The sequence below is a fragment of the Allorhizobium sp. NPDC080224 genome, from assembly GCF_050281005.1.
Taxonomy (GTDB): domain Bacteria; phylum Pseudomonadota; class Alphaproteobacteria; order Rhizobiales; family Rhizobiaceae; genus Allorhizobium.
In genome coordinates this window covers 2,120,567-2,177,394 of record NZ_JBNNWJ010000001.1, presented here as the reverse complement: position 1 = coordinate 2,177,394, position 56,828 = coordinate 2,120,567, and the positions used below count along the sequence as shown (strand labels likewise).

52 protein-coding genes and 1 tRNA gene (1 of these 53 cut by a window edge) are annotated in these 56,828 nt (G+C 61.0%); 34 read left to right on the top strand and 19 right to left on the bottom strand.

The window, feature by feature from the left end; genetic code table 11:
• Window positions 1–14 precede the first annotated feature (14 nt).
• The 5 genes from ACQKP1_RS10920 to ACQKP1_RS10900 all read left to right on the top strand — a co-directional run bounded on the left by ACQKP1_RS10920 (window position 15) and on the right by ACQKP1_RS10900 (window position 5,624).
• The gene (locus ACQKP1_RS10920) at window positions 15–1,220 is read left to right on the top strand and encodes a beta-ketoacyl-ACP synthase (protein WP_427275234.1); all 1,206 of its coding nucleotides are present in this window, start codon (window positions 15–17) and stop codon (window positions 1,218–1,220) included.
• A gap of 13 nt (window positions 1,221–1,233) precedes the next feature.
• Entirely contained in the window at window positions 1,234–2,523 is a 1,290-nt protein-coding gene (locus tag ACQKP1_RS10915) for a beta-ketoacyl-ACP synthase (protein WP_427275233.1), read from the top strand.
• 170 nt (window positions 2,524–2,693) lie between these two features.
• Window positions 2,694–3,722, top strand: a complete 1,029-nt coding sequence (locus ACQKP1_RS10910; RefSeq protein ID WP_006726181.1) for a zinc-binding dehydrogenase — start codon at window positions 2,694–2,696, stop codon at window positions 3,720–3,722.
• A 10-nt stretch (window positions 3,723–3,732) separates the two neighbouring features.
• Window positions 3,733–4,656 (top strand): lipid A biosynthesis lauroyl acyltransferase, encoded by a 924-nt coding sequence (locus ACQKP1_RS10905; RefSeq protein ID WP_427276439.1) that lies wholly within the window; start codon window positions 3,733–3,735, stop codon window positions 4,654–4,656.
• Window positions 4,657–4,892: 236 nt separating this feature from the next.
• Complete coding sequence (locus ACQKP1_RS10900) at window positions 4,893–5,624, top strand: PAS domain-containing protein (RefSeq protein ID WP_427275232.1); 732 nt, start codon at window positions 4,893–4,895, stop codon at window positions 5,622–5,624.
• A gap of 57 nt (window positions 5,625–5,681) precedes the next feature.
• Here ACQKP1_RS10900 and ACQKP1_RS10895 read toward each other — a convergent pair whose 3' ends face one another.
• Window positions 5,682–6,179 carry a hemerythrin domain-containing protein gene (locus ACQKP1_RS10895; RefSeq protein WP_203016343.1) on the bottom strand — a complete coding sequence of 166 codons (498 nt, stop codon included), beginning with the start codon at window positions 6,177–6,179 and terminating at the stop codon, window positions 5,682–5,684.
• Between the two features lie 276 nt (window positions 6,180–6,455).
• Between ACQKP1_RS10895 and ccoN the strand changes: the two genes are divergently transcribed.
• From ccoN to ACQKP1_RS10840, 11 genes are all read left to right on the top strand, one after another.
• Complete coding sequence (gene ccoN / locus ACQKP1_RS10890; protein ID WP_203016341.1) at window positions 6,456–8,099, top strand: cytochrome-c oxidase, cbb3-type subunit I; 1,644 nt, start codon at window positions 6,456–6,458, stop codon at window positions 8,097–8,099.
• Window positions 8,100–8,113: 14 nt separating this feature from the next.
• On the top strand, window positions 8,114–8,845 hold the full coding sequence (gene ccoO, locus ACQKP1_RS10885; RefSeq protein WP_203016339.1) for a cytochrome-c oxidase, cbb3-type subunit II: 732 nt from the start codon (window positions 8,114–8,116) through the stop codon (window positions 8,843–8,845).
• A gap of 10 nt (window positions 8,846–8,855) precedes the next feature.
• Window positions 8,856–9,008, top strand: a complete 153-nt coding sequence (locus ACQKP1_RS10880; protein WP_203016337.1) for a cbb3-type cytochrome c oxidase subunit 3 — start codon at window positions 8,856–8,858, stop codon at window positions 9,006–9,008.
• 3 nt (window positions 9,009–9,011) lie between these two features.
• The gene (gene ccoP, locus ACQKP1_RS10875; RefSeq protein WP_203016335.1) at window positions 9,012–9,878 is read left to right on the top strand and encodes a cytochrome-c oxidase, cbb3-type subunit III; all 867 of its coding nucleotides are present in this window, start codon (window positions 9,012–9,014) and stop codon (window positions 9,876–9,878) included.
• A gap of 169 nt (window positions 9,879–10,047) precedes the next feature.
• On the top strand, window positions 10,048–11,634 hold the full coding sequence (ccoG, locus tag ACQKP1_RS10870; RefSeq protein WP_427275231.1) for a cytochrome c oxidase accessory protein CcoG: 1,587 nt from the start codon (window positions 10,048–10,050) through the stop codon (window positions 11,632–11,634).
• Entirely contained in the window at window positions 11,631–12,119 is a 489-nt protein-coding gene (locus ACQKP1_RS10865) for a FixH family protein (protein WP_203016331.1), read from the top strand. The genes ccoG and ACQKP1_RS10865 overlap by 4 nt, the downstream gene beginning before the upstream one ends.
• Before the next feature lie 2 nt (window positions 12,120–12,121).
• Window positions 12,122–14,431 carry a cation-translocating P-type ATPase gene (locus ACQKP1_RS10860; RefSeq protein ID WP_427275230.1) on the top strand — a complete coding sequence of 770 codons (2,310 nt, stop codon included), beginning with the start codon at window positions 12,122–12,124 and terminating at the stop codon, window positions 14,429–14,431.
• Window positions 14,428–14,583, top strand: coding sequence for a cbb3-type cytochrome oxidase assembly protein CcoS (gene ccoS / locus ACQKP1_RS10855; RefSeq protein ID WP_006726192.1), 156 nt, complete (start codon window positions 14,428–14,430; stop codon window positions 14,581–14,583). The genes ACQKP1_RS10860 and ccoS overlap by 4 nt, the downstream gene beginning before the upstream one ends.
• A 97-nt stretch (window positions 14,584–14,680) precedes the next feature.
• A complete protein-coding gene (gndA, locus tag ACQKP1_RS10850; RefSeq protein ID WP_427275229.1) occupies window positions 14,681–16,102 on the top strand; it encodes an NADP-dependent phosphogluconate dehydrogenase in 1,422 nt (473 codons plus the stop codon).
• 75 nt (window positions 16,103–16,177) lie between these two features.
• On the top strand, window positions 16,178–17,029 hold the full coding sequence (locus tag ACQKP1_RS10845; protein ID WP_427275228.1) for an MBL fold metallo-hydrolase: 852 nt from the start codon (window positions 16,178–16,180) through the stop codon (window positions 17,027–17,029).
• Window positions 17,030–17,148: 119 nt separating this feature from the next.
• On the top strand, window positions 17,149–18,327 hold the full coding sequence (locus tag ACQKP1_RS10840; protein WP_427275227.1) for a diguanylate cyclase domain-containing protein: 1,179 nt from the start codon (window positions 17,149–17,151) through the stop codon (window positions 18,325–18,327).
• Between the two features lie 43 nt (window positions 18,328–18,370).
• Here ACQKP1_RS10840 and ACQKP1_RS10835 read toward each other — a convergent pair whose 3' ends face one another.
• Complete coding sequence (locus ACQKP1_RS10835) at window positions 18,371–19,381, bottom strand: LacI family transcriptional regulator (RefSeq protein ID WP_203020021.1); 1,011 nt, start codon at window positions 19,379–19,381, stop codon at window positions 18,371–18,373.
• A 476-nt stretch (window positions 19,382–19,857) separates the two neighbouring features.
• On the opposite strand from ACQKP1_RS10835, the gene ACQKP1_RS10830 reads away from it, so the two are divergent.
• The 9 genes from ACQKP1_RS10830 (at window position 19,858) to ACQKP1_RS10790 (ending at window position 31,697) form a co-directional block, all read left to right on the top strand.
• Window positions 19,858–21,093 (top strand): ABC transporter substrate-binding protein, encoded by a 1,236-nt coding sequence (locus tag ACQKP1_RS10830; RefSeq protein ID WP_427275226.1) that lies wholly within the window; start codon window positions 19,858–19,860, stop codon window positions 21,091–21,093.
• A 165-nt stretch (window positions 21,094–21,258) separates the two neighbouring features.
• Complete coding sequence (locus ACQKP1_RS10825) at window positions 21,259–22,161, top strand: carbohydrate ABC transporter permease (RefSeq protein ID WP_427275225.1); 903 nt, start codon at window positions 21,259–21,261, stop codon at window positions 22,159–22,161.
• Window positions 22,154–23,098, top strand: a complete 945-nt coding sequence (locus ACQKP1_RS10820; protein WP_203016322.1) for a carbohydrate ABC transporter permease — start codon at window positions 22,154–22,156, stop codon at window positions 23,096–23,098. Before ACQKP1_RS10825 ends, ACQKP1_RS10820 begins: the two co-directional genes overlap by 8 nt.
• Before the next feature lie 4 nt (window positions 23,099–23,102).
• A complete protein-coding gene (locus ACQKP1_RS10815) occupies window positions 23,103–24,191 on the top strand; it encodes an ABC transporter ATP-binding protein (RefSeq protein WP_427275224.1) in 1,089 nt (362 codons plus the stop codon).
• A gap of 63 nt (window positions 24,192–24,254) precedes the next feature.
• Window positions 24,255–26,714, top strand: coding sequence for a beta-mannosidase (locus tag ACQKP1_RS10810; protein ID WP_427275223.1), 2,460 nt, complete (start codon window positions 24,255–24,257; stop codon window positions 26,712–26,714).
• Between the two features lie 63 nt (window positions 26,715–26,777).
• Window positions 26,778–27,539: a sugar phosphate isomerase/epimerase family protein gene (locus ACQKP1_RS10805; protein WP_427275222.1), complete on the top strand. Its 762-nt coding sequence runs from the start codon at window positions 26,778–26,780 to the stop codon at window positions 27,537–27,539.
• Between the two features lie 27 nt (window positions 27,540–27,566).
• Complete coding sequence (locus tag ACQKP1_RS10800) at window positions 27,567–28,700, top strand: Gfo/Idh/MocA family protein (protein ID WP_427275221.1); 1,134 nt, start codon at window positions 27,567–27,569, stop codon at window positions 28,698–28,700.
• A gap of 167 nt (window positions 28,701–28,867) precedes the next feature.
• Window positions 28,868–29,920 (top strand): L-glyceraldehyde 3-phosphate reductase, encoded by a 1,053-nt coding sequence (gene mgrA / locus ACQKP1_RS10795; RefSeq protein WP_427275220.1) that lies wholly within the window; start codon window positions 28,868–28,870, stop codon window positions 29,918–29,920.
• A gap of 169 nt (window positions 29,921–30,089) precedes the next feature.
• Window positions 30,090–31,697 (top strand): glycoside hydrolase family 43 protein, encoded by a 1,608-nt coding sequence (locus tag ACQKP1_RS10790; protein ID WP_427275219.1) that lies wholly within the window; start codon window positions 30,090–30,092, stop codon window positions 31,695–31,697.
• Window positions 31,698–31,818: 121 nt separating this feature from the next.
• On the opposite strand, the gene fghA is transcribed toward ACQKP1_RS10790, so the two are convergent.
• From fghA to ACQKP1_RS10755, 7 genes are all read right to left on the bottom strand, one after another.
• A complete protein-coding gene (fghA, locus tag ACQKP1_RS10785; protein ID WP_427275218.1) occupies window positions 31,819–32,652 on the bottom strand; it encodes an S-formylglutathione hydrolase in 834 nt (277 codons plus the stop codon).
• A gap of 34 nt (window positions 32,653–32,686) precedes the next feature.
• A complete protein-coding gene (locus ACQKP1_RS10780; RefSeq protein ID WP_427275217.1) occupies window positions 32,687–33,133 on the bottom strand; it encodes a YaiI/YqxD family protein in 447 nt (148 codons plus the stop codon).
• A 3-nt stretch (window positions 33,134–33,136) separates the two neighbouring features.
• Window positions 33,137–33,589 (bottom strand): GNAT family N-acetyltransferase, encoded by a 453-nt coding sequence (locus ACQKP1_RS10775; protein ID WP_427275216.1) that lies wholly within the window; start codon window positions 33,587–33,589, stop codon window positions 33,137–33,139.
• Window positions 33,589–34,716 (bottom strand): S-(hydroxymethyl)glutathione dehydrogenase/class III alcohol dehydrogenase, encoded by a 1,128-nt coding sequence (locus ACQKP1_RS10770; RefSeq protein ID WP_427275215.1) that lies wholly within the window; start codon window positions 34,714–34,716, stop codon window positions 33,589–33,591. Before ACQKP1_RS10770 ends, ACQKP1_RS10775 begins: the two co-directional genes overlap by 1 nt.
• Window positions 34,717–34,816: 100 nt before the next feature.
• Window positions 34,817–35,434: a GNAT family N-acetyltransferase gene (locus ACQKP1_RS10765; protein ID WP_427275214.1), complete on the bottom strand. Its 618-nt coding sequence runs from the start codon at window positions 35,432–35,434 to the stop codon at window positions 34,817–34,819.
• Window positions 35,435–35,491: 57 nt separating this feature from the next.
• Window positions 35,492–36,763: a hypothetical protein gene (locus ACQKP1_RS10760; protein WP_427275213.1), complete on the bottom strand. Its 1,272-nt coding sequence runs from the start codon at window positions 36,761–36,763 to the stop codon at window positions 35,492–35,494.
• Between the two features lie 100 nt (window positions 36,764–36,863).
• Window positions 36,864–37,796 (bottom strand): DMT family transporter, encoded by a 933-nt coding sequence (locus ACQKP1_RS10755; protein WP_427275212.1) that lies wholly within the window; start codon window positions 37,794–37,796, stop codon window positions 36,864–36,866.
• A gap of 276 nt (window positions 37,797–38,072) precedes the next feature.
• On the opposite strand from ACQKP1_RS10755, the gene ACQKP1_RS10750 reads away from it, so the two are divergent.
• Window positions 38,073–38,510 carry a helix-turn-helix domain-containing protein gene (locus ACQKP1_RS10750; RefSeq protein WP_427275211.1) on the top strand — a complete coding sequence of 146 codons (438 nt, stop codon included), beginning with the start codon at window positions 38,073–38,075 and terminating at the stop codon, window positions 38,508–38,510.
• Window positions 38,511–38,514: 4 nt separating this feature from the next.
• On the opposite strand, the gene lipB is transcribed toward ACQKP1_RS10750, so the two are convergent.
• On the bottom strand, window positions 38,515–39,231 hold the full coding sequence (gene lipB, locus ACQKP1_RS10745) for a lipoyl(octanoyl) transferase LipB (RefSeq protein WP_427275210.1): 717 nt from the start codon (window positions 39,229–39,231) through the stop codon (window positions 38,515–38,517).
• Window positions 39,232–39,445: 214 nt separating this feature from the next.
• Between lipB and ACQKP1_RS10740 the strand changes: the two genes are divergently transcribed.
• Window positions 39,446–39,530, top strand: a tRNA-Leu gene (locus ACQKP1_RS10740).
• A gap of 56 nt (window positions 39,531–39,586) precedes the next feature.
• Here the strand turns inward: ACQKP1_RS10740 and ACQKP1_RS10735 are convergent.
• Complete coding sequence (locus tag ACQKP1_RS10735) at window positions 39,587–40,087, bottom strand: BON domain-containing protein (protein WP_427275209.1); 501 nt, start codon at window positions 40,085–40,087, stop codon at window positions 39,587–39,589.
• Between the two features lie 65 nt (window positions 40,088–40,152).
• A complete protein-coding gene (locus ACQKP1_RS10730) occupies window positions 40,153–40,647 on the bottom strand; it encodes a peptide deformylase (RefSeq protein WP_427275208.1) in 495 nt (164 codons plus the stop codon).
• A 180-nt stretch (window positions 40,648–40,827) separates the two neighbouring features.
• Between ACQKP1_RS10730 and mgtE the strand changes: the two genes are divergently transcribed.
• Window positions 40,828–42,240 (top strand): magnesium transporter, encoded by a 1,413-nt coding sequence (gene mgtE, locus ACQKP1_RS10725; protein WP_427275207.1) that lies wholly within the window; start codon window positions 40,828–40,830, stop codon window positions 42,238–42,240.
• Window positions 42,241–42,348: 108 nt separating this feature from the next.
• Entirely contained in the window at window positions 42,349–42,741 is a 393-nt protein-coding gene (locus tag ACQKP1_RS10720) for a MerR family transcriptional regulator (protein WP_040299962.1), read from the top strand.
• Window positions 42,742–42,765: 24 nt separating this feature from the next.
• Here ACQKP1_RS10720 and ACQKP1_RS10715 read toward each other — a convergent pair whose 3' ends face one another.
• The 3 genes from ACQKP1_RS10715 to ACQKP1_RS10705 form a co-directional block, all read right to left on the bottom strand.
• Window positions 42,766–43,242: a methyltransferase family protein gene (locus ACQKP1_RS10715; protein WP_427275206.1), complete on the bottom strand. Its 477-nt coding sequence runs from the start codon at window positions 43,240–43,242 to the stop codon at window positions 42,766–42,768.
• A gap of 14 nt (window positions 43,243–43,256) precedes the next feature.
• A complete protein-coding gene (locus tag ACQKP1_RS10710; protein ID WP_427275205.1) occupies window positions 43,257–44,270 on the bottom strand; it encodes a heparan-alpha-glucosaminide N-acetyltransferase in 1,014 nt (337 codons plus the stop codon).
• A 71-nt stretch (window positions 44,271–44,341) separates the two neighbouring features.
• Window positions 44,342–45,034, bottom strand: a complete 693-nt coding sequence (locus ACQKP1_RS10705) for a DUF599 domain-containing protein (protein WP_427275204.1) — start codon at window positions 45,032–45,034, stop codon at window positions 44,342–44,344.
• Between the two features lie 597 nt (window positions 45,035–45,631).
• Here ACQKP1_RS10705 and ACQKP1_RS10700 point away from each other — a divergent pair.
• The 3 genes from ACQKP1_RS10700 to dusA all read left to right on the top strand — a co-directional run bounded on the left by ACQKP1_RS10700 (window position 45,632) and on the right by dusA (window position 48,924).
• Complete coding sequence (locus tag ACQKP1_RS10700) at window positions 45,632–47,032, top strand: L-serine ammonia-lyase (RefSeq protein ID WP_427275203.1); 1,401 nt, start codon at window positions 45,632–45,634, stop codon at window positions 47,030–47,032.
• A gap of 305 nt (window positions 47,033–47,337) precedes the next feature.
• A complete protein-coding gene (locus ACQKP1_RS10695) occupies window positions 47,338–47,775 on the top strand; it encodes a DUF1489 family protein (protein WP_427275202.1) in 438 nt (145 codons plus the stop codon).
• An 81-nt stretch (window positions 47,776–47,856) separates the two neighbouring features.
• On the top strand, window positions 47,857–48,924 hold the full coding sequence (gene dusA, locus ACQKP1_RS10690; protein WP_427275201.1) for a tRNA dihydrouridine(20/20a) synthase DusA: 1,068 nt from the start codon (window positions 47,857–47,859) through the stop codon (window positions 48,922–48,924).
• A 77-nt stretch (window positions 48,925–49,001) separates the two neighbouring features.
• On the opposite strand, the gene ACQKP1_RS10685 is transcribed toward dusA, so the two are convergent.
• A complete protein-coding gene (locus ACQKP1_RS10685) occupies window positions 49,002–49,214 on the bottom strand; it encodes a cold-shock protein (protein WP_113459654.1) in 213 nt (70 codons plus the stop codon).
• 450 nt (window positions 49,215–49,664) lie between these two features.
• Between ACQKP1_RS10685 and ACQKP1_RS10680 the strand changes: the two genes are divergently transcribed.
• Together ACQKP1_RS10680 and ACQKP1_RS10675 are read left to right on the top strand one after the other, a co-directional pair.
• Window positions 49,665–50,291, top strand: a complete 627-nt coding sequence (locus tag ACQKP1_RS10680) for a J domain-containing protein (RefSeq protein WP_427275200.1) — start codon at window positions 49,665–49,667, stop codon at window positions 50,289–50,291.
• 306 nt (window positions 50,292–50,597) lie between these two features.
• Complete coding sequence (locus ACQKP1_RS10675; protein ID WP_427275199.1) at window positions 50,598–50,891, top strand: DUF6074 family protein; 294 nt, start codon at window positions 50,598–50,600, stop codon at window positions 50,889–50,891.
• Between the two features lie 98 nt (window positions 50,892–50,989).
• Here ACQKP1_RS10675 and ACQKP1_RS10670 read toward each other — a convergent pair whose 3' ends face one another.
• From ACQKP1_RS10670 to uvrB, 3 genes are all read right to left on the bottom strand, one after another.
• The gene (locus ACQKP1_RS10670) at window positions 50,990–51,490 is read right to left on the bottom strand and encodes a hypothetical protein (protein ID WP_427275198.1); all 501 of its coding nucleotides are present in this window, start codon (window positions 51,488–51,490) and stop codon (window positions 50,990–50,992) included.
• 1,371 nt (window positions 51,491–52,861) lie between these two features.
• Entirely contained in the window at window positions 52,862–54,292 is a 1,431-nt protein-coding gene (locus tag ACQKP1_RS10665; RefSeq protein WP_427275197.1) for a P-loop ATPase, Sll1717 family, read from the bottom strand.
• A gap of 275 nt (window positions 54,293–54,567) precedes the next feature.
• Window positions 54,568–56,828 carry the 3' portion of an excinuclease ABC subunit UvrB gene (gene uvrB, locus ACQKP1_RS10660; protein ID WP_427275196.1) on the bottom strand. 931 nt of this gene lie beyond the right edge of the window, so 2,261 of the gene's 3,192 nt are visible here — the last part of the coding sequence; the start codon falls outside the window, past its right edge — the gene reads right to left on this strand; the stop codon is at window positions 54,568–54,570.

Below are 56,828 nucleotides of genomic sequence, written 5' to 3'. Positions count from 1 at the left end.
CGAGAGGATTGCATATGGTCAAACAACCGAATGATGTGGTGATCACCGGCGTCGGGATCGTCACCTGCCACGGCACCGGCAAGGATGCGCATCTCGCGCTGCTTTCCGCAAAGTCCGCCCCGGAACCGGTGCTCGAGACCGAAAAGTTCGCGCCCTATGTCGTGCACAAGCTGCCCGAGATCGACTGGTCGCAGCAGATCGCCAAGCGTGGTGACCAGCGGCAGATGGAAAACTGGCAGCGCCTCGGCGTCTTTGCAGCAGGCCTCGCCCTCGACGACGCCGGCATGAAGGATGATGCCGACGCCTGCGGCACCATGGACCTGATCGTCGCCGCCGGTGGTGGCGAGCGTGACATTGCGGTCGACAGCCTGATCGTCGACGAGGCTTTGCAGCGCAACGACCGCGAAAAATTCCTGATCGAGAAGCTGAAGACCGAGCTTCGCCCGACGCTCTTCCTGGCGCAGCTTTCCAACCTGCTCGCCGGCAATATCTCGATCGTGCACAAGGTCACCGGTTCCTCGCGCACCTTCATGGGCGAAGAAGCAGCCGGCATCTCGGCGATCGCAACCGCCTTTGCCCGGATCAAGGCCGGCCAGTCGACCCATACACTGGTCGGCGGCGCCTTTGTTTCCGAGCGCCCCGACATCCTGCTTCTGGTCGAAGGCATCCGTGCCCATCAGACCGGACCGTGGCAGCCGCTGTGGTCGCGCGATGGTTCCTCGGGCGGCGGCATGATCCTCGGCACGGTCGGCGCCTTCCTGGTGCTGGAATCGCGTGAACACGCCGAGGCGCGTGGCGCGCATATCTATGCCGTGCTCGACGCCGTAGAAGGCGACCGCGGCAAACGCGAAGATGGAAAGCTTGAGGCTCGTCTCGGCGGCATGGTGCCGGAGGCGGCCGCTTTGTCGGCAAGTGACACCATCATCTTCTCCGGCGCGTCCGGCCTCGCCGACCTTACGCAACGGGAGAAGGCTCACCTTACGGAACGTTTCGACGGCATGCCGGTGCGTGGCTATGCCGGTTCTATCGGTCACTCGGTCGAGGCGCAGTTCCCGGCGGGTCTGGCGCTTGCCGCGCTTGCGATCGATTCCGGCGCGACGGTACCGGCTTTCGATGCCGCGAGCGAGACCGCTCAGGCAGGCCCCGCCAAACATGCCATCATCTCCACCGTCGGCTATGTGCGAGGCGAAGGCCTTGCCGTGCTCTCGGCGAATGCGTGAGGAGGATAGATCCATGACCGACAGCCGTTTCAAGGATCATCTGGGCCGCCCGATCATCGCCGTCACCGGCATGGGCGTCATCACCTCGCTCGGCCAGGGGCTTGCCGAGAACTGGGCGAAGCTGACGTCCGGCAAGTCCGGCATCCACTATATCAAGCGCTTCGACACAGAGGGTATGTCGACCCGCATCGGTGGCACGGTCGATTTCATTGCCGTTCCCGCCAACAATGCCGTCGAACGCTCCTATGCGCTGGCCCGCGAGACGACCATCGAGGCGCTGGCCCAGGCCGGCATCAATGGTGACTTCAACGGTCCGCTCTTCCTTGCGGCCCCGCCGGTCGAGCCGGAATGGCATGATCGTTTTGCGCTCGCCGAACGGGCTCCGGCATCGACGCAGCCGGGCGATGCCTATGACCGCTTCCTGGCAGCGATGCGCGAAAAGCCGGATCCGGTCTTCCTCGAAGCCGTACAGTTCGGCTCGATCTCCGAGCGCCTCTCCGACAAGTTCGGCACGCGCGGTCTGCCCGTAACGCTTTCGACGGCTTGCGCGTCCGGTGCGACCGCGATCCAGCTCGGCGTTGAGGCGATCCGTCAGGGCCGCACGGAGCGTGCGTTGACCGTTGCGACCGATGGCTCGATCAGCCCGGAAGCTGTGATCCGATTCTCGCTGCTCTCGGCATTGTCCACCCAGAACGATCCGCCGGAAAAGGCATCGAAGCCCTTCAGCAAGGAACGCGACGGCTTCGTGATTGCCGAGGGTGCCGCGACGCTCGTCTTGGAATCGCTGGAATCGGCCATTGCCCGTGGCGCCAAGGTGCTCGGTATCATCAAGGGCTGCGGTGAAAAGGCCGACCATTTCCACCGGACGCGCTCTTCGCCGGATGGCGGCCCTGCTATTGCGACGATCAAGGCCGCGCTTGCGGATGCCGGGCTCTCCGAAGAGGCCATCGGCTATATCAATGCCCATGGCACCTCGACGCCCGAAAACGACAAGATGGAATATGGCGCCATGCTGTCGGTCTTCGGTGACCGGCTGAAGGACGCGATCCCTTGCTCGTCTAACAAGTCGATGATCGGCCACACCCTGACGGCCGCCGGTGCGGTGGAGGCGGTGTTCTCGATCCAGACCATGCTGACCGGCACCTTGCCCCCGACCATCAACTACACCAATCCCGATCCTTCGATCGTGCTGGATGTGGTGCCGAACACCAAGCGGGAGGGCTCCGTTTCGGCGGTTCTCTCCAACTCCTTCGGCTTCGGTGGTCAGAACGCCAGCCTTGTCATGACGCGGGAACCGGTCTAAGGCCAGCGCCAACAATTCGGGACGTCATCCTCGGCCTTCGGCCGGGGATCCACGCACCTCGCAAGAACAACGAAGGTCGGCAGATGCCAGGGAGTACCCCCTGGTGTGACGATGAAAGCGTGACGACGCCTCATCCGCATCCGCCCCATAGGCCCTGAAGGAATCATGTCATGCGCGCACTGCAACTCGTCGAAGACCGCAAGCTTGAAATCGTTGACCTGCCGGAGCCGGATGCGCCGGGTCCAGGTGAGGTTACGCTTCGCGTCAAGGCCGTCGCGCTGAACCATATCGACGTTTGGGGCTGGCGCGGCATGGCGTTTGCCAAGCGCAAGATGCCGCTCGTCATCGGTGCGGAAGCCTCCGGTGTCGTCGAGGCGATCGGTCCCGGCGTTGGCAATATCCTGCCGGGCCAGCTCGCCGCCGTTTACGGCGCGCGCACCTGCGGTCTCTGCAAGCCCTGCCGTGAAGGCCGCGACAATCTCTGCGAAAACGTCTCCGGCGTGCATGGCTTCCATCTCGACGGCTTTGCCCAGGAGAAGATCAATCTGCCTGCCCGCCTGCTGGTGCCTGCCCCTCCGGGCGTCGATGCGGTTGCTGCGGCACTCGCTCCCGTCACCTTTGGCACCGTGGAGCATATGCTCTTCGACAATGCCAAGCTCCAGCCGGGTGAAACCATTCTCATCCATGCCGGCGGTTCCGGTATCGGCACGGCAGCCATCCAGCTTGCCAAGAAGATCGGCTGCACCGTCATCACCACCGTCGGTTCCGACGACAAGATCGAGCCTGCCAAGGCACTGGGTGCCGATCACGTCATCAACTATCGCACCGACCGCTTCGAAGGCATGGTCCGCAAGATCACCAAGAAGAAGGGCGTCGACGTCGTCTTCGAACATGTCGGAAAGGATACTTTTGCAGCCTCGATGTTCTGCTTGAAGCGCGGTGGCCGCCTCGTTACGTGCGGCTCCACCTCTGGTGTGTCGACCGAAGTGAACCTGATGATGCTTTTCCAGCAGCAGCTCAAGCTCTTCGGCTCCTTCGGCTGCCGCATGGAAAACATGGCGGATGCAATGCAGAAGATGGCGCGCGGCCTCGTGCATCCCGTCATCGACACGCAGGTGTCTTTCGACGATATCGACAAGGCGCTTGCCCGCATGGAAGGCCGCCAGGTCTTTGGCAAGATCATCCTGAAGATGGACTGACCGCGTGCGGATGCTCGTCACCCGCATCGTTCTGGCGCTGCGCAAGTTCTATCAGTGGTCGGTCGCCCAGGCGGCCTTCGGCTTCCTGACGGCATTGAAGATCCTGCCGGCAGATGCGGCGATCAACTTTGCCGACCGGCTGATGCGCTGGGTCGGACCGAAGACGAAACGTCATCGGCTGATGCAGGTGAATCTGCGCAATGCGTTTCCCGAGAAGTCGGATGCCGAACGGGAGGAGATCGCGCTGGCGAGCTGGGGCCATATGGGCCGGCTTGCGGCCGAATATGTCTTCCTTGACCGTCTGTTCGACTTTGATCCGGAAAAGCCAGGCGAGGGCAGGGTGGAGGTGTCGGGCGTCGAGCAGTTCCTCGACCTGCGCGACAATCCGCGTCCCTTCATCGTCTTCACCGGTCACACCGCGAATTTCGAGCTGCTGCCAGTCGCGGGGGCTGCCTTCGGGCTTTATGTCACCGTACTCTTCCGTCCGCCGAACAACCCTTATATCGCCGAGAAGGTCTTCGAATTTCGCCGCAAGCGCATGGGCAAGCTCGTGCCGTCGCATGCAGGGTCCTCCTTCGCACTGGCCCGGCAGCTGGAGCAGGGCGGCGGCGTCGGGGTGCTCGTCGACCAGAAATTCTGGAAGGGCGTCGAGACCCAGTTCTTCGGACAGCCGGTCAAGACCAATCCGCTGCTCGCCAAGCTGACGCGCCAGTTCGACTGCGAAGTGTATCCGGCCCGCTGCATCCGTCTGCCCGGCAATCGTTTCCGTCTGGAGATCGAGCCGCGCATCACGGTGCCACGCAACGAGCGGGGCCAGGTGGACGTGAACGCCACCGCCCAGCTGCTCAACGACAAGGTCGAGGCCTGGGTTCGGGAATATCCGGAGCAATGGCTCTGGTATCACGATCGCTGGGCGATCAAGGACAAGATCTGACAGTCTCTGCTTTAGGCTCGTTTAACGTATAAATCGGGATGCGCGCCGAGCGTCGCCGCCGATCGCCCATGTGCATTTATGGCCTATTCGTTTCATCTGATATTGCAGATATTTTTTGGGCTGCGATGCGCGTGAGTGCCCGTAGCGATTGAAGGTGACGCAACCTCATGTTACGGACGCCGAAAGTGGTGTGACGTATTCATTTCTTTTGTCACACCTGAGGGATGAGGTTGCTGATGTCTTTTGGCGAATTCCGTGATTCGAATCTGCGGGCAATGTTCGAAGCGGTTTCGTTGAAGAATCTTCAGTTGCAGCAGGCCATCCGCAATGGTGACGATCATCTTGTCCGGATGCTGGATCGGGAAATCGATCCGATGATCGCAACGCTGATCAGCTACCGTGCCACTGATCTCGATGATGTCTATCTTCAAATGCGTCTTCTGACGAAGCTGCTGCGGGAGGACGCTGATGACGGCTCATGCGTGCTGCGCCACGCCTCTATGCTGTCCTTGCTCATCGAACGCTATTTCGGTCCGAAACGCAGTGAGGAGAGCCCCGCACCACGCGCTTTCGACACGCGCCAGCCGCGTGATGGTGACGATGAGCAGCTGAACGAGGCGATCCTCAATAATCTGCCTGAACGTGTAGCCGTGGTTACGCGGGACTGTCGCTATCTCTTCGCCAACACGGCCATGGCTAGAATGCTCGGCATGCGCCAGATCGAACTGATTGGGCGCAGTGTCTTTGATCTCGGCCTTGCGGCCGGCGGTCACGACTGGCTTCAGGATGCGCTCGATTCGGCTTTCTCAGGACGTTCGGGATCCTTCGTGGCCCGGATGTCGGCCGCAACCGTCACCGGCGACATGCCTGCTCGCTTCAGCCCGTTTCGGTCTGCAGACGGCAGCATCAGCGGTGCCATCCTGACGCTTGGGGAATGCGAGCCGGTCTATGGTGGCGTCGCCGCCTGATCAAGGCCGAGGCGCATGGTGCGGATCGGACGGGAGGCTCTTGCCGCACCGTTTCTCTCAATCCGTGACGCCCTGAAGCAGATGTTCGCGCTCGAAGGCGATGTGGCGTCTGATACCCTCGAAGAAGCCGCGTAACATGTAGCCGACGGCCTCCATGTTCACACGATCTCCGGATCCCAACTTCAGCAGCGCATCCGTCAGTTCCTCGGCGAAGCACTCGTCCTCGCAATGTTCAAATTTCAGACGTTCAAGCGTCGGTCCCAAAGCGTCCGTCGCGTCGGGGCTCGACTGTAGCTGCGGAAACAGCACCGTCTCCTCGTAGTGATGTATGCCCTTGATAAGGGGGCCGAGCGCCTTTGCCGCATAGATGCATTTCTGCCGGTTGATGCTTGCAGGCAGTGAGTCGGCGATCTCTTCCAGTTCCCTGCAGAGCGCGAGCTGTTCGGTGTGAGCGCGGTAGAGCCAGGCGAGGTCGCGTTTGCCTGCATCGAGCAGGCGGTTGCCCGTCCACGTGTCGCTAGCGCTCCGCTTGCTGTTTTCGATATTCGTCAGCATGTCCGTTTTCTCCAACGGGGCTTTTCGCCGCGCGTAACCCCAGTGCTCCAAGACACGCACGAGCGGGCCTTGGCCCAAGCGATGTGCCGGCCTTGGTGTCCGAAGGTCGCAAACCCGATTGCAGCTTCGAGCCTCGCGAATTTTAGAGAGACTTGCATTGACTTGGATCAAGGTGGCTGGGCGGCCCCAATGCGATTGGTGCATTCGACGCGGGAGGAATCTCCTGAGGGCGAGGCCCCCGCGATGAGATCAGCAAGCCGTTGGGGGATACCAACAATGAACTATACGTTAGAGACACTGGTGATGGCGGTACTCGCCTTCGCCGCGCTGCTCGGGGTGGCTTTCGCCCATGACAGCCTCTTCGCGGCCCATATGTGGGTCGCCTTCTTCGTGCTCGCGGGGGGCACGATCATTATGCTGCGCCGGATGCAGTTTGCACCGACCACGGCATCCTCCTCCTCTTCCGGCCAGTCCAAGGCAAGCCAGTCGGAGTATTTCGACGAGGTGGTGCGTTACGGCGTCATTGCCACCGTCTTCTGGGGCGTCGTCGGCTTCCTGGTCGGCGTGGTCGTTGCGCTGCAGATGGCCTATCCCCAGCTCTATATCGAGCCCTGGTTCACCTTCGGCCGGCTTCGTCCCCTGCACACGTCCGCCGTCGTCTTCGCCTTTGGTGGCAATGCGCTGATCGCCACGTCGTTCTACGTCGTCCAGCGGACCTCGCGTGCACGCCTGTTTGGCGGCAATCTCGGCTGGTTCGTTTTCTGGGGATACCAGTTCTTTATCGTCATGGCGGCCACCGGCTATCTGCTGGGCATCACACAGGGCCGCGAATATGCCGAACCGGAATGGTATGTAGACATCTGGTTGACCGTGGTCTGGGTCGCCTATCTGATCACCTTCATGGGCACGATCCTGAACCGTAAGGAGCCGCATATCTATGTGGCGAACTGGTTCTACCTGTCCTTCATCGTCACCATTGCGATGCTGCATATCGTCAACAATCTGGCGATGCCGGTTTCCTTCCTTGGCGTGAAGAGCTACTCGGCCTTCTCGGGGGTGCAGGATGCGCTGACACAATGGTGGTATGGCCATAACGCGGTCGGCTTCTTCCTCACCGCTGGCTTCCTCGGCATGATGTACTACTTCGTGCCCAAGCAGGCTGGTCGCCCTGTCTATTCCTACCGCCTGTCGATCATCCACTTCTGGGCGCTGATCTTCATGTATATCTGGGCGGGTCCTCACCACCTGCACTACACGGCTCTGCCCGACTGGGCGCAGACGCTCGGCATGGTGTTCTCGATCATGCTCTGGATGCCGTCCTGGGGTGGTATGATCAACGGCCTGATGACGCTGTCTGGCGCCTGGGACAAGATCCGCACCGATCCGATCATCCGCATGATGGTCATCGCCATCGCCTTCTACGGCATGTCGACCTTCGAAGGCCCGATGATGTCGATCAAGGCCGTCAACTCGCTCAGCCACTATACCGAATGGACCATCGGTCACGTTCACTCTGGCGCTCTCGGCTGGGTCGGCATGATCTCCTTCGGCGCCATCTACTACCTGACGCCGAAGCTGTGGAACCGCAACCGCCTCTACTCGATGCGCATGGTCAACTGGCACTTCTGGCTCGCAACGCTCGGCATCGTGGTCTACGCCGCCGTGCTCTGGGTCGCCGGCATCCAGCAGGGTCTGATGTGGCGCGAATACGACAGCCAGGGCTTCCTGGTCTACTCCTTCGCCGAATCGGTCGCGGCCATGCATCCCTACTACGTGCTGCGGACAATCGGCGGGGTCATGTATCTCCTGGGCGGCATCATCATGGCCTACAACGTCGCCATGACCATTCTCGGCTACGAGCGCCAGGAAGCACCGATCGCCGGAACGGTCGTGCCGGCTGCCGCGCAGCCTGCTGAATAAGAAGGAAGGCTCACATGTCCATTCTTGATAAACACGCAATCCTCGAGAAGAACGCGAGCCTTCTCTTCCTCGGTTCGCTGGTGGTCGTGACCATCGGCGGTATCGTTGAAATCGCTCCGCTCTTCTATCTCGAGAACACGATCGAAAAGGTGGAGGGCATGCGGCCCTACTCGCCGCTCGAACTTGTCGGCCGCAACATCTACATCCGTGAAGGCTGCTATGTCTGTCACAGTCAGATGATCCGGCCGTTCAAGGACGAGGTCGAGCGCTACGGCCACTACAGCCTGGCAGCGGAATCGATGTACGACCATCCGTTCCAATGGGGATCGAAGCGAACCGGGCCTGATCTGGCACGCGTCGGCGACCGCTATTCCAACGAGTGGCACGTCCAGCATCTCGTCAATCCCCGCGACGTGGTGCCGGAATCGATCATGCCTGGCTATGCCTTCCTGAAGGACACGCCGCTCAAGATCACGAGTATCAGCATGATGCTCCAGGCTAACCGCACCGTCACCGTCCCCTATACGGACGAGATGATTGCCGAGGCCGAAGCAGATCTCAAGGCGCAGGCCGATCCTAACGCCGATACGACGGGCCTCATGGAACGCTATCCGAAGGCCAAGGTCGGTGATTTCGACGGCGATCCTGCCAAGCTGACAGAGATGGACGCGCTCGTCGCCTATCTGCAGATGCTCGGCACGCTGGTCGACTTCTCCACCTATGACGACGCAAGCGGCTACCGCTGAGGAGGACATCATGGAAACCTACACCGCCATGCGCCAATTCGCTGACAGCTGGGCTCTGCTTGCCATGACCCTGTTCTTCGTCGGCGTCGTCCTCTTCACATTCCGCCCGGGCGGCAAGAAGCCTGCCGACGACGCGGCCAGCATCCCTCTCAAGGAGGATTGAACAATGGCAGACAAAAAACACATCGACGAGATCAGCGGCGTCGAGACCACCGGCCATGAATGGGACGGCATTCGCGAGCTGAACAACCCGATGCCGCGCTGGTGGGTCTATACCTTCTACGCAACCATCGTCTGGGCGATCGGCTACACGATCATGTATCCGGCCTGGCCGCTCCTGACCGACAACACCAAGGGTCTGCTCGGCTATTCGAGCCGTGCAGAAGTCGCTCAGGAACTGGCGGCGGCGAAGTCTTCGCAGGCAGTCTATCTGGACAAGATCGCGACCCTGCCTCTCGAAGAGATCGTCGCCGACAAGGAACTGACCCAGTTTGCCGTTGCCGGCGGAGCAGCCGCATTCAAGGTCAACTGCTCGCCTTGCCATGGTTCGGGTGCTGCCGGTGGCGCCGGTTATCCGAACCTCAACGACGACGACTGGCTTTGGGGCGGTGATCTCGAGTCGATCCACACCTCGATCGCCCACGGCATTCGCTACGACCAGGATCCGGACACCCGGTTCTCTGAAATGCCGGCCTATGCTGACATTCTCGACGCTGATCAGATCAAGCAGGTGGCGGCTTACGTCGTCAGCCTGACCGGCACGCCCCTCGATGCCTCGATGGTCGAGCCTGGCCAGCAGATCTATGCCGAAAACTGCGCATCCTGCCATGGCGAAGATGCCAAGGGCGGGCGTGATTTCGGCGCGCCGAACCTCGCTGACGCCATCTGGCTGAAGGTCGATGGCGAAGCGCAGATCGCGGCACAGATCCGTCAGCCGCGTCACGGCGCGATGCCCGGCTGGGCCCAGCGCCTGGGCGACACCACTGTCAAGCAGCTGACCGTCTACGTGCATCAGTTGGGCGGCGGCGAATAATCGACCTGTCCTCCGAAAGCTTGGGCCGCATCCGGTGATGCGGCCCTTTTTTGATTCCATATTGTAAAAATAATATGTGTTGCGACGCTTCGCCGCTGCTTGACTTAAGTCAAGGCGTGCTGGTCTGCCAGATGGGACAAGGCGAGCATCAGAAGAAGGTTCTCGTCCCATGAACATACTTTCCGAGCCACACCGAGCACCGGACGCGCCCGAGGTCGAAAGGCTCGACGCCGAGGCCGTGATGTCGGCCAAGAGCCGGGGTCCGCTCTACGAATCGCGCAAGAAAATCTTTCCCAAGCGTGCCGAAGGGGTGTTCCGCCGATTCAAGTGGATCATCATGGCGATCACGCTCGGCATTTATTACCTCACGCCCTGGCTCCGCTGGGATCGTGGCGAATTCGCGCCCGACCAGGCCGTGCTGATCGATATTGCCCATCGCCGCTTCTATTTCTTCTTCATCGAGATCTGGCCGCAGGAGTTCTTCTTCGTCGCAGGCCTGCTCGTCATGGCCGGGTTCGGCCTGTTTCTCGTTACCTCGGCCGTCGGCCGTGCCTGGTGCGGCTATACCTGTCCGCAGACGGTCTGGGTCGATCTCTTCCTCGTCGTTGAGCGCTTCATCGAGGGCGACCGCAACGCCCGCATCAAACTTGAATCGGCGCCCTGGACCTTCGACAAGATCTGGAAGCGTGTCAGTAAACACGCGACCTGGATCCTGATTGGGGTGCTTACGGGTGGTGCCTGGATCTTCTATTTCGCCGATGCGCCTTCGCTTGCCATGGATTTTCTCACCGGCAACGCTGCTCCGGTCGCCTATATCACCGTCGCCATCCTGACCGCCACCACTTACGTCTTCGGTGGCCTGATGCGCGAACAGGTCTGCATCTACATGTGCCCGTGGCCGCGCATTCAGGCCGCCATGCTCGACGAGAATTCACTGGTCGTCACCTACAATGACTGGCGCGGCGAGCCTCGCACCCGGCATGCCAAGAAGGCGATTGCCGCGGGCGAGTCGGTCGGCGACTGCGTCGATTGCAATGCCTGCGTCGCCGTCTGTCCCATGGGCATCGATATCAGGGATGGGCAACAGCTCGAATGCATCACCTGCGCGCTGTGCATCGACGCCTGTGACGGCGTCATGGACAAGATCGGCAAGCCGCGCGGACTGATTGCCTATGCCACGCTCGACGAGTACCAGTCGAACATGGCGCTCGCCACCAATGGCGGCGCAACTGCGATCGATCCGAAGATGGTGCGCAATGCCGATGGCAGCTTCTCCGACAAGATTCGCCATTTCGACTGGCGCGTGATCTTCCGTGCCCGCACGCTCCTCTACATGGCAGTTTGGACTGCCGTCGGTGTCGGAATGCTGGTTGCGCTTCTTAGTCGCGACCGGCTGGAGGTCAACGTCCTGCATGATCGCAATCCGCAATTCGTGCTCGAATCCGATGGTTCGATCCGCAACGGCTATACAGTGCGCATTCTGAACATGATCGCCGTTCCGCGTGACATTGAGGTGTCGATCGAGGGATTGCCGGATGCCACGATGAAGATCAACGGCATCAACCAGCCGCCGTCGCGTGCCTTCACGGTCTCGGTCGAGCCGGATGAAGCCACGACACTCAAGGTCTTCGTTACACTTGCCGGTGACAAGGTCACCGATGCCAACCAGAATTTCCAGTTCATCGCCCAGGATGCCGACGGCGACGAGCGGGACGTCTATGATGCAATCTTCATGGGGCCGGGAGCCAGAAAATGAGCACTTACGCCAAAAAACCGTTCACCTTTACTGGCTGGCACATGCTGGCGATCATGCTGGCCTTCTTCGGCACGATCATCACGGTCAACTTCACCATGGCCTATCTCGCCACATCGACGTGGAGCGGCCTGGTGGTGAAGAACACCTATGTCGCCAGCCAGCAGTTCAACGGCAAGACTGCCGCCATCCGCGAGATGCTGGCTACCGGTATTGCGGGTGAACTCTCTGTCGATGCCAAGGGCATGCGCTACCGCCTGACATTGCCTGAAAACACCCCGGTCGTTGCCGATTCGGTCACCGCCCATTTCAAGCGTCCAGTCGGCACTGCCCAGGATTTCGAACTGCAACTGACGCCCGCCGGTGACGGCCTCTACCTCGCCGAGATGGACGTGCTTGCGGGCAGCTGGATCGTCGAGATTCAAGCGATCAAAGACGGCAAGATGATCATGCATGAGGCGAAGCGGATTACCGTTTCGGGAGAATGACGATGAGTTGCTGCGCGGCAGGGACTGAAGGGGCACTGGACATGGAGCGGGCAGGGGTCTCCCTGCCGTCGGCTGAAGAGCTGATGCTCTGCAGCCGTGCGGTCGGACCCGGCCTCTGGCAGGTCGACATGAGCGTGCCCGCGGTCCATTGCGGCACCTGCATCTCGGCAGTAGAGGGTGTGCTCAAAGCCTTGCCGGAAGTCGAGCGGGCCCGCGTCAACCTCTCGACCAAGCGCGTTTCCGTCGTCTGGAAAGAGGCGGTCGACGGGGTCGAGACCGATCCGGTGAACCTCGCGCGCGCTATCGCCACAACAGGCTATTCCGCGCATCTCTTCACAGCCGCAGAAGAGGCCTCCGACGCCTTGCGCAATCAACTGGTCCGCGCGGTTGCCGTGTCGGGTTTCGCTGCCACGAACATCATGCTTCTGTCCGTGTCGGTTTGGTCGGGTGCAGATGCCTCAACGCGCGATCTCTTCCACTGGATCTCGGCGATGATCGCGGCCCCTGCGCTGATCTATGCCGGCCGATTCTTCTACGAATCGGCCTGGAATGCGCTGAAACATGGGCGCACCAACATGGATGTGCCGATCGCCATCGGCATCACGCTCTCCTATTTCGCTTCGTTGTGGGAGACCATCCATCACGGCGAACACGCCTATTTCGACGCGACGGCCTCGCTTCTCTTCTTCCTTTTGATCGGCCGCACGCTCGATCACATCATGCGTGACCGGGCGCGCTCCGCAATCAGCGGGCTTGCCCGCCTTAATCCGCGTGGTGCCATGGTGCTTTCCGACGATGGCTCGCGGGAGTATCGCGCGGTCGATGAAATCCGCGTCGGCGATCAGGTGTCCATCGCTGCCGGCGACCGGATCCCGGTCGACGGTGTCGTCGTTGCCGGTGAGAGCGATCTCGACATGTCGATCGTCAATGGCGAAAGCGCACCTGTTTCGGTCCGCCCGGACTCCGACGTCCAGGCGGGTACACTCAGCCTGACCGGTTCGCTGACGGTCAAGGCTACGGCGACGGCGCAGAACTCGTTCCTCTCAGAGATCATCCATCTGATGGAGGCGGCCGAAGGGGGCAGGGCACGCTACCGTCGCATTGCGGACCGGGCGGCTCAGTATTATTCGCCGGTCGTGCACCTGCTCTCCATCATCGCCTTCATGGGCTGGGGGCTCTATGACGGCGACTGGAAACACGCGATGATGGTCGCGATTGCAGTCCTCATCATTACCTGCCCCTGTGCCCTTGGTCTCGCAGTCCCGGTCGTTCAGGTCGTCGCTGCTGGTCGGCTGTTCAAGGCCGGCGTCATGGTCAAGGACGGTTCCGCCATGGAGCGGCTCGCCGAAATCGAGGCCGTCGCCTTCGACAAGACCGGCACGCTGACACTGGGGCGCCCGAAGCTGGTGGACGTTGCCAAAATCGAGCCGATTGGCTTCGCTGTCGCCGCCGGTCTTGCCGCCCATTCCCGCCATCCGCTGTCGCGGGCGCTGTGGTCGGCCTATGGCGGCCAGCCGCGTGGCTTCGACACCGTTCGTGAAGTGCCGGGCGCTGGCGTTGAGGCGGAGACGCAAGAGGGTGTCTGGCGTCTCGGCAATCGCCGCTTTGCCTGTGCAACCGAGGCGATCGATGTCAGCGACAAGCCCTATTCCGAAGTCGTCCTCTCTCTCGACGGTATCGAACGCGCCACCTTCCTGTTCGAAGATACGCTTCGGCCACGGGCCCGTGCCTCGATCGAGACGCTGAAGAATGGTGGCCTCGAACTCGGCATCCTCTCGGGTGACCGTGCGCCTGTGGTGGCCACGCTTGCCGCCGATCTCGGGATCACCAACTGGCGCGCTGGCCTCACGCCACGGGACAAGGCCGAAGCCTGCGCCGAGGCGTCCGCCCACGGCCAGCGCGTGCTGATGGTCGGCGACGGCATCAACGACGCGCCTGCGCTTTCTGCTGCGCATGTCTCCATGGCGCCGGCGACAGCTGCCGATGTCGGGCGCCAGGCCGCCGATTTCGTCTTCATGCGCGATGGGCTCGAAGCTGTGCCCTTCGCCATCGAGGCCTCGCGCCGGGCCGGACGTCTGATCCGCGAGAACTTCGCGCTCGCGATTGGCTACAACGTCATTGCTGTGCCAATCGCGCTGCTCGGCTATGCGACCCCGCTGATTGCCGCGGTCGCCATGTCGACCTCGTCGATCATCGTGGTTGCCAATGCGCTCCGGCTCAATCGACTGTCGCTGGATGAGCGGGCGCTGACTGAGCGTCCGGCCGCCGTCCTGTCGACGGGCGCCTCCGACAATGCGAGGATCGCCGCATGAACATGCTGATCTACCTCATCCCGATCGCACTCTTTCTCGGCGGGCTCGGTCTGTTCGCCTTCCTCTGGTCGCTGAAGAGCGGTCAGTACGAAGACCTCGATGGAGCGGCCTGGCGAGTGATCTCCGAGAAGGACGACCAGCCGGACGCTTGATACAGCGTTTACCGAACGGTCAAAATTCAGTCTTGCCGCATCCCTTCGCGAATGCGAGAAAGCCCGCATCCATGAAATTGCATGCGGAGGCTTCATCGTGCAGCAGGCGGAAATCGGACTGATCGGTCTCGGAGTCATGGGCTCCAATCTGGCGCTCAACATTGCCGAGAAAGGCAATCGCATCGCGGTCTTCAACCGGACGCCGGCGCGCACGGATGAATTCCTCGGGGAAGCCGGCGATCTGGCCGGCCAGATCATCGGTTGCCATACGATCGAAGAGTTTGTTGCCGCCATCCGCCCGCCGCGCCCGATCATCATCATGATCAAGGCCGGCGAGGCCGTCGACCAGCAGATGGCAGCCCTTCTGCCGCATCTCGCCAAAAACGACATCATGATCGATGCCGGCAATGCCAATTTCCGCGACACGGTTGCGCGCTTCGAAAAGCTCGCCGGAACCGACGTGACCTTTATCGGCATGGGAGTGTCCGGTGGTGAGGAAGGCGCCCGCCACGGTCCCTCGATCATGGTCGGCGGCACGGAAGAGAGCTGGAAGCGCGTCGAGCCGGTGCTGACCTCGATCGCCGCCAAGTTCAACGACGAGCCCTGCGTTGCTTGGCTCGGGACCGATGGCGCGGGCCATTTCGTCAAGACGATCCACAACGGCATCGAATATGCCGACATGCAGATGATCGCCGAGATCTACGGTATCCTGCGCGACGGTCTCAATATGTCGGCTGCCGAGATTGGCGAGATCTTCGGTCAGTGGAACAAGGGCCGCCTCAACTCCTATCTGATCGAGATCACTGAGAAGGTGCTGAAGGCCACCGATCCGGAAACCGGCAAGCCGATGGTCGACGTGATCGTCGATTCCGCTGGCCAGAAGGGCACTGGCAAATGGTCGGCCATCGAGGCGCAGAACCTGGCGGTGGCCGCATCAGGGATTGAAGCCGCGGTTGCCGGTCGCGTGCTTTCGTCGCTGCGCGAGGAGCGTATCGCTGCCGAGAAGATCTTCGGCCTGCCAGCACTTGCGGAGGCGCCCAAGGACAAGGCCGCCTTCATCGCCGACCTTGAGAATGCGCTGCTCGCTGCCAAGATTGCAGCCTATGCGCAGGGCTTTGCCGTGATGTCCTCGGCTTCGGAAGAGTTCGACTGGGCGCTGCCCATGCCGACGATCGCCAAGATCTGGCGTGCCGGCTGCATCATCCGCTCGCAATTCCTCGACGAGATCACCTCGGCCTTCACTAGGGATCCTGATGTGGCGAACCTCGTCGTCACGCCGGCCTTTGCCGCCATGGTCAAGGAAACCGACGGGGCACTTCGCCGCGTGGTCGCCCATGCCGTGCTGTCCGGTCTGCCGGTGCCTGCGCTTGCCTCGGCGCTCTCCTACTTCGACACCTATCGTCGCGGTCGTGGCACGGCAAACCTCATCCAGGCGCAACGCGATTTCTTCGGCGCCCACGGCTTTGATCGTCTCGACGGCAAGGACATCCATCACGGCCCTTGGGCCGGCCAGTTCTAAGAGTTCCGGCAACGTCTTGCAGTTCGAGGCCCGATATCCCGTGATGTCGGGCCTCTTTTTCATTGGAGGCAGACCATGACAGACAGGCTTACGCTTCTCGGCACCAAAGGCGGTCCCGCGATCCGCCCCGGCGGGCCTAATCCGACATCGATGCTGCTTGAAATGTCCGGCCGCCGGATCGTCATCGATTGCGGGCTTGGCGTATCGAGAGGTCTTGTCGAGACGGGCATGTCGCTGAAGGATCTCGATCTCATCTTCATCACCCATCTGCATTCCGACCATGTGCTCGAGCTAGGGCCGCTTATCCACACGGCCTGGACGACGGGGCTCGACCATTCCGTCAGCGTCTATGGTCCTGAGGGTACGCGGAACGTCTGGACGGGATTTCTCGCCTCGCTCGCCTATGACATCGAAACACGGGTCGCCGACGAGGGACGTCCCGATCTGGCAAGCCTGGTCGAGATTGTCGAATATGGTCCGGGCGAGATCTTCCGGGCGGGGGATCTGGTTGTTGAGGCCTTGCGCGTCGACCATCCGCCGGTGACGGACTGTTTTGCGCTGAAGATCTCCGGTGCCGATAAGATGCTCGTCTTTTCCGCCGATACCGCGCCCTTCCCGCCGCTTGCCGACTTCGCTCGTGGGGCGGACATCCTCGTGCATGAGGCGATGCTGCCGGAGGGGCTGGACAGCATTGTCAGGCGAACCGGAAACGGTGCCCGTCTGCGCGAGCATCTCGTTGCCTCGCACAGTTTTGCTGCGGATGCAGCTCAGATTGCAACGAAGGCTGGCGTCGGCATGCTCGTCCTCAATCATCTCATTCCGGCCGATGATCCCGCCTTTACCGAGGACGACTGGCGGGCGGCCGTCGCGGCGCATTGGACCGGACCGCTCGTCATCGGTCGCGATGGCCTCGCAATTGCCTTGTGAATGACGGCGACCGCGCGCCGATTTTGGTAAAATCCTACGCTTTCGTTTACCCTGGAGTTAACGCCTGTCGCCTAGCCTGCCGGGGCGGTTAACGATTCCGCGCGTATTTCAGGCGATTCATGATGCTATCCGTTAATTTATCTACACTGGCGCTCGGCGCATTTGCAGTTCTGGCGGTTTTTGCTGCGCTTTACACGCGACATTGGCGCGAGGAGCCGAATCGAAACGAATTCTTGCTGTTTGCCGCGGCATCCGGGCTTGCTGCGCTCGGTGCATTGCTCTCGGCCTTCTCGGATAGCGGCTATGCGCTGATCACGGTCGTTCTCGCTCAGACGCTCATCCTATCGGGCGCGGCACTTGCCTGGCAGGGCATGCGGGCTTTCGATCACCGGGCACTTGATCTGAAGCTCGCCGCCGTGGGGCCGCTCGCCTTTTTCCTGCTCGCCGCGTCTGCACCCCTTTTGCAGGACGACGTGACGGCCCGTTTCCTGGTCGCCGCTGTTGTCGGCGCAATCTATACCGGATTGGCTGCCTGGGAGCTGAAGGCGTCCGAAGTCGAAGAGCGACTTTCCAACCGTCCCTTTGCCTATCTCTGGTTTGCGGCCCTCTCGGTGGCTTTGCTCATCGCGGCCCTTGTGGCCTATGTCTGGCCGCTTAACGCCTCTGATGTCGTCGGGTCCCGCCCTCTCTGGCTGACCGTCGTCGCGTTCGCGGCTTTCCTGCATGCGGTCATCGCGCCGCTGTCGATCTTTCTTCTGGTGCGCGACCGCCTGCTGGTGGAACATCGCTGGTCGGCAGCGACCGATAACCTGACCGGCCTTGCCAATCGCTTCACCTTTCTCGACATGCTGCAGACGCTCTCGACCAAGGTGCGCGGCGAGGGGGCCTTCCTCTATGTCGATGTCGACCATGTGAAGCGGATCAATGACCAATACGGGCATTCCGGCGGTGACGAGGTCCTGAAGACCTGCGCGGAGCTCATCCTGCGCGAACTGCCCGAGCATGCCTTGCTCGGCCGTCTGGCGGGTGCGGAGTTTGCGGCGTATGTACCCTTCTGCAAGGTCGAGGAGGCCGAGAAGCTCGGCCATGTCATCCACGACAGCGTCGAGCAGCAGATGTTCTTCCTCGGCGGCGAACTCGTGCCGGTGACGGTCAGCGTCGGCGTCGCCCATGGCGCCATGCAGGTGACGGCTGACGAACTCCTGAAGCGGGCGGACGCGGCTCTGCACACCGCCAAGGTCAACGGCCGCAATTCCGTGGTGGTCTGGGACGGCGGCCAGCGTCCGTCCTATGCCTGAATAAACTTAGAATGGCACAGCGATTGGCGTTGGTCTGCAGTCGTTATGACGGCTCCCAACGCGGCTCGGTGATGCTCTGCAGAAGTCCGGGATCGACGCCGTCGATCCTGGCGATCACCGCCTTGGCGAGTTCGCGGCCGGATTGCCGGACATCCTCGTAGACGGCAATGATGTCGGGGCGGATCCAGTTCAGGATCGGCGTGCCCTGTTTGGCGACCAGGTCGATCTCTACGCCGACTCGCTTGCCTGCCGCTTCGATCCCGGCGTTGGCAGCTATGGCGGCGCTGCCAGAGGAGGAGATCAAGCCGTCGGGCGCATCCGGTCCTCGCATCAGATCCTCGACCGCCGCGCGGATCTGCCCCAGCGAAGCGTCGATGTTGATGTGTAGCGGCACTTCCTCCGCACCGAAGGCCTTGAGGCCGCGCATGAAGCCGTCGAATGTATGCTTGTAATAGGTGAGCTTGCTCGGTGGTGGCAGAAGCGCGATGCGCTTGCGGCCGCGCTTCACCAGCCGTTCGACAGCCTCATAAGCGAAGGTTTCGTTGTCGAAGTCGTGATAGGGGTGCTCGATGCCCATGGCGGTACGGCCGTGGGTCGCAAAGGGCATGTTCTGCTCGGTGAGAAGCCGCACCCGGGCGTCATCCGGTTCCGTGCGCGAAATGATCACGCCATCGGCCGAGCCGGTCTCCAGGATGTAGCGCACCGGCAGCATCGGATCCTTGGTATGGGCATGCGGCGTCACCACGATATGGTAGGGCGTGCCGGAAAGAACTTCGGATATGCCGACGACCATCTGGTTGGAAAAGCCCAGGATTTCCTCGTCGATGCCGAGCACCAGCGCGATCACATTGGTCTTGCCCGTTCTGAGGCGCACGCCTGCGCGGTTCGGCTGGTAGCCGAGCTGTCGTGCGACCATGCGCACGCGCTCCTTGGTTTCGGCGCCTATGTCTGGCGCGTCTTTCAGGGCTCGCGACACCGTGGTGATGCCGAGGCCGGTCATGAAGGCGATCGTCTTGAGCGTCGGTCGCTCCTTCGTCGCCACTGGGCGGTCCATGAGGCCGCCCCCTTGCTGATCTGTCATGTCGTCCCCGCCACTCGCACAAGCCACGCTTATAGTTGGCTTTTTCCTGCCTGCAAACCTGGAGACCGGCACCTCCTCCCGGTGCGGTGAATGAAAAATCTGAAACGATACAGTCGATTTGTCGAGCCCTTTTCCATGCTGCATCGCAAAGCAACGCAACCGAAGCGGGAGTTGGCAATTTATCCCTGTTTTCGTCGCCTGTAGAAACGTCAGTGGACGCCTGTGCAGCAATTTATTCCTGGTTTTTCGGCAATTCATTGGAACTGAAACGATACTTCTCATGCTGCTGCGCAATATAAAACTCAACCAAAGCGTTTTGGATGCGAAGCGTGAATTGCACGCCTGCGCTGAAATTTGGATGTAATGGAAAATTTACAATCCGAAAGGTTGCGCTCCAAAAATCTTTGACATAAGTTTTTCCGGCAACGTTTCAGTGAGGGAGGAGACTCATGAATTTTCGTAGCTTTGCGGCAGCTTTGGCCGCTACTGTCGTCATGCCGTTTGCGGCAGCGCAGGCAACCGATCTCGAAGTAACCCATTGGTGGACGTCCGGCGGTGAAGCCGCGGCCGTCGCCGAACTCGCCAAGGCTTTCGATGCCACCGGCAACAAGTGGGTCGATGGCGCGATCGCCGGTTCCGGCGGTACCGCTCGCCCGATCATGATCAGCCGCATCACCGGCGGAGATCCGATGGGCGCCACGCAGTTCAACCATGGTCGCCAGGCGGAGGAACTGGCTCAAGCCGGTCTGATGAGGGATCTGACGGCCGTCGCTGAGAAGGAAGGCTGGAAGGATATCATCAAGCCGGCAAGCCTGCTTGAAAGCTGCACGATCGACGGCAAGATCTATTGCGCCCCGGTCAACATCCACTCCTGGCAGTGGCTGTGGCTGTCCAATGCTGCCTTCGAGCAGGCCGGCGTTGCCGTCCCTGCCAACTGGGACGAATTTGTCGCGGCAGCACCTGCGCTAGAAGCCAAGGGCATCATTCCGCTCGCCGTCGGTGGTCAGCCCTGGCAGTCGGCCGGTGCATTCGACGTGCTGATGGTCGCCATCGCCGGCAAGGAGACCTTCGAGAAGGTGTTCAAGGACAAGGATGCGGACGTCGCAGCCGGCCCCGAGATCGCCAAGGTCTTCAAGGCCGCCGACGATGCCCGCCGCATGTCCAAGGGCTCCAACGTGCAGGACTGGAACCAGGCCACCAATCTGGTCATCACCGGCAAGGCCGGCGGTCAGATCATGGGTGACTGGGCGCAGGGTGAGTTTGCACTCGCCGGTCAGGTTGCGGGCCAGGACTACACCTGCCTTCCGGGCCTCGGCGTGAACGAGATCATCTCCACCGGTGGTGACGCCTTCTACTTCCCTGTCATCAACGATGAAGCGAAGTCTGCAGCGCAGGACGTTCTCGCAGCCACCCTGGTTGCGCCTGGAACGCAGGTCGCTTTCAACCTGAAAAAGGGTTCGCTGCCGGTTCGCGGTGACGTTGATCTGGCCGCTGCCAACGACTGCATGAAGAAGGGCCTCGACATTCTCGCCAAGGGCAATGTCATTCAGGGCACCGACCAGCTGCTTTCGGCCGACAGCCAGAAGCAGAAGGAAGACCTCTTCTCCGAGTTCTTCGCCAATCCGTCCATGACCGTCGAAGATGCGCAGAAGCGCTTCGCCGACATCATCGCTTCCGCTGACTAATCGCGGGTGACCTGTCCAGCCAGGGGCGACCCTGGCTGGACACAGGCCATTTTTGACCCGGGGTAGGGCGTCATGCCCGTGTGCCGGCTGCGTGCGGGAAGCGTGTGCGTTTCAGCGTGACGGCCTTGGTGCGACACCCGTGTCCAGGACGAGGAGGACTGACCCATGGCGAGCCCGTCGCATGCTGGTCGACCCAATAAGCTGTTTCGCAATCTGAACGCCAAGATCGCTTCCATTCCCATGGTGCTGACCGCGATGGTCATCTTCCTTGGAGGGACCATCTGGACAGTCGTCTATTCCTTCACCAATTCACGGCTCTTGCCGCGTGCCAACTTCATTGGCTTCGAGCAGTATGAACGCCTGTGGGATGCGCCGAGATGGATCATTTCGATCCAGAACCTGGCGATCTACGGGATACTCTCGCTGATCTTCTCGATCGTGATCGGGTTCCTGCTGGCAGCGCTGATGGATCAGAAGATCCGTTTCGAAAACGCGTTCCGCACTATCTTTCTCTATCCCTTCGCGCTGTCCTTCATCGTCACCGGTCTCGTCTGGCAATGGATCCTGAACCCGGATTTCGGGGTGCAGTCGATCGTGCGGTCGTTGGGCTGGGAGACCTTCACCTTCAACCCACTCTACAATTCGGACATCGTCATCTACGGCATCCTGATCGCCGGTCTCTGGCAGGGCACAGGGCTCGTGATGTGCCTGCTGCTCGCGGGTCTGCGTGGCATCGATGAAGACATCTGGAAGGCCTCGCGCGTCGACGGCATCCCGATGTGGAAGACCTATCTTTTCATCATTATCCCGATGATGCGCCCGGTGTTTATCACTACGCTCGTCATCATCACCTCCGGCATCGTCCGTCTTTATGACCTCGTGGTGGCCCAGACCAGCGGCGGGCCCGGCATCGCTTCCGAAGTGCCGGCCAAGTACGTCTACGATTACATGTTCCAGGCACAGAACCTCGGTCAGGGCTTCGCCGCCTCGACCATGATGCTGCTGACGGTCGCGATCGTCATCATTCCCTGGGCCTATCTCGAATTCGGAGGAAAGAAGCGTGGCTAATCCCGGTTCTCTCAACACCACTGCTGCCGGTTTCGACGCCGTGTCAGACCATGTCGGGTCAGGGCCTCGCGGGGCCAAGCCGAAGCGGACTTTCTCGGGTCGCAATATCATGCTCTACGGATCGCTGATCTTCTTTGCGATCTACTATCTGATCCCGCTCTACGTGATGATCGTCACGTCGCTGAAGGGCATGCCGGAGATCCGTCTGGGCAATATCTTCTCGCCGCCGATGGAGATCACCTTCGAGCCTTGGGTCAAGGCCTGGGCGACCGCCTGCACCGGCCTCAACTGTGATGGTCTGTCGCGCGGCTTCTGGAATTCCGTCCGCATCACCGTGCCTTCGACGCTCATCTCGATCCTTATTGCCTCGGTCAACGGCTATGCGCTGGCCAACTGGCGTTTCAAGGGTGCGGAACTGTTCTTCACCATCCTGATCATCGGCGCCTTCATTCCCTATCAGGTCATGATCTATCCGATCGTCATCGTGCTGCGCGAACTCGGTATCTACGGTACGCTGACCGGCCTCGTTGTCGTGCATACGATCTTCGGCATGCCGATCTTGACGCTGCTCTTCCGCAACTACTTCACCTCGCTGCCGGAAGAGCTGTTTAAGGCCGCCCGCATCGACGGGGCAGGGTTCTGGCAGATCTATCTGAGGATCATGCTGCCCATGTCGCTGCCGATCTTCGTCGTCGCCATGATCCTGCAGATCACCGGCATCTGGAACGACTTCCTGTTCGGCGTCGTGTTCACCAGACCGGAGTATTACCCGATGACGGTCCAGCTCAACAACATCGTCAATTCGGTCCAGGGCGTGAAGGAATACAACGTCAACATGGCCGCAACACTTCTGACCGGCGCCGTGCCGCTCATCGTCTACTTCATTTCCGGACGCCTCTTCGTCCGGGGCATCGCCGCCGGCGCAGTCAAGGGTTAAGCTCATGTCGCATAGTGTATCGATCAAGGACCTCTCGTTGAGCTTCGGCGCCGTCAAGGTGCTGGAAAACCTCAATCTCGACATCGTCGACGGCGAGTTCATCGTTCTCCTGGGCTCATCCGGCTGCGGCAAGTCCACGCTTCTGAACTGCATCGCCGGACTGCTCGAGCCGACCGACGGGCAGATCTTCATCAAGGGCAAGAACGTCACCTGGGAAGAGCCCAAGGACCGAGGCATCGGCATGGTGTTCCAGTCCTATGCGCTCTATCCGCAGATGTCGGTTAAGAAGAACCTCTCCTTCGGCCTGCAGGTCGCCAAGATGCCGAAGGACGAAATCGAAAAGCGCGTCCAGCGCGCGGCCGACATCCTGCAGATCGGGCCGCTGCTCGACCGCAAGCCCTCGGCACTGTCCGGTGGTCAGCGTCAGCGCGTGGCGATTGGGCGTGCGCTGGTCCGCGACGTCGACGTCTTCCTCTTCGACGAGCCGCTGTCGAACCTCGACGCCAAGCTGCGCTCGGAGCTGCGCGTCGAGATCAAGCGCCTGCACCAGAACCTCAAGAACACGATGATCTATGTCACCCATGACCAGATCGAGGCCCTGACGCTCGCAGACCGTATCGCGATCATGAAGAGCGGCGAGATCCAGCAGCTCGCCGATCCGAACACGATCTACAACCAGCCGCGAAACCTCTTCGTTGCCGGCTTCATCGGTTCTCCGTCGATGAACTTCCTGCATGGCGATCTGGTCAATGAAGGCGGCGAGATCTTCTTCCGCACCCATGACGTGCTCTTCTCGCTGAAGGGGTATCGCTCGCAAGAGACCCTGACGGGTGGGCGCAAGGTGGTGCTCGGCGTGCGTCCGGAGCATATCAAGGTCGATGAAGAGGCCGGCATCGGCGAGTTGCACGAGGCGATCGTCGACATCGAGGAGCCGATGGGCGCCGACAATCTGCTCTGGCTGAAGCATGCTGGCCACACGATGTCGGTCCGCATCGGCGGCACCCGCCGCTATGCGCCGGGCGCCAAGGTTCGCCTCGGCTTCGACATGGAAGTTGCTTCCCTTTTTGATGCGCAGACTGAAGAGCGCATCTGACACGTTCCCCCCTGCGTCCCGGCCTGTGACCGGGGCGCCTTTTTCTTCCGCAGGACTGTCGTCATGACCCAGAATGCCCACAACGGCGCCATCGATCTTCACGGCGAATGGCGTCTTTCGTCCGCCGACGGCGATCATCAGGCAGCGATCACGCTGCCGGGCGATGTGCATTCGGCGCTGCATACCGCAGGCCTGATCCCCGATCCCTATTTCGGCGGCAACGAAGAAGTCGTGCAATGGGTTGCCGAGCGCGACTGGGTCATCGAACGTCAGGTCGTCGTCCCTGATATTTCTGGCAGCTGGTATCTCGACATCGACTATCTCGATACGGTGGCCGTCGTCTTCGTCAATGATGTGCCGGTGCTGTCTGCCGACAACTGCTTCCGCCGTTATCGCCCCGATGTGAGCCAGGCGCTGCAGCCGGGCGAAAACACCATCCGCATCGTCTTCCATTCCAGCATCACGGCCGGCGCCGAGCGCCAGGCGCGCCAGCCCTTCTACATTCCCTATTCGACCGCGAATTCCCCGATTCCCAACGGCAATATGCTGCGCAAGCCGCAATGCCATTTCGGCTGGGACTGGAACATCGCGATCGCGCCGCTCGGGATCTACGGCACGCTGTGCTTAAAGAAGCTTGACCCCGCCCGCATCGAGCATGTCGAAACGGAGCAGGTCCATCACGCCGATGGCCGCGTGGAGCTCAAGGTTACCGCTACCATCCACTCAATAGACCCCGCCGTCGTGCCCGTGCATTACGACCTCGACGGTGAGCGCGTGCGTCTCGATGTCGGGATTGCCGCCGGTGAAACCAAGGTCGTGCATGTCTTCGAGATCGAAAACCCGCGTCTCTGGTGGCCATCGGGCTCCGGCGAGCAGGCGCTATATGCGCTCACCGTCGACCTGCCGACCGAGACCGTCACCCGCCAGATCGGCCTTCGCACCGTCGAGCTGATCACCGATGCGGACGAGGCCGGCAGCCGCTTCGCGCTCAAGGTCAATGGCCGCGAAATCTTCTGCCGCGGCGCCAACTGGATCCCGGCGGATGCACTGTTCTCCCGCTCGTCCGAGGAGAAGACGACCGATCTGCTGAACTCGGCCGCCGACGCCCACATGAACATGATCCGCATCTGGGGCGGCGGCTTTTATGAGGCCGACTGGTTCTACGATCTCTGCGACCGGCTCGGGCTCATGGTCTGGCAGGATTTCATGTTCTCCTGCAATCTCTACCCTTGCACCGAAGACTTCCTCGACAATGTCGCCCATGAGGTCGAATACCAGGTCAAACGCCTGTCGAGCCACGCCTCCATCGTCATCTGGTGCGGCGACAATGAGCTTGTCGGTGCGCTCACATGGTTCAAGGAATCGATCGACAACCGCGACCGCTATCTCGTCGCCTATGACCGCCTCAATCGCGTCATCGAACAGGGGGTCAAGAAGTCGTTCCCGCAAGGCATCTGGTGGCCGTCGAGCCCGGCCTCGGGCTATCTCGACTATGGCGACGCCTGGCATGCTGATGGCTCCGGTGACATGCATTATTGGTCGGTCTGGCACGAGAACAAGAGCTTCGATAATTACCGAACTATCAAACCGCGCTTCTGCTCGGAATTCGGCTTCCAGTCCTATACCTCGCTGCCGGTCATCGAGAGCTTTGCCGACAAGACCGACATGAACATCGCTTCGCCGGTGATCGAGCTGCATCAGAAGAATGCCGGCGGCAACGAGCGGATCGCAGGCACCATGTTCCGCTATTTCCGCTTCCCCAAGGATTTCGCCAATTTCGTCTATCTGAGCCAGATCCAGCAGGGCCTCGCGATCAAGACCGCCGTCGAATATTGGCGGTCGCTGAAGCCCCATTGCATGGGCACAATCTATTGGCAGCTCAACGACACATGGCCGGTCGCCTCGTGGTCCAGCCTCGATTACGGTGGCAGCTGGAAGGCTATGCACTACATGGTGCGTCGCTTCTTCCAGCCGGTCGCAGTTGCCGCCATTCCCACAGAGGACGGCAGCAGCATTGCGCTCTCCATGGTCAACGACGCGCTCGATACGGTCACCATCGACGCCAACCTCTTTGTGCTGACGCTGTCGGGCGAGCGCATTCCGCTCAAAGGCGTGCAGGGAGATTGCGGCCCTGATGCCGCGGATGTGCTGGTCACACTCGATGCCAGCGAGATCCCGGCCGATGGCCTGCTCGCCTGGAACTTCAGTGCTTCCAACGGCATGAGCGGGGAGGGGCATTTCATCAATGGCACCTACAAGGCACTCGATCTCGAACCGGCACGCCTCGAAGTCTCGGTGTCCCCGACCGGCGACGGTAGCTTCGAGGTCTCCGTCACGTCCCAAGGCCTGGCACTCTTCGTCATGCTCGAAAGCGCGACCGCCGGCCGCTATTCCGATAACGCCTTCGACCTTTCGGCCGGCGAGAGCCGCCTCATCATCTTCAAACCGGATACTCCGCTTGCCGCCGGCACCGTTCCGGAGTTCCGCATCTATGATCTCTACAGCTGCCAGTCGGCGGACTGACAGCCATCATATCAAAGGTTCTGGGCGCCCGATCCAGGACCAAACGAGGAGGAGACTACCCCCATGACCAAACTCGGTTTTCAGCTTTACAGCGCCCGCAATTTCCAGCCCTTCAGCGGCATCTACCCGAAGCTCCAGGCCGCCGGTTACAGTGAGGTCGAGGGTTACGGCGCGCTCTACGCGTCGCTTGCCGATGGCGAACTCGACGCCTTCCGCAAGGAACTCGACGACAACGGCCTGACTATGCCGACCGCCCATTTCGGCCTCGACATGATCGAGAACGATCCTCAGCGCGTGATCAAGATCGCGAAAACGCTTGGCATCGAGGCGGTCTACTGCCCCTACCTGATGCCCGACCAGCGTCCGACGGATGCCAGCGGCTGGTTCGCCTTTGGCCAGCGCCTGCAGGCCGCCGGCAAGCCGCTGCGCGATGCCGGCCTCGTTTTCGGCTGGCACAATCACGACTTCGAATTCGCGGCCCTGCCGGATGGTTCGACCCCGCAGGAACAGATTTTCGCCGGCGGTCCGGAGCTCGACTGGGAAGCCGATATCGCCTGGGTTATCCGCGGCAAGGCCGATCCCTTTGCCTGGATCGAAAGCTACGGCAAGCGTATCAGCGCCGTGCATGTGAAGGATATCGCGCCTGCCGGCGAGAATACAGACGAAGACGGATGGGCCGATGTTGGCCATGGCACGGTCGACTGGAAGGGACTGATCGCGGCGCTGAAGAGCACACGCGTCAAGCATTTCGTCGTCGAACACGACAATCCGAAGGACATCGACCGGCTGATCACCCGCTCGATCGCCGCCTTCAACACCTACTGAACCACTCGCAGCAAGCAGGACATTTCCATGGCACGCGAACTCGGCGTCGGCATCATCGGATGCGGCAATATCTCCACCACTTACTTCACATTGGCACCGCTGTTTCGCGGGTTGAAGGTGCTCGCTTGCGCGGACATCAACATGAATGCCGCCCAGCTGCGCGCCGAGGAATATGGCGTGAAGGCGCAGACGATCGAGGAGTTGCTCGCCAATGACGAGATCGACATCGTCGTCAACCTGACGATCCCGGATGCGCATTATCCGATCTCCAAGCGCATCCTCGAAGCCGGCAAACATGTCTATTCGGAAAAGCCGCTGGTGCTGTCGCTCGAACAGGGCGAGGACCTGCGCGCCATTGCCAAGGCCAAGGGCCTGTCCGTCGGCTGCGCGCCGGATACCTTCCTGGGCGGTGCGCATCAACTGGCGCGCGCCTATATCGACAAGGGCGGCATCGGCCGTGTCACGTCGGGCACCTGCCATGTCATGAGCCCCGGCATGGAAATGTGGCATCCGAACCCGGACTTCTTCTTCTTGCCCGGCGGCGGCCCGGTCCTCGACCTCGGCCCTTATTACATCGCCAACCTGATCAACCTGATCGGCCCGGTAAAGCGCGTCGCGGCTCTGACGTCGATGGCCAATGAGACCCGCACCATCACCAGCCAGCCGCGCTATGGTGAGATGATCCCGGTCAAGACCCCGACCAACATCCATGCGCTCTTGGAATTCCAGAATGGCGCGACGATCACGCTGTCCGCCAGCTGGGACGTCTGGAGCCACCGCCACGCCAATATGGAGCTCTACGGCACCGACGGCTCGCTCTATGTGCCGGACCCGAATTTCTTCGGCGGTGTAGTCGAGGCCTCCGGTCGCGACAAGAACATCCAGCCGCTCGAAGCCTGGGATCATCCCTTCGGTCGCAACAACCAGGAAAGTCCGCAAGGTCCGCGCGCAAACTACCGCACGGCAGGTCTGGCTGATATGGCTGTCGCGATCCTCGAAGGCCGTGATGCCCGCTGCTCGCTTGATCGTACGCTGCACGGTGTCGACGTGATGGTCTCGATCCTGAAGTCAGGTGAAACAGGTGAATTCGTAACCCTGTCGACAACCTGCACCCAACCGGCAGCTCTGGGTATCGACGAAGCGCAGGCTCTGCTTAGATAAGGTTCGTGTCTTAGCCCCTCATCCGGCTGCCGCCACCTTCTCCCCGCAAGCGGGGAGAAGGCCGGTATGGCCGGCGTCTTGCTCCTTCTCCCCGCTTGCGGGGAGAAGGTCCCGGCAGGGGGATGAGGGGCAAGTATGAAGCGTCTGCATTCGGGAGAGAACCATCCATGACCTATACCCCCGCCGAAAACCGCTATGAGCGGATGACCTACAATCGCTGCGGCAAGAGCGGGCTGAAGCTGCCGGCGATTTCGCTCGGCCTCTGGCACAATTTCGGCAACGACACGCCGCATTCCACCAAGCAGGCGATCTGCCGCAAGGCTTTCGACCTCGGCATCACCCATTTCGACCTCGCTAACAATTACGGTCCGCCGGCAGGCTCGGCGGAAGAGGCCTTCGGCGAAATCCTCAGAACCGATTTCCGCGGCTATCGCGACGAATTGATCATCTCGTCCAAGGCCGGCTACAACATGTGGCCGGGTCCTTACGGCGAATGGGGCAGCCGCAAATATCTCATCGCCTCCTGCGACCAGAGCCTGAAGCGCATGGGCCTCGATTATGTCGATATCTTCTATTCGCACCGTTTCGACCCGGATACGCCGCTTGAAGAAACCTGCGGCGCGCTTGACCACATCGTGCGCTCAGGCAGGGCGCAATATGTCGGCATCTCCTCCTACAATTCGAAGCGCACCCGCGAAGCCCATGCCATCCTGAAGAGCCTTGGCACACCGCTTCTCATCCATCAGCCCAGCTATTCGATGATCAATCGCTGGATCGAGGAAGACGGTCTGATCGACACGCTCGAAGACCTCGGCGTCGGCTCGATCGTCTTCTCGCCGCTCGCGCAGGGTATGCTCACGTCGAAGTATCTTGATGGCATCCCGGAAGGCACGCGCGCCACCCAGGACAAGTCGCTCGACCCGGGTTTCCTCAACGAGCGCAACCTCGAAAACATCCGAGGGCTCAACCGCATCGCCGAAAAGCGCGGCCAGACGCTGGCGCAGATGGCGCTCTCCTGGGTCCTGCGCGGCAAGCGCATCACCACAGCGCTGATTGGCGCGTCGAAGCCCTCGCAGGTGGAGGATTGCGTCAAGGCCATCGAGACGCCCGATTTCACGGCAGAAGAGCTGGCCGAAATCGACGTCTTCGCCAAGGACGCCGACATCAACATCTGGGCAGCCTCCGCCGAGCGCAAGGGCCCGCCACGGAAGAAGAAGTAACATCGAAGTTGCCCCTCATCCCCCTGCCGGGACCTTCTCCCCGCAAGCGGGGAGAAGGCGGAGACGGTGGCCGCACTGCCCTTCTTCCCGTTCACGGGGAGAAGGTGGCGGTAGCCCGATGAGGGGCAAACCTATTCATGATTTGCCATCAGGCAGGAGTGCACACGCCATGATCATCAACCCCATCTTGCCGGGCTTCAATCCGGACCCGTCGATCTGCCGCGTGGGCGACGACTATTACATCGCCACTTCCACTTTCGAATGGTTCCCCGGCGTCCAGATCCACCACTCGCGCGACCTCGCCAACTGGGAGCTTGTCACGCGTCCGCTCAACCGCGCAAGTCAGCTCGACATGCGCGGCAATCCGGATAGCTGCGGCGTCTGGGCGCCGTGCCTCTCCTACGCCGATGGCTTGTTTTGGCTCGTCTATACCGACGTCAAACGCTTCGAAGGCGCGTTCAAGGACGCACATAACTACATCGTCACGGCGCCCTCCATCGAGGGACCGTGGTCGGATCCCATCTATGTTAATTCCTCCGGCTTCGACCCTTCTCTCTTCCATGATGACGACGGGCGAAAGTGGTTCCTCAACATGCAGTGGAACCACCGCCCCGAGGCGCGCAACACCATCGGCCACGCCAAGTTCGACGGCATCCTGCTCCAGGAATGGGACCCGAAGACGCAAAAACTGGTCGGCCCGATCAAGAACATCTTTGAAGGCAGCAAACAGGGGCTCGTCGAAGGCCCGCATCTCTTCAAGCGCAATGGCTGGTATTACCTGACGACCGCCGAAGGCGGCACCGGTTACGACCATGTCGTCACCATGGCCCGCGCGCGCTCGATCGACGGTCCCTATGAAATGCATCCTAACACGCATCTCATCACCTCCAAGGATGACCCAGATGCCGTGTTGCAGCGCGCCGGCCATGGCCAATATGTCGAGACGGCTGACGGAGAGGCCTATCACACCCATCTCTGCGGTCGCCCGATGGGCCCGAAGCGCCGCTGCACGCTCGGCCGCGAAACAGCCTTACAGAAATGCGTCTGGAAGGAAGACGGCTGGCTCTATCTCGAACAGGGCGGCGTTGTGCCTGATGTCGAGGTGCCGGCACCTCATGGTGCCGTCAAACGCGAGGAGCCGGTCGAGATCGTGAGAACCTTCGACAGCGCGGACTTACCGAAAGAATTCCAGTGGCTGCGAACGCCGCAGCCGGAGCGCCTGTTCAGCCTGACCGAGCGGGCAGGGCGCTTGCGCCTCTTTGGCCGCGAAAGCATGGGCTCCTGGTTCGAGCAGTCTTTGGTCGCCCGCCGCCAGGAGCATCACCGATTCCGCGCTGAAACGCGGCTGGAATTCTCGCCTGAAACCTATCAGCAGGTCGCCGGTCTCACCCATTACTACAATCGCTACAAGTTCCACGCGCTGGGTGTCTCCACGGACGAAAAGCTCGGCCGCTCGCTGATCATCCTGTCCTGCCCAGGTGACTACCCCTCCGGTAATCTCACTTTCCCTGTTGGTATGGGCCAATCGATCCCCGACGGCGCCATCGATCTCGCCATGGAGATCACCGACAACGATCTGCAATTCTCTTGGCGTGTCGCAGGCCAAGGCGCGTGGCAACCCATCGGCCCCATCCTCGACGCCGGCGTCGTCTCCGACGAAGGCGGCTTTGGCGAACACGGCTCGTTTACCGGCGCCTTTGCCGGCATGTTCTGCTTCGACATCACGGGGCAGGGTCGCCCAGCCGATTTCGAGCGGTTCGTCTATCGGCGCGCGTGAGGGGCACAATCGTTTCCGTCGTCATCCTCGGGCTTGTCCCGAGGATCCACTGCCTTCACACGCGATTCGACGGTCGTAGATGCTCGGGACGAGCCCGAGCATGACGGCGTGAGGTTGAAGCTCACCCCAACCGCTCCGCATGCCACTTCAGATGATCTTCCATGAAGGTCGAAATGAAGTAGTAGGAATGGTCGTAGCGCTCATGCATGCGCAGCGTCAGGCCGATATCGGTGCCCTTGACCGCCTCTTCGAATTTCCAGGGCGCAAGGCCCGTCTCGAGGAAACTGTCCGCCTTGCCCTGATCGATGAGGACTTCCGAGAAGCGGGCACCGTCTTCCACCAGCGCGCAGGCGTCGTATTCGCGCCACTTCGCCCTGTCAGGCCCCAGATATTTCTCGAAAGCGTCCTGTGTCCAATCGGCGGTCAGCGGGTTGACGATGGGGGCGAAGGCCGAGCAGCTCTTGAATCGATCAGGATTCTTCAGCGCAATCGTCATGGCGCCATGGCCGCCCATGGAATGGCCGAAAATGCCCTGGCGGTCCATGTCGGCGCGGAACTGTTCGGCGATCAGCGCCGGCAGTTCCTCCGTGATGTAGGAATACATCTGGTAATGCTCGGCCCAGGGCTTTTCTGTGGCATTCAGATACATGCCCGCACCCTTGCCCATCTTCCAGTTGGTCAGCTCGTCGGGCACGTCATTGCCGCGCGGGCTCGTGTCCGGGCAGACGATGATGAGGCCAAGCTCGGCAGCCATGCGGCGGTATTCGCCCTTTTCCATGACATTGGCATGGGTGCAGGTGAGCCCGGAGAGATACCAGAGTACCGGCCGTTTTTCGGCGATCGCCCGCGGGGGCACGAAGACGGCAAAGGTCATCTCGGTGCCGGTTGCTTCCGACTGATGCGAGAAGACGCCCTGCATGCCGCCGAAGGCGGTGTTCTGGGAGAGGATATTCATGGGGATCTGTCCTTATTCCGGGCCCTTGCGGGGCTCATTTCTTCACCCGACGGCAAAGCCGGTCGAGCGTTTCGAGGAAGGCCGAGCGGTCGCGGGGCGAAAAGGCGGCGTTATAGCCCTTGCTCTCGCCGGTCTCGCGCAGGTGGGCGCCAAGGTCGCGCATGGCCGTCGCCATGCCGATATTGGCCGTGTCGAAGATCCGGCCCGTCGGCCCTGTGACCAACGCACCGGCGGCCACGCATCGACCGGCGAGAGGCACATCGGCGGTGACCACGATGTCGCCTTCGCCGCAGCGCTCAGCAATCCAGTCGTCGGCCGCATCGAAGGCGCCTGATACAATCACGTTCTTCACCATCGGATCGCGCGAGGGGCGAAGGCCGGAATTGGCGACGAAGGTCACCGGCAGATCATGCCGCTCCGCGACTTTCAGGATCTCCGGCTTCACCGGACAGGCATCGGCATCGACATAGATTTCTGACATTGCTTATCCTTTCCGCAGCATATCCACATGCGGAATCCCATCCTCCAGATACTCCTCAGAGATCACCTCAAACCCTAGCGATCCATAGAATTTCTGCAGATGGCTCTGCGCCGAAATCTCGATCGGTTCACCCGGATAACGTCTCTCCACTTCGGCAATTGCCTCGCGCATCAGCGCGTCCCCCAGCCGCTTGCCGCGATGATCGGGCGAGACCGCAACGCGTCCGATGCGGGGGTGATGCTCCGGTGTCGGACGCCAGAGCCTTGCACAGGCCAACAATTTGCGATCCATCAGCAGCCGCAGATGCAGGCAGTCCTTGTCGTTACCGTCGAGTTCCGGATAGGGGCAGTGCTGCTCGACGACGAAGACGTCGACGCGCAGCTTCAGCATGTCGTAGAGGTCGGCGGCGGAGAACTCGTCGAACCTCCGCACGTCGACTGTGTAAGCCACAGACATCAATAGACCACGACGCCGCGGATCGATTCGCCCTTGTGCATCAGGTCGAAGCCCTTGTTGATGTCTTCGAGCGGCATGGTGTGGGTGATCATCGGGTCAATCTGGATCTTGCCCTCCATGTACCAGTCGACGATCTTCGGCACGTCGGTGCGCCCGCGCGCACCGCCAAAGGCCGTGCCCATCCAGTTGCGGCCGGTGACCAGCTGGAACGGGCGCGTCGAGATTTCCTGGCCGGCGCCGGCCACGCCGATGATGACGGACTTGCCCCAGCCGCGATGCGAGCTCTCCAGCGCCTGGCGCATCACCTTGGTGTTGCCGGTGCAGTCGAAGGTGTAGTCGGCACCGCCGATCAGGTCGCTGCCGCGCTTGGTCATGTTGACGAGATAGGGCACGATGTCGTCGCCGACTTCCTTCGGATTGACGAAATGCGTCATGCCGAACTTCTCGCCCCAAGCCTTGCGGTCCGGGTTGATGTCGACGCCGATGATCATGTCGGCACCGGCAAGGCGCAGTCCTTGCAGGACGTTGAGACCAATGCCGCCGAGACCGAAGACGATGGCCGTCGAGCCGATCTCGACCTTGGCGGTGTTGATGACTGCGCCGATGCCGGTCGTCACACCGCAGCCGATGTAGCAGATCTTGTCGAAAGGCGCGTCCGGGTTAACCTTGGCAACCGCGATCTCGGGCAGAACGGTAAAGTTCGAGAAGGTCGAGCAGCCCATGTAGTGGTGGATCTTGTCCTTGCCGATCGAGAAGCGGCTCGTGCCGTCAGGCATCACGCCCTGGCCCTGGGTGGCGCGGATCGAGGTGCAGAGATTGGTCTTGCGCGAGGTGCAGGAATAGCATTCGCGGCATTCCGGCGTGTAGAGCGGAATGACATGGTCACCCTTCTTCACCGAGGTGACACCCGGGCCGACATCGACGACGATGCCTGCACCTTCATGGCCGAGAATGGCCGGGAAGAGACCTTCCGGGTCTGCGCCCGAGAGCGTGAAATCATCCGTGTGACAGATACCGGTGGCCTTCACCTCGATCAGCACTTCCCCGGCGCGCGGGCCTTCGAGCTGAACGGTCATGACCTCGAGCGGCTTTCCAGCCTGGGTGGCGACGGCGGCGCGAACATCCATGGTTTTTCTCCTGACAAATCGTTGGTGGCGACTTTCGCACGGCTTTAGCATCCGGCTCAAGGGCTGAGCCGGATTTTCTCAAAAGTCTGATTCTTCTCGTCTATTCCGCCTGCAGAACGGGGAAATGCGGCGCGGCGTCGGCGCGGAGCTTGCCCGTTTGGCGGGGGTCTTCGAAGATCTCGACCATGCGCTTATAGGGACGGAAACCGGAGCGCTGGTAGAAGGCGAGTGCCGTCGGATGGTCGAGATGGCAGGTGTGAACCCAGAAGCGCGATATCGGCTTGTCCCATGCCTTGTCGATCGCGACATTCATCAGGATGCGCCCAGCGCCCGATCCGATCAGGCTCTGGTCGAGGCCGAAAAAGGCAAGTTCGCATTCCCCGGCCTGGCGGAAGTCGAGCTCCAGAAGTCCGAGCCTTTCGCCGTTGCGCATCAGCGAAAAAATCTCGACGGCGGGATCTTCAATGATCGCCACCAGCTCGTCATCCGCCATCACGGCGCGGGAGACCCAGAGCCAGTCTTCTCCCACGCGGCGGTAGAGCGCGCGGTAATCCTCAAGCGCTGGCGCGTTCCAGCGCTCGACCGTCAGCCCATCGGTCGGCGGATTGGGGCGAGGTGCTGGTCTTGTCGTCATCTCAAGGCAGGTGACGATGGTCGCGAGCATGTTCGGCGCGACATCGTGATAGCCGGCGGGAAGGAGCTTTTGATCGGTATCCATGCGGTCTCTTGGAGCTTGAGCGTCGCCGCATGTCAAGCGGGTGGAGCGGCGACGCGATCAGGGAAACAGTCTGTCGCAGGCATAGATCACCGCGTAGACGTGGATGGCGAGCGCCGCATAGTAGCCGAAGCCGGTCATCAGTCGTTCCGGACCGTTCATCGGCACCAAGGCTTCGCGCGGCTTGGCCGATTTCGTCCTGATCATGCCGAGCAGGGTGAAGAGCGCTACGCCGACCAACAAGACAGGTGCTGCAAGGCCGATTCGCCAGCCGGTCCAGGCGACCACACCGGTCACGAGGAAACTGGTGAACGCGAGAATGCGTGGGCCTTGAAACACCTGCCGTAGCACCTGGCCGCCGTCGAAACGGTAGGTGGGCAGAAGGTTGAGAAGATTGAAGGCGCCGAGAATGACGAGAAAGACCAGGATCGGGCCATCCATCGCCATCGGGTGGGGAATGTCCATCGCCGATTGATGGGCTGCCACGAGGATCGGGACAAGCAGCGCCGAGAAACCTGCCCCCATCAGGGCGCAGGTCGCGACCTCGAAATGGGTATTGTAGGGCCGGCCGCCGATCGCCACGCCCCCCAGCAGCGGCACGAAGAGCATGCGCGTCGTCGGGTGGCCGAAGGCGCGGTAGGCCACCATGTGGCCGAGTTCATGCAGAAGGATGACGAGGGTCAGGAACACCGAGATCATCAGGCCCTGTGCCGTCAGGCCAAAGAACGGCCAGAGCAGGACGGTCGATAGGATCACGAGCACGGTCTGCCACAGCGGGTGTTCGAAATGCAGGAGGCTCGACCCAGGGCTTTCCTCCACATGGTTTTGCAGTGCAGACAGTTCACGGGCCAGCGCTATGCGCCGGAAAAGATAAAAGGCAAGTCCGCGATAGGTGTCCGTCTGCTCGAAGGTCACCCGGCTGCCCAGCGGTGCCCGTTCCACCTTGCGGCGTTCGCGGTACCCTTCCCAGAAGGTGTGATCGAGTGTCGAGTCGTTGACCACCCGCAGCTCGCAGGAAAAGCAGCCGGCAGCCGTCATCGCGGTGCGGTCGACAATCATGGTTCGTCTGCTGGGATGGCCGTGGCGATCGCTCTGCCTATAGGCAAATTCCACCAGATCCGGTTTGCCATCGACAGGTTCGACGGCAATGACGTTGGGATGCCAGGAGGTCTGGTCGCCAGCGGGGCGCGTGATATTCCACAGTTCTTCGGGACGCTCGCGGATGATCCGGCTGACACGGATGGTTCGCCGCCCAAGCGGTGCAGCCATCAGGAGCCAGAGCAGGCCGAGATTGAGGGCGGCCAGAAACACTGCGGCCTGATACGTCGCCAAGAAGCTCTCCCGGTGCTGCGGATGGATGAGCCGAACCTAGGCGAGAACCCTTAGAATCTCGTGATCGAATTCACTCAAATGCCTTCCAGTTGCCGGTCTTTCAGGCAATGTCCGCGACGGTCCGTGCCTGCGTCGTTCGTCTTTGTTCGCGCCAGAGAATGAAGAGACCCGAGCCGACGATGATCAGGATGCCGAGCCATTTTGAGGGTGTCGGGAACTCGTTGAAGAGAAAGTAACCGAGCGCGACCGCCGCGATGATTTCGAAATATTGGAAGGGCGCCAGCACCGAGAGAGTTGCCATGCGGAAGGCGCGCACGACCAGCAGGTGGATGTAGCCGGAAATACCCCCGAGCAGGATCAGGAGGCCAAGACCGAGGCCCGATGTGGGCAGCGAGATATCGAAATCCGCTTCTCCGGCTGCGGTTCCCAGAAGCAGGGCGCCGCCCATGAAAAGCGTGCCACCGATCCCGGCCATGGTCTGCATCGTCATGGGTGTATCGGCCTCGCCGATCGCCCGGTTCAGAAACATGTAAAGCGCATAGAGAAAGGCGCAGGCAACCGGCAGCAGGGCCGTCATGCCAAAAACTTCGTAACTTGGCTGGATGACGATCATCGCACCGCCGAAGCCGACCGCGATCGCCAGCCAGCGGCGCCAGCCGACCTTCTCCCCAAGGAATATGGCCGACATGGCCGTCAGAATGAAGGGCTCGACAAAGTAGATGGCGAAGACGTCGGCTAGAGGCATGTATTTGACCGCCATGAAGAACATCAGGCTCGCTGCGCCATGGATTGCGCCTCGCAGCAAGTTCATCCACGGACGTTTCGCCGAAAAGGCTGCCAGACCGTTGAGGGCGATCAGAACCGGCAGGACGGAGGCCAGCTGGAAGAAAAAGCGGTAGAAGGTTACCTGTCCCGGAGACATGCCCTCGACGGTTGCCATGTATTTGGCGATGGCATCCATGATCGGTAGTACGAGCATGCAGCCCGCCATGAGGACCATGCCGCGAAAGGGACTGGAAGGCGTGGAGTTCATGGCGGGACTCACCGGAAGAATGCGGGCTTGAGAGAAGAAGCATCATGCGCTCGTTGGGATCAAGCAAAGAAAGTCTGGAACAAAAACTCGCTTGCGACGTTTACAATGCGTTTGTACGCATCTCCAGGATGTCGCCATGTGACGGGTTTGCACCTGTTGGTGGCGCCTGCGGAAAGATGCAAGATCCTGATGTCGTCTAATGTAGCGATGTGAGATCGAGGTAGAACGGACCGTCGCCCTCCGGGTCGACGTTTCGTCACGGTCAGGAGAAGTCGCATGCCCGCACGCAAAGTCTATCCCCGGATGACGGATTCGAGTGACGATACGCTTGGGGGGCGCCTGTCGACTGCGCGCGACGCATCGGGCCTCTCACTGGCCGATGTCGCCAACCGCATCGGCGTGAAACGCGACAGTCTCTTGGCCTGGGAAGCGGATCGTGCCGAGCCGAGACCGTCAAACCTGATCGATCTCGCCGGCATTCTCGGTGTTTCGCCGATGTGGCTGATGACCGGCGTCGGCTCGGGCCCCATTCAGGAGACCGGCGATCTGCCGCTCGAAGCGCTCAAGCTTGATCTTCAGCGCCTGACCGAGGCACATCTAGAATGCGGCCGGCTGATCGAGAAGATTGCCCAACAGATCGAGACCTATGAGGAACGGCATGAACGTCGCCGCGATTCCGGCGATCTCGACGGCCCGGTAATGGGACGCGCCTGAGGTCTCAGCCTTCGTTCACCGTAGGCCCAAAGACGTCATCAAATGCTTCGCGCAGGCGCATATCGACGTCTGCCATCATCACCGGCAGCCCGAGATCGACGAGGCTCGTCACGCCATAGGCGGAGATGCCGCAGGGCACGATCCCGGTGAAGTGCGAGAGATCAGGATCGACATTGATCGACAGGCCGTGAAAACTCACCCAGCGGCGCAGTCGGATGCCGAGCGCTGCGATCTTGTCCTCGCTCATCGTACCATCGGGCAGAACAGGCTTGTCCGGGCGACGGACCCAGACGCCGACGCGATCCTCTCGGCGCTCGCCCTTAACGTTCATGCTGTCGAGCGTGCGGATTACCACCTCCTCGAGGGCCGCCACATAGGCGCGGACATCCTGACGACGGCGCTTCAGGTCAAGCATCACATAGGCCACCCGCTGGCCCGGGCCATGATAGGTGTATTCGCCGCCGCGGCCTGTGGCGAAAACCGGGAATCGCTCGGGCTCGATCAGGTCTTTCGAATCGGCACTCGTGCCCGCCGTGTAGAGGGGAGGGTGCTCGACCAGCCAGACCAGTTCGTCGGCCTTGCCGTCGGCAATCAGAGCGACCTGGTGCTCCATCTCGGCAACCGCATCTTCATAACCAACGAGCCCGTCGGAGACTCGCCACCGCACGGCCGGTGAGCCTTCGCGAGGGTGCATGGCATGGTCGAGATCTGTGCGAAGCATGAAAAGCGCCTTGGGCTGTGGATTGGCGAAAAGCCTTGTTTTCCCTGTATTTGGCAAGAAAAGCCCCGGAGTTCAAGGGCGCGAGCCTCCCCCGTGCAGGGGGCTTATCCACCGGCCGTGACGAATTTTCAAAAATCTGTCACGGCGGGCTTGTGGACCCCCAAGGCTTTTGCTACATGCAGCCCCGCCGGAGCAATTCGGCGCCTACCACGATGCGGTCGTGGCGGAATTGGTAGACGCGCAGCGTTGAGGTCGCTGTGGGGCAACCCGTGGAAGTTCGAGTCTTCTCGACCGCACCAAAAAAAGAACCCGGCTTTCAAGCCGGGTTTTTTGTTGTCGTGATTTCAACGACTTCTCAGTCGCCATCGTCAGGGATGTGACTGTCGACGCCGAGCGTGGTGATGAAGTTCTTCACGTTGCTCACGCCCTTCACGCCCAGCACCTTTAACTCGATCATCCGGCGTTCCTCCGCGGTGTCGACCGACCCGCGCAGCGTCACGACATGACCGTCCACATGGATGTCGAGGCCGGCCAGAATGCTGTCTTCAAGATCTTGAAGCGCGGTCGCGATATCGGATTCGAGCTGGTCATCGTCTTCCCGGCCATCTGTGGTCGGCAGCACCGGTGTGGCGACCTCGGGCTCGAAGCCGTCGGCGTTAACCGCGTCTACCCGAAAGCCTTCGTTGCGGTCTCGGTCGAAGTTGGCGCCGGTTTCGCCATAGCCCCGATTCTCGACCGGTGTCGCCGTTGCACCCGGGCCATCTGCATAGGGCCAGCCGTCGCCGATATTTCGCTGATCGTAATCGCGGTAGTCGTCTTCGCGGGAGAATTCGGTCTTGCGGTCGTCCTTGGCCATGGGAGGGCTCCTTTTCATCTCGTCTGACGGAGATAACGCCCGGACACTGGCTTTGTTCGATGGCGTCAGCGTGCCTGCTTGTCCCACTTCTTCAAGAGCCGCTCGCGCTTGAGCCGCGATAGCTTCATGATCCAGAATATGCCGTCAAGCTGGTCGATCTCGTGCTGCATGCAGATCGCAGCAAAACCCTCCATCTGCTCCTCGACCACGGTCCCGTCCAGGGTCTGGTGGCGGATCCTGACAGCTGCCGGTCGCGTCACCTCATCGGTGATCCCCGGCATCGAGACGCTGCCTTCGGTATGTGTGAACATCGCATCCGAGGCCCAGAGGATTTCCGGGTTCACATAGTCACGCCGTCCGCCTATCTCCGGGAGGTCTAGTACCGTCAGTCGAAGGAGAACCGCGCAATGGGGTGCCGTGATGCCGACACCGGGGGCGGCCTTCATCGTCTCGTAGAGATCGTCGGCGAGGGTTGCGAGGTCAGGGCCGAACTGGCTGACTGCTTCGGCAGGCGTTTTGAGGGCGGGATCAGGATAGCGGCGGATGGTCAGGCGGGTCACGAAAAGCTCATGTCTTCAGCTATGATGCGGTTGTCGGCTGTGGCTGTCCGGCCACGCTAGCAGGCTCAAGGCCGGTTTGCACCGACAACAGGAGATTTCCGCTATCTGCTTGTTGACTTGAGGGTTTTTGCGGCCATTCTCCGGGGCGTCCGGGCGTGGTGTCACGAGTGAGAGGTTGAGATGACAGAAAACGAAGACGAACATCTCAACCGTCCCGCGGCCGAAGAGAGCCACGACGACATCTATGACGACGAGGGATCGATCCGTCACGACTTTCTGACGATGGTCGGTGCGGCGATCGCCGATCGCGATGTGCTGTTTCTCCGGCAAAATGTTGCGGGCTTGCACGAATCGGAACTCGGCGACCTGATCGAGGCGATCCAACCCGAACAGCGTCTCTCCATGATCCGCCTGCTCGGCGCCGACTTCGACATGACGGCACTGACGGAGGTGGACGAGACGATCCGTATGCAGATCGTCGACCAGATGCCGAACGAGCAGATTGCCGCAGCCATCGGCGATCTCGATTCGGACGATGCTGTCTACATTCTCGAAGATCTCGACGACGAGGACCGCGAGGAAATTCTCGCCCAGCTGCCTTTTACCGAGCGGGTGCGCCTGCGGCGCGCGCTCGACTATCCGGAAAGCTCGGCTGGCCGGCGCATGCAGACCGAGTTCGTCGCCGTGCCGCCTTTCTGGACGGTTGGCCAGACAATCGACTACATGCGCGAAGAGGAGGACCTGCCGGAAAGCTTCACCCAGATCTTCGTCATCGATCCCACCTTCAAGCTGCTTGGTGCAGTCAATCTCGATGCGATCCTGCGCACCAAGCGTGCGGTGAAGATCGAGACCATCATGCATGCAACAAACCACCCGATCCCGGCCGAGATGGACCAGGAAGAGGCGGCCCAGCTCTTCGAGCAATACGACCTTCTGTCGGCCGCCGTCGTTGATGAGAACGATCGTCTGGTCGGTGTGCTCACCATCGACGACGTGGTCGACGTTATCCAGGAAGAGGCGGAAGAGGACCTGTTGCGCCTTGGCGGCGTCGGCGACGAAGAGCTCTCCGACAGCATTGCCGAAACGTCTCGTTCGCGCGTGCCGTGGCTTGCGGTCAATCTGGTGACCGCCTTCATGGCGGCGTCAGTGATCTCGCTGTTCGAAGCGACCATCCAGGAAATCGTTGCACTCGCCGTCCTGATGCCGATCGTCGCCGGCATGGGCGGCAATGCCGGTTCGCAGACGATGACCGTGACGGTTCGCGCACTTGCGACCCGCAATCTCGATATCCACAACGCCTTCCGCGTCGTGCGACGCGAGGCCGGCGTCGGGCTCTTGAACGGTTTGATCTTCGGTCTTTCGATCGGTGCTGTGGCGGGTTTCTGGTTTCAGGATCCCAATATCGGCGGCATCATTGCGACGGCGATGCTGATCAACATGATGGCGGCTGCTATCGCCGGGATCCTTATTCCCTTGTCGCTGGATCGATTCGGCGCGGATCCCGCAGTCGCTTCGGCTGTCTTCGTGACAACCGTGACCGACATCACCGGCTTCTTCGCCTTTCTCGGGCTCGCGACATGGTGGTTCATGTGACCGGCGACACCGGGAATAAGCCATGACCGCGCAAGAGGCGATCCAGGCGATGCCGAAAAATTGACTTGTACGTAAAAGTCAATATCATGGTGATCCCTACAGGATCGGATGGCCGTGAAGAAATACTATAGCATAACTGAGCTCACGCGAGAATTCGGTGTATCGACGCGCACCCTGCGTTTCTACGAGGACGAGGGTCTGCTGCATCCGGAACGTCGTGGCCGGACTCGCCTTTACCGTGCCGCCGACCGTCGTTTCCTGCAAGAGATCCTGCGCGGCCGCCGTATCGGCTTCACGATCGCCGAAATCCGCGAAATCGTTCACGTTTACAAGGAACCGCCGGGCGAGATCGGTCAGCTCAAGCTGATGATGAAGAAGATCGACGAGAAGCGTGACGAGCTTCGCCAGAAGCGCCGCGATATCGATGAGACGCTCTCGGAACTCGACCAGGCCGAAGAAGCCTGTCTCACGCGGCTGGTGGAAATCGGCGTCGGGACTTAAGCCCGGGCCGTCAATCGCCACGAATCAGATCCAGCGCCGCGTGCGCTTGCGGTAGCTTTCATAGTCGTAGCCGAAACGGGCTTCGAGATGGCGTTCCTCGCTCGGGATCGCCAGGATCCGCGTCCCCAGAAGTGCCAAGAGTGCCGCAACGAAGAACCAGGTGTTGCCGCTCAAAAAGCCAAGTGCCACCGTGAAAAGCGTATAGGCGAGATAGATCGGATTGCGGCTGAAGCGAAACGGACCGCAGGTCACGAGATGGCGGGCGCAGCCCGTGTCAAACACCGGCGTCTGTCGATCGATCAGCGTTCGCACCGCCCAGATGTCGAGGGTAACGGCCAAGAGGCCGATGCTGAATCCGATTGACGGCAGAAGATAGGGATGCGGCGAGGGGATCGGCCCCAGGTCCGCTAACCTGCCGGCCATGATCGCGGCGATGATTCCCGCCAGATAAAGCACGGGTGGCCAGGGATATCGCAGAGGCTTCGCGCGGTAGGCATTCATCGGAGAATTCCCCCTTACGGCGCTGGCTGACTCCTGATGGTGCATTCCTCAGCCAGCGTCTGGATGCGAGCATTCTGCTCGTCCAAGTTTGCGCCAGACTGGAGGGGATCGAGGAGGTTTTCCGCCTGCAGGCGCTCCAGTGTGCAGCTGCAGAAACGCTCGCAGAGGCCCGCGTCGTTACCCTGCTGCAAACAGCTGGCCTCGCAGCTCCCGATATAGGATGCGACCGGATCCAGGGCGGGTGCCGGAATGACGAAGCTCGCCAGATAGAGCCCTGCGATCAGCACCGGTTGATGCAGCAGATAGACGGTCAGCGAGTGTCGTCCGCCCCAGCGCAACCAGCTCTGCCCCGCCGGCAGTCGGTCGATCCAACCGAGGCGGTTGCCATCGATCAGAAACCTTGCCGTGGCGATGCCGGTCAACAGTGCACCGATCCAGGGAAGAAGCGGCACATAGTCGTTGGAGCGGGGTAGGGTCTCCGAGATCCCGAGAAACCAGAACCAGGCCGAATCGAACGCCGACGAACGCAGAAATTCGGGCAGCGCGAACGCCAGGACTGCCGCAAGCAGTGTCAGAGGCGGCGGAACGCGCAGGAAAAGAAGACCGATGAGGCTCGACAGGGCGATGGCATGCAGGATGCCGAAAAAGATCCAGCTGTCAGGCGTGAACCAGTAAGTGGCGACCGAAATTGCGGCCGCTGCGGCGACGATCACGCCGAGACGCCGCAGGAAGGGCTCAAGCCTGAGCTTCGGATAATGCGCGAGCACAAGGCTGAAGCCCGCGAGGAACAGGAAACTTGAGGCGATCAGGCGGGCATAGAGGCGCAGGAACCCTTGCGTTGATGTGCCCGGCGCAAGATAGCCGAAGAACTCCAGGTCCCAGCTGAAGTGATAGGTCGCCATGGCGATCAGGGCGAGCCCGCGCGCCGCATCGAGCGCCAAGAGGCGCGGTCTGGTGGGGCCGATGGGGCGCTCGGTTACGTCTGCCACTTGCTCTTCCTTCAGCTCTTCGACGACGGACCTCGCCATCGCCACTACGCTTCGGCGGGGTCGGCATCAAAGACGGCGAATTCAAGGCCCCGGCCGCTGATGTCCTGCCGTCACCTATCGCTCGCGTTGAGCAGGGCAAGGCGTGCTTCCGAGAAAAACTGCCGGCGCAACAGCACGATGAAGACGAGAACCGTGGCGATCATGAAGACCCAGGGGCTGACGAACCAGCCGAGATAGCCGATCGAGTAGAAGATCGCCCGAAGGCCCATGTTGAAATGGCTTGCCGCGATGATGTTCATGCGGATCGTCCGCTCGGCCGCCTGCATCGCCCGTTCCGGATCCCTCGCCGCCTCGTCCGCCATCGGGATCGCACCGAAGAGAATGGTGCAGTAGTTGAACAGGCGATAGGACCAGCCAAACTTGAAGAAGGAATAGGCAAACAGCGCGATCAGGCCACAGACCTTCAGCTCGAAGGTCGCGCGTCCGCCCTGCACGATGTAGGGGATGTCCTTCAAGATGGCATCGACCTGTTCGGTCGCGCCAAGAAGTGCGAAGCAGCCCCCGATCGCAAAGATCGTCGTGGAGGCAAAGAAGGCCGTGCCGTTCTGAAGTCCGCCCATGATCTGGGTATCGATCATCTTCAGATCACGCTTCATCGAGTTCATGATCCATTCGCGCCGGCGCTCAGCCATGGCCTTGGTCAGGCTCGTTCTCGATAGGATCTGCTGGTCGCCGGTGATCCGGGCATAAGCGAGCCAGAGCAGCAGAAAGAGCGCCATGGCGCAGTAGTCGACAACGGTCATATCGAACGAATCCCAGGGGCGTGATCGGTGGCCGCATTATCCCGCCGATCGGTTCATCCACAACGGAAATTAACCACGCGAAAGATATTGGCCCAAATTGGGGCAGGGTGGTTGGCGTTCTAATAACCGGCAAATACTGCTATCTCATTGAAATTTCGACAATCCATGCAAGCCGCGCATGTCTGCATCCCATTTGAAGCCTTCCTTTTGCCATTTTTGCAGTTGCGAACCCGCTCCGATTTTAATAGATCAGGCGTCAGAAAGCGGTCGGGGGACGGCTTTCCCTGTGAATGTGATCTCACTCGGAGTTTTCATGGAAGGTAGTTTCCATAAGTCGTGCTGGGGTGTCACATTTCGTGCCTTGATGGGTTTTGCCGGCTTCATGTGCCTGGCTTATCTTTTTGGTTCGATCTGACACCCGACACAGTCGATTGATCAAACAGCGCGGTCCTCACGGCCGCGCTGTTTGTGTTTTTGCAGTTCCGATCCCATCTCTGGTCATGTCGCGGCGGTGAAAGCCGATGTCGATTGCAAGGAGCATTCGTGTTACGCGATGCTCTAGCCTTTGTGCTTTCAGTCCCGCATGCGAGGAGCCCCATGTTTCTTTCGGTTTTCGATGTGTTCAAGATCGGCGTCGGCCCCTCGAGTTCCCACACCATGGGTCCAATGACGGCGGCCAACCGGTTCCTCGACCTCATTCTCTCCGACCAATGGCCGCGCCCGGCCGGCGCGCATGTGGCAGCGCTCAAGGCCAGCCTGCATGGCTCGCTCGCCTATACCGGCATTGGTCACGGCACCGGCAATGCGGTGATCATTGGCCTGATGGGGGAGGCGCCCGACAGCATTGATCCGGATCGGATGGAGGCGATTATCGCCGATGTCGAGCGTACGGGACGGGTCACCCCTCCCGGTCACCCCGGCTATGTGTTCCAGCCGAAGGATGACCTCGTCTACGACAAGAAGACGCCGCTCTCGGGCCATGCCAACGGCATGCGGCTTTCGGCTCTCGACAAGGACGGCCGGGTGTTGCTCACCCAGATCTATTACTCGATCGGCGGCGGTTTCGTCGTCACCGACACCGAACTGCTCGCCATGCAGAAGCAGAAGAAGCAGGCCTCCAGCCAGAAGGTACCCTATCCCTTTGCCTCTGCGAAGGAGATGCTCGCCATGGCCTCCTCATCGGGACTGTCGATCGCCCAGATGAAGCGGGCAAACGAGGAAGCGGTCCGCTCGCGCGAAGACCTCGATGCCGGGCTCGACAGGCTCTGGGAGGCGATGTCCAGCTGCATCGATCGTGGCCTTCGCCAGGAGGGCCATCTGCCGGGCGGCTTGAAGGTGCGCCGCCGAGCCAAGTCGATCCATGACCAGCTGCAGGAAGAATGGCGCTCCAACCGTCTCAATCCCGTTCTCGCCAATGACTGGCTCTCCGTCTATGCCATGGCCGTCAACGAGGAAAACGCAGCCGGCGGCCGTGTCGTGACCTCGCCGACCAATGGGGCGGCCGGCGTCGTGCCTGCCACGATCCGTTACTACCTGCATTTTCACCCCGACGCCGACCAGGAAGGCATTCGCGACTATCTGCTGACGGCGGCAGCCATCGGCGGGATCATCAAGCACAATGCCTCGATCTCGGGCGCAGAAGTCGGCTGTCAGGGTGAAGTCGGCTCCGCCTCGGCTATGGCCGCCGCAGGTCTCGCTGCCGTCATGGGCGGCACGCCGGAGCAGATCGAGAATGCCGCTGAAATTGCGCTTGAGCACCATCTCGGCATGACCTGCGATCCCGTCGCGGGTCTGGTTCAGGTCCCCTGCATCGAGCGCAACGCGCTCGGCGCCGTCAAGGCCGTCACCGCTGCCTCGCTCGCCCTCAAAGGAGACGGCGTTCATTTCGTACCGCTCGATGCCTGTATCGAAACCATGCGCCAGACCGGCAATGACATGAGCGAGAAATACAAAGAAACCTCGCTTGGCGGATTGGCCGTCAACGTCGTGGAATGTTGATGCGGGCAGGGGGATGGCATGGCGGCAGTTATCTCGACGACACCTTCCCTCGTCATCCTCGGGCTTGTCCCGAGGATCTGCTGCCGCTGCGATGTGCTCGACGCCAGTGGTCTTTTCTTTCTGAACGTCCAGTCCTCTGCCTGCCTCAATAGATCCTCGGGACAAGCCCGAGGATGACGATCCAGCGGCTGAACCAGTCCGAGGGTGACGATGCGCCGCCCTTAATCCACCGAAACTGTTGAGCACATCACCCCTGCGACACCCCGGCCCTTGACCCGTCAGTGGGACCGTCTATCTCGGATGTCATGGCACTGCATCTCCTCAAGCTCTGCGTCGGAGCCGACTCCATCGACGATCTGCGCGACTGGGTCGCCGAACGCTGTCTCGTTGCGGTGGCGGCCGGCCTTGAGCCGCATTCCTCGCATGTCACCCGGATGGTGCCGAAGCGGACGGACGAACTGCTCGATGGCGGATCGCTCTACTGGATCATCAAGGGGCAACTGTCCGCGCGGCAGAAGCTCCTTGATATCAAGACCTTCACCGGCGGCGACGGGATTACGCGTTGTGAGCTGGTCCTCGGCCCCGAGGTCATCGAGGTGGCACCGGCGCCGCGCCGTCCGTTCCAGGGCTGGCGCTATCTGGAAGCGGAGGCGGCGCCCCGCGACCTGTCAGCCTCTGGCGCGAATATCGAGGACATGCCTGACGATCTGAAGCGGGAACTCGCCGAGCTCGGACTGCTCTGAGCTTGGCCGACTGGCCTAACGGCTCTCACGCGCTTTTTCCTTGAGTGTCCTTCTGCTGCAAAGCATGCTATGGGCGCGGCCATGACGACAGAACCTGCCTTTTTCACCCGCGCCATTCCCGGTCCCGCCCCCTATGGGCGGGCGGTGTTTGCGGTTGCCCCGATGATCGACTGGACGGATCGGCATTGCCGGTTCTTCCACCGCCAGCTATCGGCCAAGGCACTGCTCTATACCGAGATGGTGGTGGCCGACGCGATCATCCATGGGCCGCGAGAGAAACTCCTGTCGTTCAATGACGCCGAGCATCCGGTGGCGCTGCAGCTGGGCGGGTCGGATCCGACAAAGCTGGTCGAGGCGGTGCAGATTGCCGCCGATTACGGCTATGACGAGATCAATCTGAATGTCGGATGCCCCTCGGATCGGGTGCAGTCGGGGACGTTCGGGGCTTGTCTGATGCAGACGCCCGAGGTTGTCGGGGCCTGTGTCACGGCGATGAAAAAGGTGGCGACGGTGCCGGTGACCGTCAAGTGCCGGATCGGGGTGGACGAGCAGGAGCCGGCGGAGGTGCTTCCCGATTTCCTCGCCCGGATGATCGGTGCGGGGGCGGATGCGATCTGGATCCATGCCCGCAAGGCCTGGCTGAAGGGGCTTTCTCCAAAGGAAAACCGCGAGATCCCGCCGTTGGATTACGAGTTGGTCTATCGGATAAAGCGGGAAAACCCTGGCGTTTTCCTCGGCATCAATGGCGGGATCACCGATCTTGACCAGGCCGTTCAGCACCTCGCGGTCATGGATGGCGTGATGCTCGGCCGGGCAAGTTATCACAATGCGACGCTGCTGACCGAGGTCGATGCCCGGATCTATGGCGAGGCGGCTGTTTCGGTTGACTGGGACCGGGTGCGCGATGTGATGATCGGCTATGCCGAGCGGGTGATCGCCGGCGGCGGGCGGCTCAACCATGTCACGCGGCATATGGTCGGGCTGTTCCAGGGCTATGCGGGCGCCCGGCGTTACCGGCAGATCCTGTCGTCGGAGGCGACGAAACCGGGTATTTCGCCGGAGCTGATCGCTGAGGCCTTTGCGGCGGTCGATATTGCTGGCGGGCCGAAGACACAGGGCGCGTCCGGCACCTCTGCCGCTGCAGAATAATCTCTAGCGCGGCTTTTCGGCAAATCTTCGTCTGAAATCGAAAATGGCGTCCCGTGGGACGCCATTCGAAAGTCAGATCAGGCAGCCTGGATGTTGACGGCCTTGGGGCCCTTGCCCATGCGGTCCGGCTCGGTGTCGAAGGTGACCTGCTGGCCGTCCTGCAGGGTCTGCATGCCGGAAGCCTGGAGCGCGGAGATGTGGACGAATACGTCCTTCGCGCCGCCTTCCGGAGTGATGAAGCCGAAGCCCTTGTCCTGATTGAAGAATTTTACGGTGCCCTTGGTGGCCATGGGGATAGTCCTTATTCCCGTGTTGTCGTCTGCGCCGCGGCCGGCGGACCGGAAGCGGCAAGGTAAAGTTCCGCCGAAACGGAACCGTCGAGGGATCGCGATAACGGGGAAAGAACGTCTACCGGCGGGAGAAGGCCCCCAATGACCGCGTGGGCGGTCGATACAAGTCAGTCCAGTCTCCGGGATCATTTGTGCCCGAACTTCGTAAGAGGTAGGGACATTTCGGAATCTTGGCAAGTATGAAAAGTCACAGTCGGGCCGACAAAGTCGTGGCAACGGGCTGAAATCCTTGAGATTTAATGGGTGGTACCGTTTCCATGTTCCGAGCTTGCCCCTGAGGCCCTCGTGCGGGTCGCCCGGATCGTGACCGGGGACAGAGCTTTGTTCCGTCTTGAAGCAGCCGCCATCCGGGGTTAGGGGAGAGGTGGCTGGGCGCGGGAGTGGATGAGTATGGCAAAGACGGGTGCCGCAGTGATCGACCCTTACGAGCTCCTGGGCGTGGCCCGCGATGCCGACGAGGCCGCCATCAAGGCCGCCTATCGCAAGGTGGCAAAGACCGCCCATCCGGATGCCGGTGGCGATGCGGACGCCTTTGCCAAGATCTCCGCCTGTTACGAACTCCTGAAGGATCCCGTGCGCCGCCGCGTCTTCGACGACACCGGCTATGATCCGCAGCTGGCCGAGCCCACCGACCTCAAGGGGCTGATGGTGCTGGAAACGCTTGTTAACGACATGATCCTCGATGAGCGCGAACCGGGCAGTTTCGATCCGGTTGCCGGGCTGCGTCGCAAGCTCACCGACGACATCCTGAAGGCCCGCTTCCACATTCTCGAACTCGAGCGCCACCGGGCGCGGGTGCGCAAGCATCTCGACCGGCTCGGCCGCCGCCCTGATACGGATGTGCTCGGCTCGATGCTCCGAGCCCGGGCGCAATCGATCACCGACGCGATCAAGTCCGCGGAAGTGCAGATCGGCGCGATCGAGCGGGCCTATTCCATGCTCGAGGGCTATTCCTACGAAATGGAGCCCTTGCCCGTGGAAGTCGAGGCCGAGGAGCTGCCGAAGGCGGCGGAGTAGGGGCGAAACGTAAGCCCCGGTTGACAGTTCGCCTCGGACAAGCTGATCAAACGCAAATCTGGTGGAGAACCTGTCAACGCCTGTTGACAGTGACATATCGTTTTTTAGTATTGCCGAATACTCCGGTGAGCTGGCCATTGTCGACGACGGTATCGGCACTGTCACCCCAGTAGGACTGGCATGGCATGGCATAGCATGGCATGGATCAGGTCCGCCGGGCGCTGCGCGCGTTTGCGCTGCCTCCTCAGCCTGAGCCGTGAGCCCCTGGGAGGGGTCCCCAGATACCAACAACTGGAGAAGGCACAGATGCACAGCGACGGCTTCGTTTCGCAGGCGCGCGAGACGATCATTCACTTTCCCCTTGCGCATCGTCGGCAACTCGTTCGCTCCGCAGCCTGTCGGCTGGATCAGTTGAACGGACAGGCGGCGACCGATTTCTGGAAAACGCTCTGCAGCCGGTTGAAAGCCGAGCTGTTCGATACCGGCCAAACCTACGAGGATGTGCGCCGGGAGATCCTCGACTTTCAGGCCGAGGTCCACAGGGAGCTTCTCCTTCTCTACGAGCCTATTGGCGGCGAGCTCAGTCTCGCGGCAACCTAGCGGCGCTTCCCTCCTGTTGCGACAATCGCGGCCTTGCGGCCTGTCCGCCTTGACGACGGCAGGCCGCGTCACGTCCTGTCGCAGGATGGGGGCGTGCCTCATGAGGGCGCGGCGTCCGGGTTCGCAGGCCGGCGCTTTTCCGCTTTGGGTTGGAGCCAGATGCGGCGGCAAATGGCGGTAAGTTCCGGTGCTGGGTCGGTGGCATGCCAGGCGGCAAGCGCTGTCCCTTCGCTGTCCGGATGCGGGCCGGGGCGGGAATGAATGCGCTCGACGATCGCGATCGCCTGCCGAAGGTGATTGGCCGCCTCTCTGTCATCAGGCCATGTGCCGAGGGTGTTGCTGTCGTCCAGCGGCGGGAGCAGGTCTCTCGCCATGGCGATGAACTGCCGGCGCGCCTCGGCTTTGGCGCTGACGGCGCAGGGCGGCAGCCTTTCGTCTGCGGTGAGCGGGTCGACCGGGCTGAGTGCTGCACCGCTGCAGTGTCGGCTGCGCCGGCATCGGCGGCGTGGGCAGCGGCGCGGGATGTCCCGTTTGTCGAGGGTGTCGCGCAGCAGGCGCAGCGTGAGCGGTTCGGGGGCGGGAGGTCTTGGGTCTGGCATGTCGGGCTCCTTTCGGTGGTTAGGGAATTGGCGAAATAGGGAATTTCGGAAGGGGCGGGGTGGGGCGCCTCTCCCCTTGTGGGAGGGGTTACAAAATCGAGGGCTTGGCCCGATCAGGGCTCAGCCTCAGATTTTGTTGGTGAGGGGATCGGTGATGGTAACGGGTTGCCATCTCCCCCTTGGTGGGGGAGAAAGCGATTTCGATGAATTAGGCGAGCGTAAGCCGCCTAAACATCTGAAATCGCAAGTGAGGGGGGCGGTTATCCCGTGCCCGCAGCACGGATCCCCTCACCAGGAAAATCTGAAGTTTAGGCCGCTTGCGCTGGCCTAAGCCTTCGATTTTCCGTCCTCCCCCACATTGGGGGGAGGTGGAACTGAACTGTCAAAAACCCCAAGCTTCGCCGCCGGCCGGGATCATCTCCCTCCGGGTCGGGTCACGCTTGTCTCGGACGAGGCGCCAGAAGCAACCTGTCTAAGTAGTTTATGTGGCTCCTTCCGGCGCCTCGTTCGGCGTCTATTCCCGCTGCATGCGTCCCTCTGGCAAGGCGGCGACGGGCGTCGTGACGATCTTTCGATCCGTCCGACGTTCGACCGGGCGTAGGGTCCGGCTGTGGCAGTGTCCTCCTCGCGGAATGTCTGCCAGAGCCTGGCCGGTGGCCCGGGAGGTTCCCGCCGGATGGTGCACCATTCCGACCGGGACCCTCGCCCGGGGGATGCGGCCTTCGGACATTTGCGACCTCGGCCCTCATCCCCGCCGTTTGTTTCGCCCCGCTGTCTGGGTGTTCGCGACAGCGCGGGCGCCCTGTCTGTGTGCCTCTAAGGCACGTCCTTCCGATCGGGGTATCCGGTGATGAGGCATCCGACCCCGTCACCTTCGTTACCAGCCCCACGTCCGGAGGGAGACCGTTGCAGCGGGCCGGGGATTTGGATCTGCGACAACCCTCCACCCCGGCGCCGGCCCCGCCTCGCCTGACATCGCATCGTCAGGTGTATCCGAGGGCGGGACAGGGATTAGGGTAAGGGCGTGGAAATGGGCGGGGATGAAAAAACTTTGTTTTGTTGATTTTGTTGGGGGATTTTTGGAAGGCGTTCCCCTTTTTTGGGAGGTTCGCGGCTCGCGGGGCCTATTTCCCCCTTGCGGGGGAGACTTCGGAGCGGTGGCCGAAGGCCAGAAATCGATCCAGTGAATCGATTTCAGCGAACGGAGGGCTGAGCGCGACGCCGGGCGAAGGCTTTGAGAGGAATTGGCCCGATCAGGGCCAAACCTCAGATTTCGCAAGAGGAGGGGCTGGGGCTGGGTCCGGTGTGTGCGAACCGCCGTCCATTGAGGGGATTGGCGCAAATTGCGTCGATAGTATCGAACACACGGGCTTACGGAATGTTTAGTGCCTTCCTAAGGCCCACATGAATTGATATGTCATTGCCAACTACAAAATTCGAGTTTCTGTTCCGGTATCGAAACGTATAATGTTCACCATTTCCAGAGTTTATTACCGTTCCGATTGCGCTGCACTCGAATAGTGCTTTCAGGACCTGATGCAGTTCGGAAGCATCATATCGCATCTCTGAGCACTTTCGCTCTATTTCTTTCATTGATATGCGTCGCTTACCAAACATTCCGATGAATTCGACCCAATCTTTTGGGGAATTACTTCTGGTGTATCCCTCAAGTTCGTCTTCTATTTCGCCAACAAAGTAATCAGTTGAGTATATTCGCAATCCAGACAAAACTAGGTTTTGCGTTAGGCGCTCTCCGTCTTTTTGTAGCTCTGCAATCTTCTTGAGAGCCATCAAAAAATCTCTAGGGGTGTGTCTTGTGTGGTCGAGCAAAAATCTAGGTGCGTCGTGGCTGAATATCTTAAAATTAAAATACTTAGCAAAAAAGTCTCCTGGTAGACCGGTCTTTTTGTTGACCATGTCGAATAGAAGAGATCTGTCCGGATTCCTTGGGTTTTTATACCAGTCGATATATTTGCATTTGTCTTGTCTGATTTTATTTTTGTTCGCGCCTGAAATTTTCTCGTAAAGATCTATTCTGCACACAATTATAAACTTTATATTTACATTGTTTTGTTTGAATAAATCGTTCATTCTGTCGACTTCAAATACAAGCGACCCTAGGCTTTTATACTGAACGGAGCGGGTTGTTAATATGTCATCTAGACCATCGAGCATGATGATATGTTTCGACGTTGTTCTAGCGTTGCATATCATTTTCTTCATGTTGTGAACGAACATCGGTATGTCATTCACCTTTTCAATCTTAATGTATTCGTCGTTGGCTTCAAACACATAGGGAATATTTAGCTTGAATGTCTTCTTCGAAGTCAGGTTCGCTATGTGCCGCAGGGAACTTTGCGGCATAAAACCCATTTCTTTCAAGCTTTTGATAGTTTGCTGGTACGCATTTGGATCAGGGTGGAGAACACCCTGGTCTCTAGATAAAGACTCCAGAGATATGATTAGGAGGATCCATGCCCATGCGTCTGGGAATTTTGATTCAGGCTCCTGGTCGCCTCTGATAATCTTAGAGAAGTTTGAGAAACTAAAGTCTTCAAGCTGATAAATTGTCGAGAAATTATTGTATTTGTTCTGGAACTGCAAATCCAGGTGGTTAACTAGTGCACTCTTGCCTGCGCCCTTATTCCCCAAGAATAGAAATGTTGGACCATCGAGTGCGCTATCAATCAGGCCTAGTTCATCAAAGTAGCGCTCCATTAACAGGCTTGGCGCTTCAGTGCGTTCCGTCTCGGCTCGAGAAAATCCGAATTGGATGTTCCGCAGATTGTAGTTTTCGCTCATTGCGCCTCGTTCCCCTCTCCAGCGATCAGATCTTTAATAGGACACAACCATGCAAACGTAAACAGATGCGCAAGGTGCCGAGGGGTTGAGTTCCTGCAGCCGAGAAGCGTTCAGTCTGCACCTCCCTAATCATAGCAGAGGTTGAGGGGCCCTTATGGAGGTGCATCCCCGGGGAGAAACATTTTCCGTTTCGCGCAGTCTGTCGCGTTATGTTGTCGGAGCATGACAGGGAACCGTGCTGAAAGTCCATTCCCGCCGCCAGCGGGGAAGGTGGATCACCGTCCCGGTCGTCCCGTCTTGCCCTTCGTGCGGCCCTTGCGCTTGATATCGGTGGGGTCCTCGTAGGAGCCGGCGCCGGAGCGGGCGCGGAGGATGGGGCGGGGGTCGTTGGACGGCCGTGAGGTTGGGGTACCCCCCTCTGTCGCCTGCGGCGACATCTCCCCCACAGGGGGGGAGAGCGGGCTGCGGCCTGGTTCGGGCTTCGGCTTCTCCGGGAGCTTGCCCGTCACCGGTTTTTCGGTGCGGCCGACGGTCATTTCGTCCAGGGTGTTTTTGCGGAAGTAAGAGGTCTGGGCCTCGTGGTTCGAGACGGCCCGTTGGGCCTCCTCACCATGAGGGGTCGAAGAGGTGCCCTTTGGCATGGGGACGGTGGCGTCGGTGCCAGGGCCCATGTCGTCGAGGCTGGGTTTGGAGAAATAGCTGCCCTTGCCTTCAGGCGCGCCGGATTTGTTGCGGCCGGAGGAGGAGATGCGGGGTACACCCTCCCCTTGAGGGGGAGGGTCGGACCGCAGGTCCGGGGTGGGGTGATCCTCGGCGGCGGGATCACCCCCACCCGCGCGTGCCGCGCGACCTCCCCCCTCAAGGGGGAGGTGGGTGCCTGCGGCGGCCTTGCGGCTTCCTCCACCGCTCTCCGTTGCCTTCGCCTCTTGCCTGGCGATCGGGTCGTCCATGGCGGCGAGTTCGACGGCTTTGAGGCGTTTGATTTCGTCGCGGAGGCGCGCGGCCTTTTCGAAGTCGAGATCGGCGGCGGCGTCGCGCATGTCCTTTTCCAGCGCGTTGAGGTGAGCCTGGAGATTGTTGCCGACGAGGTGGCCGCCATCGGCGAAGCCCTTGCCGGAGACGCCGGAGATGTCGGCGCGGACGTGGTCGCGCTCGTAGACCGAATCGAGCATGTCGGAGATGCGGGCCTTGACGGACTCAGGCGTGATGCCGTGTTCGATGTTGTAGGCCATCTGCTTTTCGCGGCGGCGGGAGGTCTCGTCCATGGCGCGCTGCATGGAGCCGGTGATCTGGTCGGCATAGAGGATGACCTTGCCGTCGACGTTTCGCGCGGCGCGGCCGATGGTCTGGATGAGCGAGGTTTCCGAACGGAGAAAACCTTCCTTGTCGGCATCGAGGATGGCGACGAAGCCGCATTCGGGGATGTCCAGGCCCTCGCGCAGCAGGTTGATGCCGACGAGCACGTCGAAGGCGCCGAGTCTAAGATCCCGGATGATCTCGATGCGCTCCAGCGTGTCGATGTCACTGTGCATGTAGCGGACGCGCACGCCCTGTTCATGCAGGTATTCGGTCAGGTCTTCGGCCATGCGCTTGGTGAGCACGGTGCAGAGCGTGCGGTAGCCCTTTTGCGCGGTTTCGCGGATCTCGCCGAGCACGTCGTCGACCTGGGACTTGGCCGGGCGCACCTCGACCGGTGGATCGATGAGGCCCGTGGGGCGGATGACCTGTTCGGCGAAGACGCCGCCGGATTCCTCCATTTCCCAATTGCCGGGGGTGGCGGAGACGGCGACGGTCTGGGGGCGCATGGCGTCCCATTCCTCGAAACGCAGCGGGCGGTTGTCCATGCAGGAGGGCAGGCGGAAGCCGTATTCGGCAAGCGTCGCCTTGCGGCGGAAGTCGCCCCGGTACATGCCGCCGATCTGGGAGACGGAGACGTGGCTTTCGTCGATGAAGAGCAGGGCGTTGTCGGGGATGTATTCGAACAGCGTCGGCGGCGGCTCGCCGGGTTTGCGGCCGGTGAGGTAACGCGAATAGTTCTCGATGCCGGCGCAGGAGCCGGTGGCCTCGAGCATTTCGATGTCGTATTTCGTCCGCTGTTCCAGGCGCTGGGCTTCGAGCAGGCGGCCGCCCTTTTCCAGCTCGGCGAGGCGGAGCTTGAGCTCCTCCTTGATCGCCTTGATGGCGCCGTTGAGGGCGGGCCGCGGCGTGACATAGTGGCTGTTGGCGTAGATCTTCACCGACTTCATGTCGCCGGTCTTCTTGCCGGTGAGCGGGTCGAATTCGGTGATGCTCTCGATCTCGTCGCCGAACAGCGTGATGCGCCAGGCGGCATCCTCCAGGTGGGCGGGGAAGAGTTCGATCGTGTCGCCACGGACGCGGAAGGAGCCGCGGACGAAGTTGATGTCCTGGCGCTTGTATTGCTGGGCGACGAGGTCGGCCAGGAGCTGGCGCTGGTCGATGCGGTCGCCGACCGACATCTGGAAGGTCATGGCGGTGTAGGTTTCGACCGAGCCGATACCATAGATGCAGGAGACCG

Excerpts from the sequence above, each read along its gene's own strand:
- ACQKP1_RS10920 (WP_427275234.1), top strand. The coding sequence starts at position 15 with ATGGTCAAACAACCGAATGATGTGGTGATCACCGGCGTCGGGATCGTC.
- ACQKP1_RS10915 (WP_427275233.1), top strand. The coding sequence starts at position 1,234 with ATGACCGACAGCCGTTTCAAGGATCATCTGGGCCGCCCGATCATCGCC.
- ACQKP1_RS10910 (WP_006726181.1), top strand. The coding sequence starts at position 2,694 with ATGCGCGCACTGCAACTCGTCGAAGACCGCAAGCTTGAAATCGTTGAC.
- ACQKP1_RS10905 (WP_427276439.1), top strand. The coding sequence starts at position 3,733 with ATGCTCGTCACCCGCATCGTTCTGGCGCTGCGCAAGTTCTATCAGTGG.
- ACQKP1_RS10900 (WP_427275232.1), top strand. The coding sequence starts at position 4,893 with ATGTCTTTTGGCGAATTCCGTGATTCGAATCTGCGGGCAATGTTCGAA.
- ACQKP1_RS10895 (WP_203016343.1), bottom strand. The coding sequence starts at position 6,179 with ATGCTGACGAATATCGAAAACAGCAAGCGGAGCGCTAGCGACACGTGG.
- ccoN (WP_203016341.1), top strand. The coding sequence starts at position 6,456 with ATGAACTATACGTTAGAGACACTGGTGATGGCGGTACTCGCCTTCGCC.
- ccoO (WP_203016339.1), top strand. The coding sequence starts at position 8,114 with ATGTCCATTCTTGATAAACACGCAATCCTCGAGAAGAACGCGAGCCTT.
- ACQKP1_RS10880 (WP_203016337.1), top strand. The coding sequence starts at position 8,856 with ATGGAAACCTACACCGCCATGCGCCAATTCGCTGACAGCTGGGCTCTG.
- ccoP (WP_203016335.1), top strand. The coding sequence starts at position 9,012 with ATGGCAGACAAAAAACACATCGACGAGATCAGCGGCGTCGAGACCACC.
- ccoG (WP_427275231.1), top strand. The coding sequence starts at position 10,048 with ATGAACATACTTTCCGAGCCACACCGAGCACCGGACGCGCCCGAGGTC.
- ACQKP1_RS10865 (WP_203016331.1), top strand. The coding sequence starts at position 11,631 with ATGAGCACTTACGCCAAAAAACCGTTCACCTTTACTGGCTGGCACATG.
- ACQKP1_RS10860 (WP_427275230.1), top strand. The coding sequence starts at position 12,122 with ATGAGTTGCTGCGCGGCAGGGACTGAAGGGGCACTGGACATGGAGCGG.
- ccoS (WP_006726192.1), top strand. The coding sequence starts at position 14,428 with ATGAACATGCTGATCTACCTCATCCCGATCGCACTCTTTCTCGGCGGG.
- ACQKP1_RS10845 (WP_427275228.1), top strand. The coding sequence starts at position 16,178 with ATGACAGACAGGCTTACGCTTCTCGGCACCAAAGGCGGTCCCGCGATC.
- ACQKP1_RS10840 (WP_427275227.1), top strand. The coding sequence starts at position 17,149 with ATGATGCTATCCGTTAATTTATCTACACTGGCGCTCGGCGCATTTGCA.
- ACQKP1_RS10835 (WP_203020021.1), bottom strand. The coding sequence starts at position 19,381 with ATGGACCGCCCAGTGGCGACGAAGGAGCGACCGACGCTCAAGACGATC.
- ACQKP1_RS10830 (WP_427275226.1), top strand. The coding sequence starts at position 19,858 with ATGAATTTTCGTAGCTTTGCGGCAGCTTTGGCCGCTACTGTCGTCATG.
- ACQKP1_RS10825 (WP_427275225.1), top strand. The coding sequence starts at position 21,259 with ATGGCGAGCCCGTCGCATGCTGGTCGACCCAATAAGCTGTTTCGCAAT.
- ACQKP1_RS10815 (WP_427275224.1), top strand. The coding sequence starts at position 23,103 with ATGTCGCATAGTGTATCGATCAAGGACCTCTCGTTGAGCTTCGGCGCC.
- ACQKP1_RS10810 (WP_427275223.1), top strand. The coding sequence starts at position 24,255 with ATGACCCAGAATGCCCACAACGGCGCCATCGATCTTCACGGCGAATGG.
- ACQKP1_RS10805 (WP_427275222.1), top strand. The coding sequence starts at position 26,778 with ATGACCAAACTCGGTTTTCAGCTTTACAGCGCCCGCAATTTCCAGCCC.
- ACQKP1_RS10800 (WP_427275221.1), top strand. The coding sequence starts at position 27,567 with ATGGCACGCGAACTCGGCGTCGGCATCATCGGATGCGGCAATATCTCC.
- mgrA (WP_427275220.1), top strand. The coding sequence starts at position 28,868 with ATGACCTATACCCCCGCCGAAAACCGCTATGAGCGGATGACCTACAAT.
- ACQKP1_RS10790 (WP_427275219.1), top strand. The coding sequence starts at position 30,090 with ATGATCATCAACCCCATCTTGCCGGGCTTCAATCCGGACCCGTCGATC.
- fghA (WP_427275218.1), bottom strand. The coding sequence starts at position 32,652 with ATGAATATCCTCTCCCAGAACACCGCCTTCGGCGGCATGCAGGGCGTC.
- ACQKP1_RS10780 (WP_427275217.1), bottom strand. The coding sequence starts at position 33,133 with ATGTCAGAAATCTATGTCGATGCCGATGCCTGTCCGGTGAAGCCGGAG.
- ACQKP1_RS10775 (WP_427275216.1), bottom strand. The coding sequence starts at position 33,589 with ATGTCTGTGGCTTACACAGTCGACGTGCGGAGGTTCGACGAGTTCTCC.
- ACQKP1_RS10770 (WP_427275215.1), bottom strand. The coding sequence starts at position 34,716 with ATGGATGTTCGCGCCGCCGTCGCCACCCAGGCTGGAAAGCCGCTCGAG.
- ACQKP1_RS10765 (WP_427275214.1), bottom strand. The coding sequence starts at position 35,434 with ATGGATACCGATCAAAAGCTCCTTCCCGCCGGCTATCACGATGTCGCG.
- ACQKP1_RS10755 (WP_427275212.1), bottom strand. The coding sequence starts at position 37,796 with ATGAACTCCACGCCTTCCAGTCCCTTTCGCGGCATGGTCCTCATGGCG.
- ACQKP1_RS10750 (WP_427275211.1), top strand. The coding sequence starts at position 38,073 with ATGCCCGCACGCAAAGTCTATCCCCGGATGACGGATTCGAGTGACGAT.
- lipB (WP_427275210.1), bottom strand. The coding sequence starts at position 39,231 with ATGCTTCGCACAGATCTCGACCATGCCATGCACCCTCGCGAAGGCTCA.
- ACQKP1_RS10735 (WP_427275209.1), bottom strand. The coding sequence starts at position 40,087 with ATGGCCAAGGACGACCGCAAGACCGAATTCTCCCGCGAAGACGACTAC.
- mgtE (WP_427275207.1), top strand. The coding sequence starts at position 40,828 with ATGACAGAAAACGAAGACGAACATCTCAACCGTCCCGCGGCCGAAGAG.
- ACQKP1_RS10720 (WP_040299962.1), top strand. The coding sequence starts at position 42,349 with ATGGCCGTGAAGAAATACTATAGCATAACTGAGCTCACGCGAGAATTC.
- ACQKP1_RS10715 (WP_427275206.1), bottom strand. The coding sequence starts at position 43,242 with ATGAATGCCTACCGCGCGAAGCCTCTGCGATATCCCTGGCCACCCGTG.
- ACQKP1_RS10710 (WP_427275205.1), bottom strand. The coding sequence starts at position 44,270 with ATGGCGAGGTCCGTCGTCGAAGAGCTGAAGGAAGAGCAAGTGGCAGAC.
- ACQKP1_RS10705 (WP_427275204.1), bottom strand. The coding sequence starts at position 45,034 with ATGACCGTTGTCGACTACTGCGCCATGGCGCTCTTTCTGCTGCTCTGG.
- ACQKP1_RS10700 (WP_427275203.1), top strand. The coding sequence starts at position 45,632 with ATGTTTCTTTCGGTTTTCGATGTGTTCAAGATCGGCGTCGGCCCCTCG.
- ACQKP1_RS10695 (WP_427275202.1), top strand. The coding sequence starts at position 47,338 with ATGGCACTGCATCTCCTCAAGCTCTGCGTCGGAGCCGACTCCATCGAC.
- dusA (WP_427275201.1), top strand. The coding sequence starts at position 47,857 with ATGACGACAGAACCTGCCTTTTTCACCCGCGCCATTCCCGGTCCCGCC.
- ACQKP1_RS10685 (WP_113459654.1), bottom strand. The coding sequence starts at position 49,214 with ATGGCCACCAAGGGCACCGTAAAATTCTTCAATCAGGACAAGGGCTTC.
- ACQKP1_RS10680 (WP_427275200.1), top strand. The coding sequence starts at position 49,665 with ATGGCAAAGACGGGTGCCGCAGTGATCGACCCTTACGAGCTCCTGGGC.
- ACQKP1_RS10675 (WP_427275199.1), top strand. The coding sequence starts at position 50,598 with ATGCACAGCGACGGCTTCGTTTCGCAGGCGCGCGAGACGATCATTCAC.
- ACQKP1_RS10670 (WP_427275198.1), bottom strand. The coding sequence starts at position 51,490 with ATGCCAGACCCAAGACCTCCCGCCCCCGAACCGCTCACGCTGCGCCTG.
- ACQKP1_RS10665 (WP_427275197.1), bottom strand. The coding sequence starts at position 54,292 with ATGAGCGAAAACTACAATCTGCGGAACATCCAATTCGGATTTTCTCGA.